This is a genomic window from Sphingomonas sp. KRR8, from assembly GCF_023559245.1.
Lineage (GTDB): Bacteria > Pseudomonadota > Alphaproteobacteria > Sphingomonadales > Sphingomonadaceae > Sphingomicrobium.
This window is the reverse complement of sequence record NZ_CP097462.1, coordinates 1,903,989-1,960,673: the sequence shown is the minus strand read 5'-3', so window position 1 is coordinate 1,960,673 and position 56,685 is coordinate 1,903,989. Positions and strand designations below refer to the sequence as shown.

Here is a 56,685-nt window from a genome sequence, read left to right as displayed (position 1 = left end):
TGACCGTCCTGCGTCAGTTCTGCCCAGACGTGGAAACGTGCGCCTTCCATCGCCTGGCCTGTACGGATGTCCTCAATTCCGATGACATCGTTGCAGTCGGACGAGAATAGCACCGCCGGAATCAGCGCCTTGGCCAGTTTCTGGGTCGACACGATCACCGCCCTCGCGCCCGAGTTGCCCAGGATGTGGGTATGATCACGAGTGGTGTTGGTGGTGTAGGTCGGCACGGTGACGCAGCCGGCAGCCATGATCGCGAGGTCGGCGATCAGCCATTCGGGCCGGTTTTCGCTGACGAGCATGACTCGGTCGCCAGGCTTGAGGCCGATCCGCAGCAGGCTTGCCGACAACGCTGCCACTTGGCGCGCGGCGTCATTGTAGCTGAGGGAGTGCCAGGCGCCCTTGCGCTTCGCCCAAAGGAAGGGCGTGTCCCCCTTTTCGGCCACGCGTGCGAGGAACATGGTGACGAGATTGGGAAAGATTTCGAGCTGCGTGCGCTTGGCCATGCGGATGCGTCGCCCCCCGGCTAACTGAACGAAAGCGGGGCTTTAGGCTTATTGCCGATGGGACGCTAGCTTGGGCCCGCGTGGACAGTCGCGCAGGCGCTCGCCTAAGCGGACGCGTGAATGGAGAAATGATGCGATCTCTTCTTGCCTGGCTTGCCCCCGCCTCCCTGCTGCTCGCGAGCTGCGCCACTTTGCCGGGGCCCACGGCGCCGGCGGTGCCCACGGCGCCGATTGCGATCCGAGAGCGCGCCTTTGTCATTGCCGCCAACCCGCTGGCGGCCGAGGCCGGCATGGCGGTGCTCCGGCGCGGCGGAACGGCGGTCGACGCCGCAGTGGCCGTGCAGGCGATGCTGGGGCTGGTCGAACCGCAGTCGAGCGGGATCGGTGGGGGGACGTTTCTCCATTTTTACGATGGCAGGACGCACCGCACGACGTTGTACGATGGGCGCGAGGTGGCTCCGGCACAGGCAACGCCCACCATGTTCCTCGGGCCGGACGGGCGGCCCCTGCCGTTCGAGACGGCCGTTCATTCTGGCCGATCGACAGGCGTGCCCGGAGCGGTTCGGACGCTCGAACTGGCGCAGCGGGAGCATGGCGCGCTGCCGTGGAGCAGCCTCTTTGGGGATGCCGAGCAGACGGCGGACCGAGGCTTCCGGGTCAGTCCGCGCCTCGCCCGCCTGGTGGTGACCTACGGGCCGCAGATGATGACCACCGACGTGCCGCGCTACTTCATGAAGGCGGACGGCACGTGGCTGCAGGTCGGCGATCGCTTGAGCAACCCGGCCTATGCGGCATTCCTACGGCGGCTGGCGGCAAACGGCTCACGCGCCTTGCTGGAGGGTGAGACGGCGGCGCGGATCGTGGCACGGACGCACCAGGGCGCCTACCCCGGCACGCTAACCATGGCCGATCTCGCCGCTTATCGGCCGATCAAGCGCGAAAGCCTGTGCGCTCCGTGGCGAATCTACCTCGTCTGCACGCCGCCGCCGCCCGCCAGTGGGGTGGGGCTGCTGGAGCTGCTCAAGATCACGGAGCGCACCGACATGGCGCAGCGTGGCCCGAACGACCCGCAAGCCTGGAGCATTTTCGCACAGGCCAGCCAGCTGATGTACGCGGATCGCGATCGCTACGTAGGCGATCCAGCCTTTGTGGCGGTGCCTGTCGCGGGGCTGCTGGCGCCTGAGTATATCGCCAGGCGCGCGCAACTGATCGCGCCGGTGGCGGGACCTCCGCCTGCGCCCGGCCTGCCGGCCGGTGCCACGGTGGTGGGAGCGGATCGCACCCGCGAGCCGACTGGGACCAGTCATTTCATCGTTCGCGATAGCGATGGCAACGTGGTCAGCATGACCACCACGGTCGAGAGCATCTTCGGCTCAGGCCGAATGGTCGATGGCTTTTTCCTCAACAACCAGCTGACCGATTTTGACTTCTCGCCGATCAACGCCCAGGGGCTGCCCGCCGCCAATGCGGTGGCGCCAGGCAAGCGGCCGCGCTCGTCGATGGTGCCGACCATCCTGCTGACCGCCGACGGACAGTTCGCCGGTGCGATCGGTTCGGCCGGCGGTAGCGCCATCCTTGCCTACGTCGCCAAGTCGCTGGTCGCGGCAGTCGATTGGAGGTTGCCGATGCAGGAGGCGATCGCACTACCCAACTTGGTGGCTCGGGGCCCCGCGTTGCAGGGCGAGGTGACCAAGTTCAGTCCGGCGATCCTGGCCGGTCTCAGGGCGCGCGGCATCGACCTGCAGCCCGGCCAAGGCGAGGACAGCGGTGTGCATGGCGTGCTGATCCGCAATGGCGTGGTCGATGGCGGCTTTGACCCGCGCCGCGAGGGGGCGGTGCTGATCGACACCAGCGGAACGCGGCCTAGGCGCTAGTGCCGACCGCCTCGGCAATCGTGGCGTGGCCACTGCGGTCGAGCAGGTCCGCCAGGCCGGAGGCGATCCGGCGGGCGAGACCTGGGCCTTCGTAGACCAAAGCCGAATAAAGCTGAATGAGGTTTGCGCCAGCCCGGATCCGTTCCCACGCGTCCTCAGCCGATCCGATCCCGCCAACCCCGATCAGCGGAAGGGCGCCGCCGGTCTCGGCACGAAAGCGCCGCAAGGCGTCGAGTGCGAGTGGCTTCAACGGCGCCCCGGACAGTCCTCCGGTCTCGTTCGCATGAATGGAGCGCAGCGCCGGGCGGCTGATGGTGGTGTTGCTGACGATCAGCCCGTCGATGCCATGGTCCACGGCGGCGCGGACAATCTGCCTGGGCTCACCTTCGCCAAGGTCCGGCGCGACCTTCAGGAACACGGGCGGTCCGCCAAGTGGCCGCGCCTCGCGAACGGCGGCGAGCAACTCACGAAGAACAGCTTCATCCTGCAGTTGCCGCAGGCCGGGGGTGTTCGGCGAACTGATGTTGACGGTGAGGTAATCCGCGACCGGCGCCATCCGCCGGATCCCCTCGGCATAGTCGGCGATCCGGTCCACGCTGTTCTTGTTCGCGCCGATGTTAACACCGACGATCCCACTCCGAGCGCGAGCCCGCAGGCGGGGCAGAGCCTCCGCTTGGCCCTGGCTGTTGAAACCGAAGCGGTTGATCACCGCTTTGTCCTCGGTCAGCCGGAACAGGCGAGGCCGGGAATTGCCGGGCTGCGGCCTGGGCGTGATGGTCCCGACCTCGACGAAGCCGAAGCCGAGGCGAAGTAGCGGCCCGAACACCTCCGCGTCCTTGTCGAATCCGGCCGCGAGACCTACGGGGGAGGGAAAAGTGAGGCCGGCGACGGAACTTGCAAGCCGAGGGTCGAAGCCGACAGTTCCGGCCGGGAGTGCCTTCAGCACTCCAATGGTCAAACCATGCGCCCGCTCCGGATCAAGGCGAAAGATGAGCGGCCGGGCGAGGTTGAAGAGCGACATCGGGTCCCGTTGCCTCGGTCTTGGGCCGAGGTCTGCCTTCCTTCGCATGCAAAGAGAAGAAGGCGGATGCCGGGTCAAGCCTGTCCTGCGCCTCTTGCAAAACTCAGCGTCACGGTTCGCTTTCGGCTCGTGCCTCGCATGCACCGACCCCGGCCATTGCATGAGGTCTCATTCTTGCAAAAGTGCGGCCCGCCGGGAGGAGCGGCGGGCCGCAGGTTGCCTTGAAGGGCGAACCAGGTGATTGCGAGGCTGCTCGATCAGTCGTGCGAGGCGTGGACCTGGCCCTCGGCCGAGCTTCTGGCGTGGCCCGAAGCATTCAGGCTCCCGCCCGACTGACGCACGGCCGACAGAGCGCCACCAGCAGCGCCTGAAGCCCGGCCCTGCGCTTCACCCCGGATCGCATCGGTCTGGTCGCGAGCGGCTGCCACCTGACCCTGTGCCATGCCAACCGTACTGCCTGCGACCGATCGGGCGGCGTCGGTCCCAATTGCCTGGACGCCGAAACCGGCGCTCTTCTCGCCCGAGGTGCTACCGCTCAGCGAGCCGGCAAGTCCGCCGGACTGGCCCATCCCGGTCGCCGCAAGCGCTCCATCGGCCGTACCGGCGAGCGAACCGGCAAGGCCGACATTGCCGCCGGCCGAGCCGCTGCGGCTGTCCACCGAACGGCTCGAGGTGAGCTGGCCGCTGCCGGTCACGCTACCCGTCACGCTCTTGGTGATGCTGCCCGAGACATTGCCGAGCGTCCCGCCGAGCGCGCCATTGCCGCCGAGCGCACCGTTCAGCGTTCCACCGACCGAATTGCTGCCGTTCAGGGCCCCGCCGATCACGCCGCCGAGCGAGCCGCCGGCATTGCCGAGGAGCTGGGCCGAAGCGGGAGCAGCGGTGCCGGCGAGAAGAGCCAGCGCGAGAGTGAAGCGGATCATCTGTTGTCCTTTCCTGTCGTTCTCATCATGCAGCCACTAGGTGCTTGCCTCTGGAGAACGACAGCGGTTCCGCGGTTCATCCCGCAAGCGCGGTTTTTATTTCGCTCCGACAATCTTCGGATCGGTACGACAGGTGCGGCAGAGGATCCCGCGCCCGATACGGCCGCTGCCCTTGAGTGCCTCGCGCTCCAGTGCCTGCCCTGAGCCTGCCGCAGCCAGACGCGCGGCGACCAGCGGTGTCGCGAAGCTCGTGCCCCTCACCTTGGCATAGCCGCGCCCTGGTAGCGCCGCCGCCATGTCCGATCCTGGCGCGGCATAGTCGAGCCGGAGTGCCCGCCCGGCTTCCGGCAACGCGCGGTCCCTTGCATCAACGGCGGTGACCGCGGTCACGCCGGGGTAAGCGGCGGGATACATGATCGGCGCGGCCGGACCGTCATTGCCGACCGCCGCTGCCATCCTGATGCCGCGCCGCGCCAGGATCGCAACCGCACGCTGAAGGAGCAGATTGCTGGGGCCGACGAGGCTGATGCTGATGGCATCGGGCTGCTTGGAGGCCGCCCAGGCAAGCGCCCGGACGATGGCGCTGGCGCTACCGGCTGCGGGACTGCCGCCATAGACGTCGGCAACATAGAGCTTGGCGCCGCCCGCGGCGCCACGGAACAGGCCATCCCGGCCGACGAGCAAGGAGGCGATGGCGGTGCCGTGTCCGGTCGGCTGCGCCGGCCCGGCGAAGCCCTGCTGTACGATCGCAGCACCGGCGAAGCTCGGATGCGCCGCCACGCCCCCGTCGATCATCACGATGGTTCGGCCCGCCGGCATGGGCGGCGGTGCCGCAGTCGCAAGCGCTGCGCCCATCATCGGCAGAAGGGCACCGCCGGCCGGCTCATAGACATGATCGTAATCGGCAGTGAGACCGGGCGCCGCCGCCATCAGCCGCCTCATCGCCGCTTTCGCCGACAGATTTGCCGGGACGCGCAGAGTCACACTGGTCAAGCCGCCGAAGTCCTCGCGCGTCTCAACGACGAAGCCCGCCGCGGCGACAGCGCGAAGCTGCACCTCCGTCGGATCGATCGCGATCAGCACGCCGCGGCGGACCGGTGCGCCATTCGGCCCCACGTCGAGCGTCCGGGGATTGCCGCGCACCAGCTCGGCGAGGCGAAGTCGGCGAAGCTCGGCCAGCGCGTCGCGGCCGATCTCGCCAACAGTCGGTCCGACGCCGAGCCGGTCGAGGCTGGGCACTGTCGCGGCACTTCGTTCCTCGCCCGATAGACCCCGGATGAGATCGCCCACGGCCGGCAAGCCGCTCACGGCATGCGGCAGAGGGACGGGGAGGCCGCTTATCGGCAGCGAAGGCAGCAATTGCGCCCGCGCAGCGCCACCGATGCCAAGCGCGGCACCCGCCAGCAGCAGGGCGGCAAGAGCGAAAGATCGTCTGGACATTCGCAACCATCCTAATCAGTTCGTCGTCAGGGATGAAACGGCACAGCCATCTCGTTTCATCCCCATGGAGAATGATGACCCCTCGGGACGAGTTCGCGGACGCGCTTGGCGCGATGCTGCCACGGCTTCGCCGATTCGCCTTCGCGCTGTCTCGCCACCCGGCGGATGCGGACGATCTGACGGCACTGGCGATCGAGCGGGCACTGCGCAGCCGAGCCCAGTTTGTCCCCGGCACCCGTCTCGACAGTTGGCTCTTCCGCATCACCCGCAACCTCTGGATCGACGAGGCCCGCAGCCGTCAACGCCGAGGGGCCTGGGAAGCACCGCCGGAGGCGGGCGAACAGCAGGGGTTCGACGGCGCAGCGGATATCGAGCGCTCGGCCGAATTGGCTCAAGTGATGCGGGCAATGAGCGCGCTCCCCGACGAACAGCGCGAAGTCGTTGCCCTCATCATGATCGAGGGTCTCGGTTATCGCGAAGCAGCCGAGCTTCTGGGGCAGCCGATCGGCACGGTCTCAAGCCGGCTCGTCCGCGGCCGCAACGCCCTTTTTGCCACTCTCGGCCAGGGAACTGATCAATGACCGATGATCCCGATTTCTACGCCTGGCTGGACGGGGAACTTCCCGAACCGCAGGCGAGCACCATGGCCGCAAGGGTCGCGGCCGATCCCGAGCTCACCGCGTTCGCCAAGCAGCACCGAGCCTTGGCCAACCGGCTGAATGCCGCCTTCGCGCCCATCCTTGCCGCGCCGCTGCCTGATCGCCTGCAGGAGGCAGCAGAGCCCCGAACGGCACAGGTGATTGATTTGGCCGAAGCGCGTGACCGCCGCCGCTGGAGCCTCGCTGGCCTTGCCGTCGCTGCCAGCCTTGCACTTGGTCTCGGAATCGGTGTCTCGCTGCCGCACGATGGAGGCCTCTTCCGGTCCGATGACGGCCAGCTGGCGGCCGCCGGCCGACTCAACGGCGCCCTTGAGCGCCAGCTCGCGTCCGCAGGCGACCGGAATGGCATTCGTATAGGCATCACATTCAAGGACAAGGAAGGGCGCCATTGCCGAAGCTTCACGGCGGACACGCAGAGCGGGCTCGCCTGTCGGTCAGGCAATGGCTGGACGGTGGAAGGCCTCATTCGCGAGCAGGCTTCGCAAGGCGACTATCGAATGGCCGCGGGCCAGGATCCCGCGCTCGGCGCCCTTGTCGACGCCCGCATGGTTGGAGAGCCGCTCGACGCCGCTGCGGAAGCAAGAGAAGTGGATCGGGGGTGGCGAGCCAATTGAGGCGAGAAGACGCCGCCCCAAATGAGGGCATCCGGCGAGTTCAGCTCCGGCGTTGCGACCGGTTCTTGCCGTATATCCCGGCCAGGATCAGCATGAAGGCGGTCAGCCGGACTAGATAGATCCAGCTTTGATCCTCCTTGGCCAGGTCGATCAGCGCCAACAGGCTCTGGCCGATCCCAAGCAGCATGAACGCGCCGGCGAACGACAGGAACAAGGGGTCGCGGGTGCGCCGCCAGAAGCGAAGGAAGAACAGGGCTGCAATCATGAATGCCGCCACCAGCATGCCCGACAGGAACTCGTACAGGGTCATGCCTCCTCCATATCCCAGATGAACCCGAACAGGAGAGTTCCGACGCCCAGAAACGAGAGCAGTAATCGGGCGATCCGGAGGTCGACGTCCGTCAGCACCAATAAATCGAACACCAGCAGCAGGTTGCTGAGCGCCAGAAAGGTAAAGCAGAGCGAGCTCCACAGGAGCAAGCACGCCTTCGTCTGGCGATAGCTTCGGCCGAGCAGGAAGGCGCAGGCGGCGCTGGTCAGAAAGCAGAGCAGGTAAACCGCCGTAGCGAAGACGTGCTGCATGGCTCAGGGCTTTCTCAGGCGGAAGGCATCGGCGAAGGTGGTCAGTTGCGGCGAAGCTGCCCGGACGATCATTCTCCGGACGGCGTCGGGGCGCTTGGCATAGAGCTCCTGCGCCTGGTCCGTAAGTTCGGCAAGAACGCTTGTGGCAGGCACGAAGCTCGCGTCTCCGGCATCGTCGACGATGACCAGCCCGACGGCGATCAGGTCGTCCAAAGCCCGCCTGACCACCAGGTCGCTCGCCCGCAAGGCGTCGACCAGTTCCGCTTGGCCATGCCCGCCAGAACGGCGCCTCAGGTAAAGCAAGAGTTCCAGCGCCCAGACGGAGCGGAAATTCGCCGAGATGAAGCGTGAAAGTCGCTCATTCGGAATCATGCAAGCCAACAGTCATGAGGAAGCGAACAGTAGGATGCGAAGCGAAGAGTAACTCAGCAAGCGAACCGTAGTACGCAGAAGCAAGATCATTCTCGCGCTAGCAGTGGCGGAGCTGCTTAAACAAGCCTAGCGTCGATCAGGCGACTTCCTGCTTGATTTTCATCACGCGTAAAGGAAAGTCGCGGCACTTCGTGTCAATCGGCGGCTGGGGGGCCGTGTCAAACGGGCGGGGGAGAGTAAGCGGAGAGCAAGTTGAACGTCCAAGCCACAAGCGCGTCCTTTGATCGCCGCCAGCTCGTCACTGCGCTCCGAGCACTCCGTCGCGGCGACTTCAGTGTTCGCATGCCCGAGGATGCGGATGGCGTAGATGCAGAGATCGCATCCCTCTTCAACGAGGTTGTCTCGCTGAACGACGAAATGGCGCAGGAATTCGAGCGCCTGTCGCAGGTCGTCGGCAAGGAAGGCAAGATCAGCCGGCGCGGTCATGTGAAGAATGCGCGCGGCGGGTGGGAAACCGCCATTCGATCAGTCAACGAGCTGATCGAGGACATGGTCCAGCCGACTGCCGAAGTGTCGCGCGTGATCGGCGCCGTGGCCAAGGGGGACCTCTCCCAGACAATGACCGTCGAGATCGACGGCCGGCCGTTGCGGGGCGAGTTCCTGCGTATCGGCAAGGTGGTGAACACCATGGTGGAGCAGCTCGGCTCCTTCTCTGCCGAGGTGACGCGCGTGGCGCGCGAGGTCGGCACCGAGGGCAAGCTGGGCGGCCAGGCGAACGTCAAGGGCGTCGCCGGCACCTGGAAGGACCTTACCGACAATGTGAACGCCATGGCCACGAACCTGACCGGCCAGGTGCGCAACATCGCCGAGGTGACTACCGCCGTCGCACGCGGCGACTTGTCGAAGAAAATCACCGTTGAAGTGAAGGGCGAGATCCTCGAGCTCAAGAACACCATCAATGTCATGGTGGACCAGCTGAACGGCTTCGCGTCGGAAGTGACCCGAGTGGCGCGCGAAGTGGGCACGGAAGGCAAGCTTGGCGGGCAGGCGCGCGTGGAAGGCGTCGCCGGCACGTGGAAGGACCTCACCGACAACGTCAACCTGATGGCCGACAATCTGACCGGCCAGGTTCGCAACATCGCCGAAGTGACCACCGCCGTCGCGAAGGGCGACTTGTCCAAGAAGATCACCGTGGACGTGCGCGGCGAGATCCTGGAGCTGAAGAACACCATCAACACGATGGTGGATCAGCTGAATGGCTTTGCGTCCGAAGTGACCCGCGTGGCGCGCGAAGTGGGCACGGAAGGCAAGCTCGGCGGACAGGCGCAGGTGCCGGGCGTCGCGGGCACGTGGGCCGACCTTACCGACAATGTGAACCTGATGGCCGCCAACCTGACAGGCCAGGTGCGTAATATCGCCGACGTGACCACCGCGGTGGCCAAGGGCGACCTGTCGAAGAAGATCACCGTCGACGTGCGCGGGGAAATCCTGGAGCTGAAGGACACCATCAATACGATGGTGGACCAGCTCAACTCCTTTGCGTCCGAGGTGACGCGCGTGGCCCGCGAAGTGGGTTCGGAAGGCAAGCTCGGCGGCCAGGCGCAGGTGCCGGGCGTGGGCGGCACCTGGGCCGACCTCACCGATAGCGTGAACCTCATGGCCGGCAACCTGACGGGTCAGGTGCGTAATATCGCGGAGGTGACGACCGCCGTCGCGAAGGGCGATCTGTCGAAGAAGATCACCGTCGACGTGAAGGGCGAGATCCTGGAACTGAAGAACACCATCAACACGATGGTGGACCAGCTCAACAGCTTCGCGTCCGAGGTGACCCGCGTCGCCCGCGAGGTGGGCTCGGAAGGAAAGCTCGGCGGTCAGGCGCAGGTGGAAGGCGTCGCTGGCACCTGGGCCGACCTTACCGAAAGCGTGAACCTGATGGCCGGCAACCTGACCGGCCAGGTCCGCAACATCGCCGAGGTGACCACCGCCGTGGCGCGTGGCGACTTGTCCAAGAAGATCACCGTCGACGTGAAGGGCGAGATCCTGGAGCTGAAGGACACCATCAACGTGATGGTGGACCAGCTGAACGGCTTTGCCTCCGAAGTGACGCGCGTGGCCCGCGAAGTGGGCACCGAAGGCAAGCTCGGCGGGCAGGCGCAGGTGCCTGGCGTCGGCGGCACCTGGAAGGACCTCACCGACAACGTGAACGCGATGGCGGCCAACCTGACCGGTCAGGTCCGCAACATCGCCGAAGTGACTACCGCGGTGGCCTCGGGCGATCTGTCGAAGAAGATCACCGTCGACGTGAAGGGCGAGATCTTGGAGCTCAAGAGCACCATCAACACGATGGTGGACCAGCTCAACTCCTTCGCCGGAGAGGTGACCCGCGTGGCCCGCGAAGTGGGTACGGAAGGCAAGTTGGGCGGGCAGGCGCAGGTGCCGGGTGTCGCGGGCACCTGGGCCGACCTTACGGACAATGTGAACCTGATGGCCGCGAACCTCACCGGGCAGGTCCGCAATATCGCCGACGTGACCACCGCGGTGGCTAAGGGCGACCTGTCCAAGAAGATCACGGTGGACGTGAAGGGCGAGATCCTCGCGCTCAAGAACACGATCAATACCATGGTCGACCAGCTGAATGGCTTCGCGTCGGAAGTGACCCGCGTGGCGCGCGAGGTCGGCACCGAGGGCAAGCTCGGCGGCCAGGCTCAGGTGCCGGGTGTGGGCGGCACTTGGAAGGACCTGACCGACAACGTGAACCTGATGGCGACCAACCTCACCAACCAGGTCCGCGGCATCGCGGAAGTGGTGACCGCGGTGGCGCAGGGCAACCTGAAGCGGAAGCTGACGGTGGACGCCAAGGGCGAGATCGCGGCGTTGGCGGAAACGATCAACTTCATGATCGACACGCTGGCGACCTTCGCCGATCAGGTGACCAACATGGCCCGCGAGGTCGGCATCGAGGGCCGGCTGGGCGGCCAGGCCCGCGTGCCGGGCGCCGCCGGCCTGTGGCGCGACCTTACCGACAACGTGAACCAGCTTGCCGCCAACCTGACTAACCAGGTGCGCTCGATCGCCGACGTGGCGACCGCCGTGACCAAGGGCGACCTGTCGCGCTCCATCGCGGTGGAAGCCTCGGGCGAGATGGCCGCGCTCAAGGACAACATCAACGAGATGATCCGCAATCTCAAGGAACAGACCTTGAAGAATGCGGAGCAGGATTGGCTCAAGACGAACCTCGCCCGGTTCAGCCGCATGCTGCAGGGCGAGCGCGATCTCGCAACCGTCTCCAACCTCATCATGTCGGAGCTCGCGCCGCTGGTAAACGCGCAGTACGGCGTGTTCTACGTCACCAAGCGCGAAGAGGACGAGACCAAGCTGGAGCTGGTCGCGAGCTACGGCGCCGACAGCCCTGACAAGCTCCGCCGCGAGTTCAGCCTGCGCGAAGGGCTGGTCGGTCAGGCCGCCGCCGACAAGCGCCCGATCCTGCTGAAGAACGCCCCGGCCGACTTCATCCGGATCAGCTCGGGCCTGGGCCACTCGGCGCCCGCCAACGTCAACATCCTGCCTGCCCTGTTCGAGGACGAGGTGAAGGCGGTGATCGAGCTCGCTTCTTTCAGCGACTTCAACGAAACTCACCAGAGCTTCCTTGATCAGCTGATGGAATCGGTTGGCATCGTTCTCAACACGATCGCCGCCACCATGCGTACCGAGGGCCTGCTGAAGCAGTCGCAGCTGCTCACCCAGGAGCTTCAGGCGCGGCAGACCGAGCTCACCACCAAGCAGGAAGAGCTGCACGCGACCAACGAGGAGCTGCAGGAGAAGGCGCAGCTGCTCGAGAATGAGAAGAAGCAGGTCGAAGCCAAGAATATCGAGATCGACATGGCTCGCCGCGCGATCGAGGAGAAGGCCGAGCAGCTGGCGCTCACCTCCAAGTACAAGTCCGAGTTCCTGGCGAACATGAGCCACGAATTGCGGACGCCGCTCAACTCACTCCTGATCCTGTCCAAGCTGCTGGCCGACAATCAGCACGGCAACCTCAACGAGAAGCAGATCGAATTCGCCAAGACGATCAACTCGGCCGGGTCAGACCTGTTGAGCCTGATCAACGACATCCTCGACCTGTCGAAAATCGAGTCCGGCACGGTCAGCATCGAGGTCGGCGAGATGCCGATGGCGAGCCTCAAGCAGCACATGGAGCGCACGTTCCGGCAGCTGGCGGCCGACAAGAACCTCGACTTCAAGGTCAGGTTCGACAGCGCCCTGCCGGAGGCGATCCGGACCGACGAGAAGCGGCTCCAGCAGATCGTCCTCAACCTGCTGTCCAATGCCTTCAAGTTCACGGCGAGGGGCGGCGTCACGCTCGAAGTCAGCTGCGCCACCGGCGGCTGGAGTGCCAATCACCCGGCACTGCGCGACGCGAATAGGGCGATCTCGATCGCCGTCACCGATACCGGCATCGGAATCCCGGAAGACAAGCAGAAACTGATCTTCGAGGCGTTTCAGCAGGCCGACGGTACGACCAGCCGCAAATACGGCGGGACCGGCCTCGGGCTGTCGATCAGCCGCGAGATCGCGCGCCTGCTGGGCGGTGAATTGCAGGTCCGGTCGACGCCGGGCGAAGGCTCTACCTTCACGCTGTTCGTGCCGATCGAAGCTGCGCAGGGCGACGTCGCACCGGCCGCCGGCAGCCATGTCCGGTACGAGAACAGCGGCGCGAGCGTGCCAAGCGCGCTGCCAAATGGCTTCGATGTGCAGGACGACCGAGACGATCTGGGTAACGATCCGTTCGTGCTGATCGTCGAAGATGATCCGACCTTTGCTTCTATTCTGCTCGACCTGGCACGGGACAACGGCCTCAAGGGCGTGGTCTCGACGGCGGGCGCCGGAACGCTGGCACTCGCGCGCAAGCTGCGGCCGCACGCCATCACCCTGGACCTCGGGCTCAGCGATATCGACGGCTTCGTGCTGCTCGACCTGCTGAAGCACGATCCGGAGATGCAAGACGTGCCGATCCACGTCATCTCGGGTGCCGACCGGCGTGAGTCCGTGCTTTCGATGGGCGCTTTCGGCGTAACCGAAAAGCCGGCGGATCAGGCCGAACTTGGCAAGGTGTTCCGCGACCTGTTGGCGAAGGCTCGCAAGCCCGCCCGCAAGCGGCTGTCGGCGCCCGCAGACGCTGCATTGACCAGCCGCGAGGTGCCAGAACTCGCCGGGGCCAAAATGCTCATCGTCGATGACGACATTCGCAATATCTTCTCGCTGACCAGCGTGCTCGAAAGCTATGGGGTGGAAGTGCTTCACGCCGAGCGCGGCAAGGAAGGCATTGCCATTCTAGAGCGAACGGAAGGGATCGATGCCGCGCTGATCGACATCATGATGCCGGAGATGGACGGCTACGAAACGATGCAGCAGATCCGCTCCCGGCCGCAGCTCAAGGACGTGCCGCTGATCGCGGTGACGGCCAAGGCGATGAAAGGCGACCGCCAGAAGTGCCTTGATGCCGGCGCGTCAGACTACATCGCCAAACCCGTCGACATCGAACTTCTGCTTGCCTTGCTGCGCGTTTGGGTGGCGCGCGGGCGTGACGCTTCTACCGGCCAGATCATGATCGAGGCGGCGGAGTAATTGTGAGCTTGTCCATGCCAGTGCCTGGAGCCGGCGCGCCGGACGCCGGCGAGCGAGTCCGGGTGCTCGTCGTCGACGATGATGAGCGCAACCTGCTGGCCATCGAAACGGTGCTCGAGGACATCGGCGAAGTCGTGATCGCGCGGTCTGGCGAGGAAGCCCTGCGGCACCTGCTGAAGGGCGACTTCGCCGTTATACTGCTGGACGTCTACATGCCCGGCATGGACGGGTACGAGACGGCCGGGATCATCCGCAGCCGCGAGCAGACCAAGCGCATCCCGATTGTCTTCCTGTCGGCGGTCAACAAGGAAGCCGAGCACCTGATCCGCGGTTACTCGATGGGCGCGGTCGACTATGTGTTCAAACCGGTCGATCCGGTGGTGCTGCGATCCAAGGTTTCGGTGTTCGTCGACCTGTTCGCCAAGACCCGGGAGATCGAGCGCAAGGCGCGTCACGAACAGGCGCTGCTCGACGCCAACCTGCGCGCCAATGCCGAGCTGCTCCGCGCCGAGCAGGAACTGAGGCGCGCGGAGCAGCGCCAGGCCGCGATCATTCAGTCGCTGCCGATCATCCTCTATCTCGAGCCACTGGCCTGCGACCCGCGCTGCCCCACGTTTGTCAGCGGCGACTTTCCGGCGATGACGGGATATCCGTTCACGGAAGTGCTGGAGAACCCGTTGCTGTGGGCCTCCCGCCTGCACGATGAGGATCGGGAGCGGGTGCTTCGCGCGATCGAGGAACGGGCACGCACGGGCAAGCTCTCTGTCGAGTATCGCTGGCGCTGTGCCGACGGGACCTACAAGCATTTTCACGATCAGGCCGTGCTGCTGAAGGACGCCGCCGGGCAGCCGTTGGAATATGCCGGAACGCTGACTGACGTGTCGGAACGGCGGGCGCTGGAAAGCCAGCTGGTGCATGCGCAGAAGATGGACGCCATCGGGAAGCTGACTGGCGGCATCGCGCACGATTTCAACAACCTGCTCGCCGCGGTGCTGGGCGGGGTCGGCCTGATCGAACGCCGCGCGGAACTGGCCGACGATCATCGCAAGATCATGGGCATGATCCGGCGCGCTGCGGACCAGGGATCCGAACTCGTCCGGCGGCTGCTCGCCTTTGCCCGTCAGCAGCAGCTTCAGCCCGCGCCGGTGGACCTGGCGTCGCTGCATCGCGGCGTCGATGATCTGCTGAGCCATACGCTTGGCGGTCTCGTAGAGCTGGACTGGCGCTTGCCCGAAAAGCGCTGGTGCGCGTTAGCCGACCGCTCGCAGCTGGAACTGGCGCTGATGAACCTCATCATCAACGCGCGCGATGCGATGCCGAACGGCGGAACGATCACCATTGCGGCCGACGCGTGCGAGGTTCCGGCGGACAATTCGCTCGACATTCCGGCCGGCAATTACGTGTGGCTGCAGGTGGCCGACGAGGGCACGGGCATTCCCGCCGAGCTGGTCGACAAAGTGCTGGAGCCATTCTTCACTACCAAACCGGTCGGCAAGGGAACGGGCCTCGGCCTCAGCATGGTCTACGGCTTTGCCCGGCAGTCCGGGGGCGCCTTTCGAATCATGAGTGAAGCGGGCCAGGGCACACGGGCCGAAATCTGGTTGCCGCAGTCTGCGGAGCAGTCGCCCGACGAGCCGGCAGTGCCCCCGGTCAGTCTGCTCAATGGACCGGCGCTGACCGTCTTGCTGGTCGACGATCATCCCGAAGTTCGTGCCACCACCGCGGAGCTGTTGCGTGAAATGGGGCATCAGGTCGTTGAGGCAGCGACCGGGGCGGAAGGGCTCGACCTGCTCCGGCAGGACGACAGCAACTTCGATCTGCTGCTCAGCGACTATGCCATGCCGCATCTCAGCGGCACCGATGTGGTCGCCAAGGCACGTGCATTCCGGCCCGATCTTCCTGCATTGCTCATCACCGGCTATGCCGACGCCGATGAAATCCAGGCACGGCCGGCAGACATTGCCATACTCAGCAAGCCTTTCACCCCGCTCGAGCTCGCGACTGCGCTGAACAGCGCGACGAAGGTGTCAGCCGCAGCATAGTAGCGGCAGCGACGCCGGATATATCAGATTGCGCGCGGTTTGATCCGTGACGAACCTCACTAGGCATTTGCTTTCAACCCCACGCCGACAATCTCAATCACGGCGCGATGCGCAAATATCGCTGACTTCATGCCCGTTTGAACAAGGTCGGCTAGGCAGCCCCGAGATCTTCGGATCAATAGCTCCACAGATACTTACATCCTGTCCTGAGGAACGGACGCGCCAAGCCTGCAAGAGCCCGGTTGTAAGTCGGGGCGTTCCCGCCTAAATCGGACCAGAAAGCTCCACTTTGCTATGCGCCTGACTCATCTCGCCGATTATGCGGTCGTGATCATGACCGCCGCCGCTCGTGCTCCCACGGGTGAACGGCTGAGTGCGTCCGCGCTGGCGGCGGCGACGGGCGTGCCGCTACCGACAGCGCAGAAGCTGATGGGCAAACTCGGGCTGGCGGGGCTGTTGGAGAGTGTTCGTGGCGCCGGCGGCGGGTTCACGCTCTCGCGGCCACCCGCGGCGATCAGCCTTGCCGACATCATCGAGGCGGTCGAAGGGCCAATCGCCATGACCCAGTGCAGCGGCTCCGACGATGCCAGCGACTGCGCGCTCGATGCGCACTGCCGGGTCAAGCCGCACATGAACATCGTCAGCACCGCCGTGCGCGGTGCGCTTGCAGCGGTGACCCTCGAACAACTGGCGCGCCAGCGTCACCTGGAACCCGCATGACCGACGACGTTCAGATCAGGAACCGCGAAGCGCATGAGGCGGTCGACAAGCTTGCCACTTACGAGTGGGGCTTCAGCAGCGACATCGAATCCGACTTCGCGCCCAAGGGATTGAGCGAGGATACGGTTCGGTTCATCAGCGCCAAGAAGGGCGAGCCCGAGTGGCTGCTTGAGTGGCGGCTGAAGGGCTATCGCGCGTGGCTGGAGATGGAGGAGGTCGACTGGGCCAAGCTCGACATCCCCAAGATCGATTACCAGGACGCTTATTATTACGCTGAGCCCAAGCAGCGGCCCACGATCGCCTCGCTCGACGAGCTCGATCCGGAGATCCGCCGCACCTACGAGAAGCTCGGCATTCCGATCGAGGAGCAGAAGGTGCTCGCGGGCGTCGAGGGCGCGCGCAAGGTGGCGGTTGACGCGGTCTTCGACAGTGTCTCGGTCGCCACCACGTTCCGCGAGGAGCTGAACAAGGCCGGGGTTATCTTCCGCTCCATCAGCGAGGCGGTGAAGGAATTTCCGGACCTGGTCCGCAAGTATCTCGGCTCGGTCGTGCCGCAGCGCGACAATTACTTCGCGTGCCTCAACTCGGCGGTCTTCTCCGACGGCACGTTCGTCTACATCCCCGAGGGCGTCCGCTGCCCGATGGAGCTGTCGACCTATTTCCGTATCAATGCGGAGAACACCGGTCAGTTCGAGCGCACGCTGATCGTCGCCGACAAGGGCAGCTACGTGTCCTACCTCGAAGGCTGCACCGCGCCGATGCGCGATGAGAATCAGCTGCACGCCGCGGTGGTCGAGATCTTCGCGCACGAGGATGCGGAGGTGAAGTACAGCACCGTCCAGAACTGGTATCCGGGCGATGCCGAGGGCAAGGGCGGCATCTTCAACTTCGTCACCAAGCGGGCGATGTGCTCGGGCGCGCGGAGCAAGGTGAGCTGGACCCAGGTCGAGACCGGCAGTGCCATCACCTGGAAATATCCGAGCTGCATCCTGAAGGGCGAGGGAAGCGTCGGCGAGTTCTATTCGGTGGCGCTGACCAACAACCGCCAGCAGGCCGACACCGGCACCAAGATGGTGCACATCGGCGCGAACACCCGCTCAACCATCGTCAGCAAGGGGATCAGCGCGGGACGCAGCGACAACACCTATCGCGGGCTGGTCCGGGTGCTGCCTGGCGCGGAGAACGTCCGCAATTTCACCCAGTGCGACAGCCTGCTGCTCGGCGATCAGTGCGGGGCGCACACGGTGCCCTACATCGAGGTCAAGAACCCGACCGCGACCATCGAGCATGAAGCAACCACGTCCAAGATCAGTGAGGACCAGTTGTTCTACGCCATGGCCCGCGGGCTCGACCAGGAAGCGGCAGTGGCGCTGATCGTCAACGGCTTCGCGCGCGAGGTGCTGAAGCAGCTCCCGATGGAGTTTGCCGTCGAGGCGCAGAAGCTGCTGGGCATCAGTCTCGAGGGGAGCGTTGGTTGATGTTTCTGCTCTATGCAGCTGCGACGTCAGCCGAGCTGGACGGTCTTGGGGCGAGTGTCGGGCGGTGCGACCGTGCCACGATCAACCCGGTGTTCACGGCAGAGCCTGCGCGTCGAAGCCAGTTCATGATCGACGCCTATCGGGAGCAGGAAAGCATTGTTGCCGACCGGCTCGCGCTGGCCGAGCAGCGGCGCCTGCTGCGCGAGGCGAGTGTCGCGAGCGCACCCGACAAGAAGAAGCTCGATCTCGCCGACGCCGCAATCGAGGATCGTCAGCGCGCGCTCAACGACAAGCGCCTGCTTGAGAGCATGCGGCAGGATACCGTTGACGCCCTGCGTCGCTCCTACCTCTCCCATTGTCTCATCGAAGAAGACCGCCGCAAGTGACCATGCTCGACATCACCGACCTCCACGCGACCGTCGCGGACAAGCCGATCCTGAACGGCCTCAGCCTCTCCGTGCCGGCGGGCGAGGTGCATGCGATCATGGGGCCGAACGGAGCGGGCAAGTCGACGCTGGCTTATGTGCTCGGCGGGCGGCCCGGCTACGAAGTGACGGGCGGGTCCGTCACCTTCCTGGGCGAGGACCTGCTTGGCATGGAGCCGCACGAGCGGGCGGCGGCCGGGTTGTTCCTCGGCTTTCAATATCCTGTCGAGATTCCCGGCGTTTCCTCGATGCAATTCATTCGGGAGGGCCTGAACGCTCAGCGGCGCGCGCGGGGCGAAGCAGAGCTATCGGGCGCCGAGTTCATCCGGCTTGCGCGCGCCGAAGCGGGCGAGCTCGGCATGAACGTCGACATGCTCAAGCGACCGGTCAACGTCGGCTTCTCGGGCGGCGAGAAGAAGCGGGCGGAGATGGTGCAGATGGGCATTATGCGGCCGAAGTTCGCCGTGCTGGACGAGACGGACAGCGGCCTCGACATCGACGCGCTTCGAATCGTTGGCGCGGGCATCAACCGCATCATGCGCGCGCCCGATCGCGGCGTGCTGCTCATCACCCACTACCAACGGCTGCTCGACGTTGTGCAGCCAGACAAGGTCCACGTGCTGAGCGCCGGGCAGATCGTTCGCTCCGGAGGGCCGGAGCTGGCCCACGAACTCGAGCGCGAGGGGTATGCGGAAGTCGCATGAGCCTTCTTGAGCTCCCCACCCGCAAGGACGAGGCGTACCGCTACGCCGACCTCGATGCGCTGAAGCGGGTCTGGGGCGACCTCGCCGACGCGCGTGAGATCGTGGTGCCGGCGGGCGAGCGGCACAGCCACGTGCTGCTGGTCGGTCGCGAGCCGGTCGAGGTGCATCGAGCACGGGTCGTGATCGAACTGGGGGCCAGTCTGGACCTGTTCGCGCTGAACGGCGCGACGGAATATGGCCGGGTCGAAGTGGATGTGACGGTGCGCGATGGCGGCCATTTCGGACTGCACGCGGCCAACATCGCGGGCGGTTCGGCGACGCAGGAGATTGTGACCGTCGTGCGGCACGAAGAGCCAAACGGCACCTCCCGTCAGACGGTGCGCAGCGTGCTCGGCGACAAGGCGACCGGCAGCTATCTCGGCAAGGTGGCGGTCGCTCGGCATGCGCAGAAGGTAGACGGCGAGCAGTCGGTGAAGGCCATGCTGCTCGACCGGGGGGCGACGGCGAACTGCAAGCCGGAGCTGGAAATCTATGCCGACGACGTGAAGTGCGCTCACGGTGCCAGCGTGGGCGAGCTCGATGCGAACCAGCTGTTCTATGCCTTGTCGCGCGGCCTGCCGCCGGCCGATGCCAAGGCGTTGCTGCTCGAAGGCTTCGTCTTGCAGCTGTGGGACGAGGCGCCGGAGGACCGGCGCGAAGAGCTGGTCGAAGCGACGCGCGCGCTGCTCAGACGGGTAGCGGCATGAACATCCAGGCGCCCGTCCGCGCGGAGCTCAACGTCCGCGACCAGTTCCCGGCGATCGCTGGCTGGCATTATCTCGACAGCGCGGTTTCTGCGCAGAAGCCCCAGGCGGTGATCGACGCCATCACGCGTGCCTATGCGAAGGACTACGCGTCAGTGCATCGCGGCGTGTACCAGCGTTCGGCCGACATGACGCTGGCCTATGAGGCGGCTCGGGCGCGGGCGGCGGAGCTGATCGGCGGCCGCGCGGAGGAAGTGGTGTTCACCCGCGGAGCGACCGAGGCGATCAACCTGGTCGCATCGGTGCTGCCGAAGGGAGGCCGCAACCGGGTGCTGGTGTCCGCGCTGGAGCATCACAGCAACATCGTGCCTTGGCAACTCGCCGGTTATCAGATCGACGTGGTCCCGCTGACCGCGAACGGGCAGATCGATTTGGATGCGGCCGAGCGACTGATATCGGACCAGCATCGGGTCGTCAGCTTCGCGCATGTCTCGAACGTGCTTGGCTCGATTGTCGATGCGCGGCGGGCGGCGGACATTGCGCATGCCACGGGTGCGCTGCTGTTGCTCGACGGCTGCCAGGCCGCCCCGCGGCTGCCGGTCGACGTCGCCGCGCTTGGGGCGGACTTCTACGCTTACTCCGGCCACAAGCTGTACGGGCCGACCGGCATCGGCGTGCTTTGGGTCCGCAAGGCGCTGCTGGAGGTCATGCCGCCCTACCAGGGCGGTGGGGCGATGATCGATAGGGTGACCTTCGAGCGCACGACTTTCATGCCGCCTCCGCAGCGGTTCGAAGCAGGCACGCCGCATATAGTCGGCGGAATAGGACTTGCTGCGGCCATCGACTGGGTTGAGGGGATTGGCGTTGAACACCTGCATGCCCATGAGGTGGCGCTGGTAGCGGAGACTCGCGCGCGGCTGCGCGAACTCGGCTTCGTGGCGCTCTACGGACCAGAGGAAAGCGCCGGCATTGTCAGTTTCAACGTCGAGGGGGTGCATCCGCACGACGTTGGCACCATTTTGGACGATGCGGGCGTGGCGATCCGCGCCGGGCATCATTGTGCCCAGCCACTGATGGATTGGCTCGGAGTGCCCGCCACCGCCCGAGCCAGCTTTGCCGCCCATTCGGACAGCAGCGACATCGATGCGCTGATCGAGGGCCTCAAGAAAGTGAAACGGATCTTCGGATGAACGAGGAACGAAAGATCGAGATCGAGGAAGTAACGGAGGTCGCCCATCCGCCCAAGGCTCGGGTCGAGGCGGAGAGCCCGGCCGAGACCTTGGAGCGCAAGCGCGACTACCTCGCGGGCTTCCTCAGCGAGAAGCCGCCGGAGGCACCCGTGCATGGGCCGGGCGGCGACCTGCAGGCTGCCATCGTTGAGGCGCTCAAGACCATCTACGATCCGGAGATTCCCGTCGACATCTATGAACTGGGGCTAATCTACGACGTGGCTGTCAGCGAGGATGGCGATGCGGTGGTCACCATGACGCTGACCACGCCGCATTGCCCGGTTGCCGAGTCGATGCCGGGCGAAGTTGAACTGCGCGTGCTGTCGGTGCCCGGCGTCCGCTATGCCGAGGTGAAGCTCGTCTGGGACCCGCCATGGGACCCGAGCAAGATGAGCGATGAGGCCCGGCTTGAACTGGGAATGTTGTGATGAACGTTCAGAGCACGCGTCGCTCCCGCCCGGCGGCAATCACCCTGACCCCGGGTGCCGAGCAGCGGATCGCCGACCTGATGGCCAAGGCCCCCGAGGGCGCGATTGGGGTAAAGCTCTCGACACCCAAACGCGGCTGCTCAGGGCTGGCCTATTCGGTTGATTATGTGACGGCCGAGAACAGCTTCGACGAAAAGATCGTCACGCACGGGGGCACCTTCTACGTCGACGGTGGCTCGATTCTTTACCTGATCGGCTCCACCATGGACTGGCGCGAGGACGATTTCACTGCCGGTTTCGTGTTCGAGAATCCGAACGCCAAAGGCATGTGCGGCTGCGGTGAGAGCTTCATGGTGTGACAGCTGCCGTGCTATGACGGTCTGCTCGGGAGGAGAGAGGTCATGCGCGTTTTCACGACATTTCTCGCCATTCTGATGATCGCTGCCCCGGCACACGCAAGTACGGCCAGCTTCAACCCCTACCACTTTGCTCGCAACTGCCCCGAAACGCCGATGTCGCTTGCGCGCAAGAAGGCGGAAAAGCCGCGGCTGCGCCGTCTGGACCAGCTGCCGGACGCCAGCGCTTTCGCCGCGGTGGACCGGCGCGTCGGTGGCTGCCCGGCACCGCTGATGCTGCCAAAGCAGAAGTTCGGCCGCTAACCGCCAGGCGAACGGTTGGGGGGTGCACATGCTGCGCTGCACTCGCTACATGCGGCACCATGTCCAAGATGTTCAAGATTTCGCTCCCCGACGGTTCGGTCCGGGAGATGCCCGAGGGTTCGACGCCGGCCGACGTAGCTGCGGCGATCGGGCCGGGGCTGGCCAAGGCGGCGCTGGCGGCACGCGTCAACGGCGAGGTGCGCGACATCATGCGCCCGTTCGAAGGCGACACCGACCTCGCGCTGATCACCTCGCGGGATGAGAAGGACGCGCTGGAACTGGTCCGGCACGATTACGCGCACGTTCTGGCCGAGGCGGTGCAGATCCTGTTCCCGGGGACGCAGATCACCTTTGGTCCGGCGACCGACGACGGCTTCTACTACGATTTCGCCCCGGCGCCGGGCCGGGGTCCGTTCACGGAAGAGGATCTGCCGGCGATCGAACAGGCGATGCGCGACGTCATCGCTCGCGATGAGCCGCTGATCCGCGAGGTCTGGCAGCGCGAGGATGTGCGCGACTTCTTCCGGCGCACGGGTGAAAGCTTCAAGGCGGAGTGGGTGATGGAGCTGCCCGAGGGCGAGCCGATCACTATGTATCGCTCCGGCCGTGGCGATAACGCCTGGATGGACCTGTGCCGCGGGCCGCACCTGGCCTCGACCGGCAAGCTCGATCCGCAGGCCTTCAAGCTGACGCGGGTGTCCGGCGCTTACTGGCGCGGCGATCCCAAAAACCCGATGCTGAGCCGCATCTACGGGACGGCCTGGCTCAACAAGAAACAGCTGAACGAGCATCTTATCCGTATCGAGGAAGCCGCCAAGCGCGACCACCGGAAGCTTGGCCGCGAGATGGACCTGTTCCACCTGCAGGAAGAGGCGCACGGGTCGATCTTCTGGCACCCGCAGGGCTTCGTCGTGTGGCGCCAGCTCGAGGCGTACATGCGCCGGGCGATCGACTCGGCCGGCTATGAAGAAGTGAAGACGCCGCAGATCATGGACGCCCGCCAGTGGGAGCAGAGCGGCCACTGGGGCAAGTATCGCGAGAACATGTTCGTCATCCCGGACGAGGTGCCGAACACCGAGGATGAGGGGCCGGTCATCACAGGCGAAGGTCAGTGGATGGCGCTAAAGCCGATGAACTGCCCGGCGCACGTCTTGATCTTCCGCCAGGGCATCAAGTCGTACCGCGACCTGCCATTGCGGCTGTACGAAAACGGCTGCTGCCACCGCAACGAGCCGCACGGCGCGCTACATGGGCTGATGCGCGTCCGCCAGTTCACGCAGGACGACGCTCACATCTTCTGCCGCGAGGACCAGATCGTCCAGGAGGTGCAGGCCTTCTGCCGCTTGGCCGACCGCATCTATCGTGACTTCGGCTTCAAATATTCGATCAAGCTGGCGCTGCGCCCCGACAAGCGTTTCGGCAGCGATGCCGACTGGGACAAGGCAGAGAACGAGCTGCGCGATGCGGTGGTCGCGGCGGGCTTGGCCACCGAGGAATATGGCTGGGAGGAGCTACCGGGCGAGGGCGCATTCTACGCGCCCAAGCTGGAGTGGCACCTGACCGACGCGATCGGGCGGACGTGGCAGGTTGGCACCATCCAATCCGACCGGGTCCTGCCCGAGCGGCTGGACGCATCCTACGTCGGCGAGGATGGCGAGCGCCACCGTCCCGTGATGCTCCACCGCGCGATCTTCGGCTCGTACGAGCGGTTCATCGGCATCCTGATCGAGCATTACGCGGGCAAGTTCCCGCTGTGGCTCGCGCCGACTCAGGCGGTGGTCGCGACCATTGTCTCCGATGCGGACGGCTATGCCCGGGAGGTCACGGAGAAACTCAAGGCGGCCGGACTAAGGGTGGAAGCGGACCTCAGGAACGAGAAGATCAACTACAAGGTGCGCGAGCACAGCCTGAAGAAGGTTCCGTTGCTCCTTGTGGTTGGCAAGCGCGAGGCAGAGGAGGGTACCGTCGCCATTCGCCGGCTGGGCTCCGACGAGCACCAGAAGGTGATGGGCCTCGATGAAGCGATCGCGGCCTTCGTGGCGGAGGCGACGCCGCCTGATCTTGGCTAAGCAGGGTCGGGGCGGCTCGCACTGACGCCGCTCCGACACAGGCTGTGGATATTCTGCGCTTTCCGGGGCGCGGACCCCTTTTCATTGCGAGGCTGAAAGCTTAGCTCGCGAGCACTGACAAGAACCATTTCAGGAGATTGCGCTATACCCCCGCCCTATCCGCGCCGTTCCATGGCGCCGCCGACGATGACCGGCCCTCGCTACAATGAATTCATCCAGTCGCCCAAGGTCCGGGTGATCGATGAGAATGGCGAGAATTTGGGCGTGATGTTTACGCGCGAAGCCTATGAGCAGGCGGTGAGCGTCGGCCTCGACCTTGTCGAGATCAGCCCCAACGCTGACCCGCCCGTTGCCAAGTTCCTCGACATCGGTCGCTTCAAATACGAAGCGCAGAAGAAGGCCAACGAGCAGCGCAAGAAGCAGAAGACGCAGGAGATCAAGGAGATCAAGATGCGTCCGAACATCGACGACCACGACTACGACACCAAGATGAAGAAGGTGGTCGAGTTCTTGGGCGAAGGTGACAAGGTAAAGGTCACCATGCGTTTCCGCGGTCGCGAGATGGCGCACGGACAGCTTGGCATGGCGGTTCTGCAGCGGGTTGCCGCCGAGACTGGCGAGATCGCCAAGGTCGAGGCTCATCCGCGCATGGAAGGCCGGCAGATGCTGATGGTGCTTTCGCCAAAGTAACGCTTCCGCATCAGCGGCGAAGTTCTCCGACAAGCAATATTGCAGCGCAGCAGAGATTACCTCTTTGCTGCGTTGCATCATGTTGCAGGCAAGTGACACGTGTCACCGATTGCTGTTCGCAACTGGTCCGCTCGCTTTCCTGTTTTCGCGCCCTGCTTTAGCTCTCCTCCCAACAGACGTGTTCACAGGGGAGTTTTTCATGCGCAAGTCGATGTGGCTGTTGTCGGGCGGCCTGGTGGCCCTGGCGACGCCGGCGATTGCCCAGCAATCCAACACCAATCCGCAGGGCGCGACCGCGACCGAGGGCGCGACGACCAGCGCCGCGGCCGTGTCGAACACGCAGGCTCCGCCCAAGACGACCGACGCCGACGCGGGAACCAGCACGAACACCGGAGACATCGTGGTCACGGCGACTCGCCGTAACGAAGCGCTCTCGGACATTCCGCTGGCGGTCAGCGCCGTGACTGGCGCCCAGTTGCAGAACACCGGCGCCAACGACATCCGTCAGCTGAACCAGGTTTCTCCGTCGCTGCTGGTCTCGTCGACCTCGTCCGAAGCGGGCGCGGCGGTGGCTCGTATCCGCGGCATCGGCACCGTCGGCGACAATCCGGGCCTTGAAAGCTCGGTCGGTGTGTTCATCGACGGCGTCTATCGCTCGCGCACCGGCACCGGCCTTACCGAGCTTGGACCGATCGACCGCATCGAGGTGCTGCGTGGACCGCAGGGCACGCTGTTCGGCCGCAACACGTCGGCCGGCCTGATCTCCATTATCACCGCGAAGCCCAGCTTCACGCCCAGCGCCTATGGCGAGGTGACGGTTGGCAACTACAGCTTGCGCCGCCTCGAGGCCGGGGTGAACGCCCCGCTGTCCGAAACACTCGCCGCGCGTCTCGACGGAGTTTATCTCAAGCGCGACGGCTTTCTTCATGACGTCGTGTCTGATCGCCGGATCAACAACCGCGACCGTTGGCTGCTGCGCGGGCAATTGCTGTTCAAGCCGAGCGACGATTTCAGCTTCCGCCTGATCGGCGACTATTCGAAGCGCAAGGAAGAATGCTGCGGCGCGGTGTTCCTGCCGGCGAGCGACAGCGTCTACACCGGCGGCGCGATTCAGACCCAGCCATCGACCATCGCCGCGATTGAGCGCGGGCTTGGCGGCATCATCCTCGATCGGCCCTATGATCGCCAGGTCGCGATTACTCCGGGCCGCGACTACAAGTCGAACGTCAAGGATTACGGTATTTCCGGGGAGGCGGTATGGGACCTCGGCGCCGCCGAGCTGACCTCGATCACCGCCTACCGCTACAACAACTACATTCGCGGCCAGGACGCCGATTTCAACAATCTCGACATCCTCTATCGCGCGAGTGACGGCGGTTCGTACAACAAGTTCAAGACCTTCAGCCAGGAACTGCGGCTTCAGGGCTCGACCTGGAACAATCGCCTCGACTGGCTGGTCGGTGGCTATTACGCGAACGAGAAGCTGCAGGTCCGCGACAACCTTGCTTATGGCGCGGACTATTCGCGTTATGCCAACTGCCTGGTCGCGCTGAACTTCCAGCAGGCGACCGGCGCGCCCGTCGTGTCGACCGCTGCGCCGACCTGTTTCTCGAATGCAGTCTCGACTGGCCTGCGCAGCGCCCTTGTTGCGCAGTACAACGCGGCGCTTGCGGCCGGAAACCTGGCTGCGGCGCAGTCGCTTGGCGGGACCATCACCACGCTCGGTGCTTTCGCGGGCCTCAACAACACGGCGCTGGCGACAGGCCTGCCGTCGGCCAACTTCGGCGCCGCGCCGTTCGGCCTGTCGGGCTATTCCAACTTGGCCCTCGCTTCCGGCGCGCCCGGGCGGACGCTGAACGGTGTGGCGCTCAACGATCTCTACAACCAGACCAGCAACAACTTCGCCATCTTCACGCACAACATCTTCACCATCGCGCCGGGCCTCAAGCTGACCGCGGGCCTGCGCTACACGCGGGAGAAGAAGACCCTCGACGTCGACCTGCGCGACGCCGGCGGCGGTCTCGCGACCAACCTGTGCGCCTTCTACTCGGGCAGCGCGCTCGGTTCTCTGCAGCAGCTCCCGTGCGTCATCCCCAGCCTGCCGGGTGGCCAGTACGTGGGAAGCGACTCGCGCACCGAGAAGAAGTTCTCCGGTACCGCGGTGCTCAGCTACAAGCCGACCGAGAGCCTGCTGACCTACATCAGCTACTCGCGCGGCTATAAGGCTGGCGGCTACAACCTCGATCGCTCGGCCTTGTCGCGCTACATCACGCTGAACAGCTCGGGCGTGCCGGTTGCCGGTGCGGTGTGTCCATTCAGCGGCACGGTTCCGGCCGCCTGCACCCCCGGTACGCAGGGCCGCACGGGTCTCGCCAGCCTGCAGCAGCTGCGCTTCAAGCCCGAGATCAACGACGCGTTCGAACTCGGGGCCAAGTACAATGGCCGCGGGGTTGATATCAACGTCGCCGTATTCAACCAGCAGTTCCGCGACTTCCAGTTGAACACCTTCAACGGCGTCAACTTCTTCGTGGAGAACATCAATCGCTGCGGCGACAGCCTGAACGGGGCTGACACCGACAATGCGCAGGTGACACCGACCGGTGCCTGCACCGGCGGCGGCATCAAGTCCGGCGTGCGCAGCCGTGGTGTCGAATTCGAGGCCTTCACCCGGCCGATCCGCGACGTGAACGTCAACTTCGGCGCGACCTATGCCGACACCAAGTATCGGTCGGACCTCGTCGGCGCCGATGGCCGTCCGCTGTCCCCGGCGCTGTTCCAGCTGCCCGGTCGGCGCCTGTCCAACAGCTCGCTGTGGACGCTGAGCGGCAGCATCGCCTGGACCCCTCGCCTGACCGACAGCGGCATTCGCGCGCTGTTCTATGTCGACGCCCGTCACCAGACGACGTTCAACACCGGCTCCGACCTCGACCTCGAGAAGCTGCAGTCGCCCTACACGCAGGTGAACGCTCGCGTCGGCATCCGCGGTCCTGGCAATGCCTGGGCGGTCGAGCTTTGGGCGCAAAACCTGACGAAGGAAAACTTCAAGCAGGTCGCGTTCGACGCCACGCTGCAGGGCAGCTGCACCATTCGGGGGGCGCAGGCAGGCTTCTGTTCGCCGATTCCGAACCGGGCCACGCAGTTGTACGGCGCCTTTCTGGCCGAGCCGCGGACCTACGGCCTGACCGTTCGGTTCAAGTGGCAGCCCGGTCCGCGTCCGGCGCCGGTGCCTGTGGCGGAGCCCGCTCCGCCGCCGCCTCCGCGGCCGCCCGCTACCCAGACCTGTCCCGACGGATCGGTGATCCTGGCGACCGACGCCTGCCCGGCGCCGCCCCCGCCACCCCCGCCGCCGCCGCCGGCTCCCGAGCGCGGCTGAGCCGGGAAAGTTACAGGAGGAGGAGGGGCCTCGCCGGGAAACCGGCGGGGCCTTTTCTTGTCAGGAGGTGGGCGGTGCCGGCTGCTCGCTGGCGGCGGCCAAAAGCGCGGCGCGCAACTTCTGACCTGCCTCAGGCGCAAGCTTCCGCCCTTCGGTGTCGGTCAGGTAGAAGACGTCCACCGCGCGCTCCCCGTAGGTGGCGATGTGGGCGCTGTGCACGACCAGACCTTGTTCAAGGATGGTGCGGGCAAAGGTGGCAAGCAGGCCGGGCCGATCAGCCGCGTTGATTTCCACCACCGTTGTGCGTCGAGACGCCTTCTCGGCGATCGTCACCGACGGTGCGATGGCGAAGGCGCGCGAAGGCTGGGGCAACGGGACGTCGGGCGGTAGGGTCGTCGCAAGCGCTTCCTGGACGTGTTTGATGAGGCGCTGGCGGTGCCGCTTGTCCCCGTAGGGTTTTCCACGCGCGTCCTGGACCAGCAAATTGTCCAGCGCCATGCCATCGCGGGTGGTGTGGATGCGCGCGTCGACGACGCTCGCGCCGGCGGACGCCAGCCCCGCCGTGATTCGATAGAAGAGGCCGGGCCGATCGGCGGCGAACACGGTGACCCGCGTCGCACCATCCTCCTGCCCATCCGCGGTGACACTCGGCGCCTCATCGCCGATCCTGGCCCCGGCAGCCGCCATCTGCAGCGCATTGGACAGCAGGGCATCATCGGGCTCGGCGAGCCAGTAACTGTCGGGCAGCCGGCTGGCATGCGCGCGCGCCGCCTTGGCGGTCCAATCGAGCCGCTGGCGAAGGGCCTCCTGCCGAGCAGCAACTGCTTCCGCCCGGCCCTGCTGTTTATGACCGAGGCGTAGCCGTTCTTCCGCCGCTTCGTACAATGTCCGGATCAGCCGCCGTTTCCACTCGGTCCAGATGCCGGGGCCGACCGCGCGGATGTCCACGACCGTCAGGATCAGCAGCAAGCGCAGCCGCTCGGGACTTTGCACCACCGCCACGAAATCATCGATCGTCTTTGGATCGGCCAGGTCACGCTTGAAGGCAGTGTGGCTGAGCAGGAGGTGGTGGCGAACGAGCCATGAGACGGTCTCGGTTTCGGCCGGATCAAGCCCGAAGCGCGGTCCCAGGCGCAGCGCCACCTCGGCTCCAAGCACGCTGTGGTCGCCCTTCCTGCCCTTCGCAATGTCGTGGAGCAGGGTGGCGACATAAAGCGTCCGGCGGCTGCCGAGCTGGCGAAACATGGCCGCCGCGAGCGGATGATCGTCGCTCAAGTCGCCCCGCTCGATCGCTGCCAGCAGGCCAATCGCCCGAATGGTGTGTTCGTCGACGGTGAAGTGGTGATATTTGTCGAACTGCATCTGCGCCACGACCCGTCCAAAGTCGGGCACGAACCGGCCGAATACTCCAGCTTCGTTCATCCAGCGCAGGACGACCTCCGGCCGCTGACGGTCTGCCAGCACGTCAAGAAACAAAGCGTTCGCGCGGGGCTCGTCACGGACCTGGTCGACCAAGCGAGCATCTCGAGCCGCGGCACGCATGGCTCTGGGGTGGATTTCCAGGCCTTCACGTGCCGCGAGCGCAAACATTTCGATCAGGCGAATGGGCTGTTCAGCCAGGAAGTTGTCGCCCGCGATGGACAGCCGCCCCCGGTCCATGACGAAGCCGTTGAGGCGCCGCGGACGGCGAAGGAACGTCGGCAGCGCGAACCGCCGGCCCTTGCGCCCCATCTGCTCATCCAGCTGCGCGAGGAATACGCCTGTCAGGTCGCCGACGATCTTCGCCTGGAGGAAGTAGAACTGCATGAAGCGCTCCACCGCCTGCTTGCCGGGCCGGTCGGTGTAGCGGAGCGCGTCGGCCAGCTCGCGCTGCAGGTCGAAAGACAAGCGCTCCTCGGCACGGCCGCTTAGGAGGTGAAGCTGGCAGCGGACCGACCAGAAAAAGCGCTCGGCCCGGTCGAAACGGTGATATTCAGCGCGGGTGAGCAGCCCGGCCTCGATCAGCTCGGCTGGCGTGCGGACGCCGTGAATATATTTGCCGATCCAATAGAGGGTTTGAAGGTCGCGAAGGCCGCCCTTGCCATTCTTGACGTTCGGCTCGACCACATAGCGGCTGTCACCCATCTTGAGATGGCGCTCGTCGCGTTCGGCCAGCTTAGCAGTGACGAACTCGGCGGCGGTGCCGGCAACCACCTCCTTGGTGAAGCGGGACTGCGCCTCCTCGAATAGCAGGCCATCGCCACCAAGGAAGCGTGATTCGAGCATCGCCGTGCGGACGGTCATGTCGCTTTTAGCCAGAGCGATGAGCTCGGGTACGGTGCGGATCGCCTGGCCGACCTTCAGCTTGAGGTCCCACAGCTGGTACAACGTCGACTCGATCACCTGCTCGCACCAGGGCGCGCGTGGGTGCGGGGTCAGGAACATCAGGTCGACGTCGCTGAACGGGGCCATCTCGCCGCGTCCGTAGCCGCCAAGGGCGATAAGGCTGACCCGCTCGGCAGCAGTCGGGTTGGGCGATGGATAGCGCCGCTGGGCTTCCTCGAAAGCGGCGAGCACCAGCCGGTCGGTCAGCGCCGCATAGGCCGACGCATGGGCGCGGCCTGCGCTCGGCTCGGCTGCCACCGCTTTGGCGATGAGCGCACGGCCGTCGGCGAGCATGGCGGCAAGCGGCGCGTCGAGGGTCGAGGCCGCCGCCATTCTTATCGCCCGTCCGCGAGGCTTTTCAGGCGGTACAGCGCCTCGAGCGCCTCGCGCGGTGACAAGGCGTCGGGGTTGAGGGCGTGGAGAGCCTCGGTGAGGGGGTCGGCCTCGGGCTCCTGGGTCTGGGCGGCGGCGGCGAACAGCGGCAGGTCATCAAGGCCGGCGGCGATCCCGCCCGTTGCGTCCCGGCCGGCTTCCAGCTTGGCCAGCACCGCCTTCGCTCGGCTGACGACGACCGGCGGCAGCCCCGCCAGCCGCGCAACGGCGATGCCGTAACTGCGATCGGCAGGCCCCTCGGCCACTTCGTGCAACAGGACGAGGTCGCCCTTCCACTCACGGGCGCGGACGTGGTGCAGGGACAGCGAATCCAGCCGATCCGCAAGCCGCGTCAACTCGTGATAATGGGTGGCGAACAGGGTACGGGCGCGGACCTCATCGTGCATCGCCTCGACGACCGCCCACGCGATGGCGAGACCGTCGTAAGTGGAGGTGCCGCGGCCAATCTCGTCGAGAATGACCAGGCTGTTCTTGGTGGCCTGCGCGAGAATGGCGGCAGTTTCCACCATCTCGACCATGAAGGTCGAGCGGCCGCGCGCCAGGTTGTCCGAAGCTCCGACGCGGCTGAACAGGCGATCAACCAGGCCGATCTTGGCACGTGTCGCAGGCACGAAGCTGCCGGCCTGCGCAAGGAGGGCGATCAGCGCGACTTGGCGAAGAAAGGTCGATTTGCCGCCCATGTTGGGACCGGTGATCAGCCACAAGCGGTCATTGGGGCCGAGCCCGACATCGTTGGCGATGAAGCGTTCACCCGCCTTGCCAAGAGCTGCTTCGACAACAGGGTGGCGCCCGGCTTCGATCTCCAGGCAGGGTTGCTCGACGATCGCCGGCCGGCACCAGCCACCTTCGGCGGCCCGTTCCGCGAGCCCGGCGGAAACGTCGATGCGGGCGATCGCGTCAGCAGTGTCGGCGATTCGGGAGGCTTGCGCGACGGCCAAAGCGGTGAGTTCTTCGAGGTGCGCCTGCTCTGCGGCGAGCGCGTGTGCCCCCGCCTCAACCACCTTGCTCGCCTCCACATGCAGGTCGGGCGAGTTGAAGCGGACGACGCCGGCCAGCGTCTGGCGGTGGGTAAAGCCACTGTCGGGTGCGAGCAGCCGGTCGGCGTGCCGCACGGCGACCTCCACATGATAGCCGAGCACGGCGTTGTGGCGGATCTTGAGCGCGGAAAGGCCCGTGGACTCCCGGTAACGTGCTTCGAGTGCGGCGATGGCCTGCCGGCCGTCGCTGCTGGCAGCTCGCAAGGAGTCGAGTTCCAGGTCGAACCCGGGCGCGATGAAGCCACCCTTGGCGGCGTCGAGCGGAGGCGAATCGACCAGTGCGGCGGCAAGCCGATCCGTCAGCGCCTGGTGCCCGCCAAGCCGAGGCAGGAGGCTGGCGAGGAGTGATGGAACGTCAGGCTCGCCCCGAAGCGCTTCACCCAGGGCCGCCGAGGCGGCGAGGCCGTCGCGCAGCAGCGCAAGATCACGTGGCGAGCCCCGGCCTGCGACCAGCCGCCCCAGCGCCCGGCCAATGTCGGGCATGGCCCGCAGGGCTTCGCGTATGCGCTGACGGCGCAGCGCGTCTTCATGCAGCCAGGCAACAAGTGTCAGCCGCGCCTCGATCCCCGGACGATCGAGCAGCGGCGCCGACAGGTCGTGGCCGAGCAAGCGGCGCCCGGCGGCAGTGACGCACCGGTCGACCTCGGCGAACAGCGATCCGGCGACCTGGCCTTCCGCCGTGCGGCAAATTTCCAAGCTGGTGCGGGTCGCGGCGTCAATTGCCATGAGCTGCAGTCGGGCGATCCGGCGCGGCGCCGACAGAAAGGCGGTGGCGCTGCGCTGGGTCGCGTCCAGATAGGCAAGCAGGCCGCCCGCCGCCGCCAGCTCCGCTCGTCCGAGTTCGCCGAACCCGTCCAGGCTCGCCACACCGAACCGGGCCTTGAGCGAGCGCTCGCCCGCCATGCTGTCGAAGCCACCCTTGCCCAGCGTGCACTTGAGGCCGGCCACCTGGTCGTCGGCGATCGTCTCGGCCGGTGACAGCCGTGCCAACTCGGCCGCCACGTCGCCGGGTCCGCAGGCGATGAGCTCGAACCGGCCCGTCGATATGTCCGCCGCGGCGATGCCCCACTCGTCCCCTGCGCGTGCTACCGCCGCCAGCCAATTGGCCGAGCCGCTGTCGAGCAACGTTTCTTCCGTCAGGGTGCCCGGCGTGACCAACCGGACGATGGCCCGCTCGACCAGCGCCTTCGAACCCCGCGCCTTTCGCGCTTCAGCCGGGCTCTCGGTCTGCTCGGCAATGGCGACACGATGACCAGCCTTGATCAGGCGGGCGAGGTAGCCCTCGGCCGAGTGAACCGGGACGCCGCACATCGGCACCGGTTCACCTGCGTCCGCGCCGCGTTTCGTGAGCGCGATGTCGAGGGTCGCCGCCGCTTTCTTCGCATCGTCGAAGAACAATTCGAAGAAGTCGCCCATCCGGTAGAACAGCAGCGCGTCACCGGCCTCGGCCTTGAGGCGGTGATATTGCTGCATCATGGGGGTGGGGTCGTCCGACCGTGCCATGGGGGTGACGTTAGTTGGACAGGGGTGTAACCGCCACCCCATGTCCGACAGCAATGTGAAGTTCTCCGAAGCCGAGGCGCTGCATTTCCACTCGCGCGGCCGGCCGGGGAAGATCGAGATCATCGCCTCGAAGCCGATGGCCACCCAGCGCGACTTGAGCCTGGCTTATTCGCCCGGCGTCGCGGTCCCGGTGCGAGCCATCGCGGAGGATCCCGCAACCGCCTACGATTATACCGCCAAGGGCAATTTGGTCGCGGTCATTTCGAACGGGACCGCCATTCTCGGCCTCGGCAACCTTGGAGCGCTGGCGTCCAAGCCGGTGATGGAGGGCAAGGCGGTTCTGTTCAAACGCTTCGCCGACGTGGACGCCATCGACATCGAACTCGATACCGAAGACGCCCAGCGTTTCATCGACGCTGTGTCGCTGATGGAGCCGAGCTTCGGCGGCATCAACCTGGAGGATATCGCGGCACCTGACTGCTTCGTCATCGAGCAGACACTGCGCGAGCGGATGGGCATTCCGGTCTTCCATGACGACCAGCACGGCACCGCGATCATCACGGCGGCAGGACTCATCAACGCCTGCCTGCTGACGGGACGCAACCTTAACGACATCCGCGTGGTGGTGAACGGCGCAGGCGCAGCGGCGATCGCCTGTACCGAACTCATCAAGGCAATGGGCGTGCGCGGCGATCATGTCATCATGTGCGACCGCACGGGCGTCATCCACACAGGCCGGGATGACCTAGACCAGTGGAAGAGCGCGCATGCGGTCGAAACCGACCGGCGCACGCTGAAGGAAGCGCTGGTCGGGGCCGACGTGTTCCTCGGCCTGTCGGCCGCGGGCGCGCTCAAGCCCGACATGGTTCTGGAAATGACGCCGCGGCCCATCATCTTCGCCATGGCCAACCCCGATCCGGAGATCACTCCACCGGAGGCGAAGGCCGCGCGCCCCGACGCGATCATCGCCACCGGCCGCTCGGATTATCCGAACCAGGTCAACAATGTGCTGGGCTTCCCCTTCATCTTCCGTGGCGCGCTCGACGTGCGGGCGCGGGCCATCAACGACGAGATGAAGATCGCTGCAGCCCAGGCCTTGGCCGAACTGGCGCGTGAGCCGGTGCCTGATGAGGTCGCGGCAGCTTATGGCGGGAAGTCGCAGAGGTTCGGCGCTGACTACATCATCCCCGCGCCATTCGACCCGCGGCTGATGGAGATCGTCCCGGCGGCCGTTGCAGAAGCGGCGATGCGCTCGGGCGTGGCGCAGAGGCCGATCGAGAACATGGCAGCCTACCGTCAGCAGCTGCGCTCCCGCCTCAACCCGACGGTCAGCGTGCTCAGCCTCGCCTACGAAGCGGCCAAGGCCAATCCCAAGCGCGTGCTGTTTGCCGAGGGCGAGGAGAAGAATGTCCTGCGCGCGGCCATTGCCTTCAAGGAAGGGGGGCTTGGCACCCCGGTGCTGGTCGGCCGCGATGAGGTTTATGACAACCTCAAGGAGCTCGGGGTCGAGGACCCGTCGGGCTATGAGGTCCTGAACAGCCGCAACTCGCCGCTGGTCGGGCGAGCGGTAGACCATCTCTACCAGCGGCTGCAGCGCAAGGGTTATCTCCGGCGCGAGATCGAGCGGATGGTCAATCAGGACCGTAACTACTTTGCCGCCGCGATGCTCGAACTGGGCGAGGCGGACGCGATGATCACCGGCACAACGCGGCCGTTCAGCCAAAGCCTGAAGCAGGTGCAGACAGTGCTGGACGACGACGGCCACGCTCCGTTCGGGATCAACATCATCGTCGGGCAGAACCAGACAGTACTGATCGCCGACACCGCGGTTACCGAGCGGCCCACGGCGGAAGAGCTGGCGAGCATCGCCGAGCGGTCGGCAGCCTTCGCGCGCCGCATGGGGCAGGAGCCTCGCGTGGCCTTCGTCAGCTACACAACGTTCGGCAATCCGCCAGGCGCCTATGTCGGCAGTCTGCGCGAGGCCGTGGCACTGCTCGACACGCGTACGGTCGGCTTCGAATATGAAGGCGAGATGAGCCCAGAGGTGGCACTCAACCACGACATGCAGCGGCGCTTCTATCCGTTCAGCCGACTATCCGGACCAGCCAACATCCTGATCATGCCGGGCCTGCAGTCCGCCAGCCTCAGTGCCAAGCTGCTGCGTGCGCTCGGCGGGGAAAATGTGCTCGGGCCGTTCCTGGTCGGCATGAAGCTGCCCGTGCAGATCGCTCCCATGACGGCGAGCGCCACCGATCTGGTGACACTGGCGGTGCTCGCATCGGGTGGGGTCGAGGCGGCGCGGGGGCGCTAGAGCAGCGTGTACATGTAGGCGAATACGCTCACGAATAGGCCCGCGAGCCCGGCATAGAACCCAATGCCACGCTCCTGCTGAAGAAGCTCGATCACTCGGGCGGCGATGTGGGTGGCATCAGGTTCCATGCCGTGCGCTCTTGAAGCGCAAAAATCTAAGAAGTGATTAGAGCCGTTCGGCGCTCGAAACGGCGTCCGAGCCGCGCAGCGCGGCCAGGATCGCATGAAGGTGCGCCAGGTCGTCCACTTCGACATCCAGGTCGAACGTGTGGAAGCTGCCGTCTCGGTGGACCTGCTGCAGGTTGACGATGTTGGCGTCCTTGGCCCCAAGAATGCCAGCCATGGCGCCCAGTGCCCCGGCCTGATCTCGAAGGATGATCCGCAGCCGGGCGGTCGCTCCGTCCGACCCGTCGCCCCAGGCAAGATCGAGCCAGTCGGCGTCGACCCCGGTCGCCAGGCTGTCGCATCCGATCGCGTGCACTTCGATGCCCTCGTCCTCGCGGCGAAGACCGACGATGCGGTCGCCCGGGATTGGGTGGCAGCAGGGCGCCAAATGGAAGGCCACTCCGGGGGTCAGGCCCTTGATGGAGATGGCCTTGCGCTGCGCCGAGCGGCGGGGCGCAGTGACATCGCCGCCGGTGGACCCTGGCATAAGCGCTTCCATCAGCGCCTCATCGCCGACCCGCTTGCGGGCGATCGCGATCATCAGCGCGTCCTCGTCCTCCTGCTTCAGTTTCTTGAGCGCACGCGGTAGCGCCTCCTTGGGCAGCGGCACCGAGAGCCGGGCGACGATCTCATCGTATATCTTGCGGCCCAGCTCGACCGTTTCATCCCGCTCCTTGTGGCGGACGAAGCGGCGAACGGCCGACCGCGCCTTGCCCGTCGCAACGAAGCGCAGCCAGCTCGGCTGCGGGTGCTGGGCGTCGCTGGTCAGGATCTCAACCTGGTCGCCATTCTCGAGCAGGGTACGAAGCGGAACCACCCGCCCATTGACCTTGGCTCCGACGGTCTGGTCTCCAAGTTTGGTGTGGACGGCAAAGGCGAAGTCGACCGGGGTCGCGCCCTTGGGCAACTGAATGAGCTCGCCCTTTGGGGTGAAGGCGAAGATCCGATCCTGGTACATCGCCATCCGGGTGTGCTCGAGCAGCTCCTCGGGGCTATCGGCGTGGTCAAGGATCTCGACCAGATCGTCGATCCAGGGCACTCGGATGTCGGCCGACGGGCGGCCTTCCTTGTAGGCCCAGTGAGCAGCCAGACCCTTTTCCGCCTGCAAATGCATCTCGCGGGTGCGGATCTGAACTTCGATCCGCATCTTGCTGTCGTGGATGACGGAGCTGTGCAGAGAGCGATATCCGTTCCGCTTTGGCGTCGAGATGAAGTCCTTGAACCTGCCCGGCACCATCGGCCAGCGGCGGTGGATCAGGCCAAGCGCCCGATAACAGTCCTCGACGCTGTCGACGATGACGCGGAACGCCATGACATCGGACAATTGCTCGAAGCTGATGTGCCGCTCGGCCATCTTCTTCCAGATGGAGTAGGGGTGCTTCTCGCGGCCGGTAACCTCGGCGGTGAGGCCATTGTCGGCGAGGTGCAGCTGCAGGCCCAAGCCGATACGGCCAATCACGTCGCCACCTTCGGCATGGAGTTGGGCCAGCCGGCGGGTAATCGACGCGTAGGCGTCCGGCTCCAGTTGCCGGAAGGCCAGCGTCTGCATCTCGTTCATGATCTCGTACATGCCGATCCGCTCGGCGAGCGGGGCATAGATATCCATCGTCTCACGGGCGATTCGCCGGCGCTTGTCCTCCGACTTGATGTGGTGGAGGGTGCGCATGTTGTGCAGCCGGTCGGCGAGCTTGACCAGCAGCACACGGATATCATCGGACAGGGCGAGCAGGAACTTGCGGAGGTTCTCGGCCGCGCGTTCGTTCTCGGACTGCGCTTCGATCTTGGACAATTTGGTCACGCCGTCGACCAGCCGCGCGACATTGCCGCCGAACAATCGTTCGATTTCCTCGGTGGTCGCGACCGTGTCTTCAATCGTGTCGTGGAGAATGCCGGTGACGATGGTCTCGTCGTCCAGCTTCAGGTCCGTAAGGATGCCCGCCACTTCAATCGGATGGCTGAAGTAGGGATCGCCCGAGGCGCGCGTCTGCGCGCCGTGCGCCTTCATTGAGAAGACGTAGGCGCGGTTGATCAGCCCTTCATCGGCGTCGGGATCATAGGCGCGAACCCGTTCAACCAGCTCATATTGGCGAAGCACATCGCCATGTGGGGCGAGCATTGCCGCTGTTGCAAGTGCGAAATGCCGAGAGGCAGCGCGATGGCTTACTGTCGGCGTGGCTTACACCCTGTTCATACGCCCCGATATGTGCTTCTTTTTGCAGGCCGAATGAAAGGGGTGAGTTTTGCCTCGGGATAATAAGCAGATCGAAGCCTTCAAGGCGGCGGCGCTACGATGTCCGCTGCCCAGCTCCATCGATCTGGTTGGCGAACGCTGGGCGTTCCTGATCGTTCGCGGCGCCCTGAATGGCCTGCAGCACTTCGAGGAATTCCAGTCCTGCCTGGGAATTGCTCGAAACATCCTGTCGGACCGCCTCGCAAAGCTGGTTGCGGGTGGAATCCTGCGGCGCGCGGCCGACCCCGGGGATCGCCGCAAGGTCATCTATTCGCTTACTGCAAAAGGTGAGGCGCTGCTGCCCGTGGTGCTGGCGCTACGTCAGTGGGGGCTTGAGTGGGGTCACGGAGCCAACGACCGAATCGTCGCTGACGTGCGCGATGGAAAGCCCATCGCGAAAATCGCCATTCACGCTCACGACGGGCGCGAACTCGGCCTCGGCGAGCTGATGTGGATGGATCAAGAAGGCAATGGCTACCGGCGGCCTGAGCCGATCCTGTCGCCAGGCGAAGCGGTCAACGACGCCGCCTGAGCGGCGCCGCAACCGATTGCTTATTCGTAGTCGCCGCCGCTCGGGGTCGGACGCGGCGGCGCGGCGGCGGTAAGCCGCAGGGCCTCGGCCGATTCGCTCAGGCTCGCCAGCTCGTCCGTGGCGTCCTCTTCGTCCATCTGGACGCGCTGCAGGCTCTGCACGACCGCTTCCTCGAGGTTGCGGGGACGCACGGTCTCTTCCGCGATCTCGCGAAGGGCAACGACCGGGTTCTTGTCACGGTCGCGGTCGATGGTGAGGTCGGCGCCGCCCGAGATCTGCCGTGCACGCTGAGCGGCCAGCAGGACGAGATCGAACCGGTTGGGGATCTTGTCGACGCAATCTTCGACGGTGACGCGCGCCATGGCGGGGCCTAGCCTCTTGATAAGTTTCCGTTGGACGGGAAGGCGTGAGAGCTAAGGCGTAGGCCCGCGCAAGTCAAGGAAAGTGGCTCCGCCGGGCGCTTCGGACGTTAGGCCATCGATGCTTGCCACCAGCCTCGATGCATCCCAACAGCAGGCCATGGCCGAGGGCGATCAGCGCGCACCCATTACGGCAACCGTCGCCGGAACCGAGCTTGTCCTGATCGAAAGCGGGGCCGAGCGGCTGGAAATGCTGCTTGTCCTGATCGACCGGGCCACGAGCAGCCTCCGCTTCCTTTTCTACATGATGAACCCCGATGCCGCTGGCGAAGCGGTGCGCGACGCGCTGGTGAGGGCGGCGCGGCGCGGCGTCGCCGTAAGGGTGCTGCTCGATGGGTTTGGGTCGGGCGTGAATGCCGCCTTCCTCCAGCCGCTCGTCGAGGCGGGCGGCGAGTTCATCCTGTTCCATCCCAAGCTCAGCCGGCGCTACCTGCTACGCAACCACCAGAAGCTGGTGGCGGTCGACGACCGGCTCGCGCTGATCGGCGGCGCCAACATCGACCTCCATTACCTGAGCGATCACGACCTTCAGCGCTGGCGCGACCTGTGGCTGCGACTCGACGGTCCCGCCGTGCGCTCACTCGCCCGCTATTTCGACGCGATCTACCGCTGGAGCAGCCGGCCCGACAGTCGCCTGCGGGAGCTGAGGAAGATCATCCGCCGCCATAGCCAGCACAAGGGCGCGCTGCAGTGGAAGCTGTCGGGACCCGTGGCCCGGGGCAATCCCTGGCCGCGCCAACTTGCGCGCGAGATCATCGGCGGCACTCGGCTGGAGGTCATCAGCGCTTACTTTTCGCCGCCGTTCGCCATGCTTCGGCGAATCGCCCGGCTCGGTCGGCGCGGGCAGGTGCGGATCGTGACCGCGGCCAAGTCGGACAACAACGCCACCATCGCGGCCGCGCGGCACACTTATGCCCGGCTGCTGCGAAATGGCGTTGGCATGTACGAATATCAGCCGGCCAAGCTCCACACGAAGCTCGTCGTCTGCGACGATGTGGTGCACCTCGGCTCGTCCAATCTCGACTTCCGCAGCATCTATCTCAATCTCGAAATCATGCTCCGGATTGAAGATGCGGGCTTTGCCACGGCGATGCGCGGCTATTTCGAGCGCGAGCTGAACGACTGCCTGCAGATCACCCCCGCCATCCACCGTGCGCGGGCCAGTTGGCTGCGCCGGCTGAAGTGGACCATCAGCCACTGGCTGGTAACGGCGGTGGATTATACGGTGACGCGCCGCCTCAACTTTCGCGCGGAGAGTTGAGTCACTTCGGTTCGCGGTAGGCCCAGAAGAGGGTGGCGGGCGGAACGTTGATCCACTCGAACCCGCGTTCGATCCGCTCAAAGACGGGCGCAATGAAGTCGCGGACCTTGGGGCTGAACTGATAGACCAGGAAGGCGCCGCCGGGACGGATCACCTTGGCGGTCGCCGCGCCGATCGCGTCCCCGAGGCCCGGCGGCAGGGTCGAAAAGGGTAGGCCCGACAACACATAATCGGCGTGCGAGAAACCGCGATCGCTGAGGATCTTCTCCACGTCCGCCGCCGAACCGGTGACGGGGAGCAACCGCTCGTCGTCAATGTCCTCGCGCAGATAATCGGTGAACTCGTCGTTGGTGTCGATCGTGATCAACGTCGCGTCGGGCGCCAGTCGCTCCAGGATCGGGCGGGTGAAGGTGCCCACGCCCGGGCCATATTCGACAAATACCTTGGTGTTCTCCCAGTCCACCGGCGCAAGCATCTTGTTGATCAGCTTGGTCGACGAGGGGATGATCGAGCCGACCATCACCGGATGCTTGAGGAATCCGCGCAGGAAAGCGAGGCGGGGATTGGTGGCACGGCCCCGGCGGCGCGCAAGGCGGCGCTGCTGCTTGAGCGCTCGGGCGGACGTGGCGTGCATGAAAACTCCGGATACGGACGAAAGCAAGGGCGACCGTCAAGCAAATGCGGCGGAGATGCGCAAGTTCCGATGCACATGCTTGCGACGCACGCCCGTCGCATTAGAGCCGGACCGATGGACGCCCCGCGCTCCCGCCAGAAAGTTGCCGGCTCGGCACTGACGACGCGGCACTTCCTGCTGCTGTTTGCGGCAATGCTGGTCGCGGCGGCTGGCAACACCGCCCTCCAGTCGGTCATGCCGGCGATCGGCCGCGCGATCGGTATCGCCGATTTGTGGGTAGCGATCGCCTACACGTGGAGCGCGGTCCTGTGGGTCGCGCTGGCCCCCTATTGGGCGGAAAAGAGCGATCATCATGGCCGAAAGGCGCTGACACTGCTCGGGCTCGGCGGCTTCATCGTTTCCATGACCCTGTGCGGGCTGTCACTTGTCGGTGGCCTTCACGGCTGGTGGAGCGGGGCTCTGACCTTTGTCCTGTTTGCCCTGTTTCGCTCCATCTACGGCAGCCTCGGTTGTGCAACGCCCAGCGCCACGCAGGCCTATCTTGCTTCAAAGACCCGGCGCGCTGCCCGGACCAGCGCCCTGTCCGCGCTGTCGAGCAGCTTCGGCCTCGGCACCGTGGTGGGTCCCGCGCTGGCGCCGCTGTTCGTCCTTCGCTTCGTCGGGCTGCCCGGTCCGCTATTCGCTTTTGCCCTGATCGGGGTGGCGGTCTTCGTCTCCGTGCTGCGCTGGCTGCCTGACGATGCGCACAGTCGGCGGGAGGGTCGCGGTGCCGCGATGAGCTATCCCAGCATCGCCTCCATGGCGACCGGCGCGAGCGTTCGCGCAGCCACCGCGCCGCGGCGCCAACGGCGGCTGTCCTGGCGCGATCCACGGATCAAGCCCTGGATCCTTGCGGGGGTCACCGCTGGTCACGCTCAGGCGGCCAGCCTGACTTGTATCGGCTTTTTCGTCATCGACACCCTCCACCTCAGCCCCAATGGCGCCGAAGGGCCCATCTCGATTGTGATGATGGCCGGCGCAGCCGGCACGCTGGCGGCGCAGTGGGGCATGATCCCGCGGCTCAATCTCGCACCGCGCAAGCTGATCCTGTGGGGCGCGGTGATCGCCGCCGCGGGGCTGGTGATGACAATGGTCGCGCGCGATCTCTACGGGCTGGTGCTCGGCTTTGGCCTCACGTCGATCGGCTTCGGTTTCACCCGGCCGGGCTTCACCTCAGGCGCAAGCCTTGCGGTACCGACGGGCGAGCAGGGCGCCGTCGCGGGGGTCATCACTTCGGCCAACGGCATCAGCTACGTGCTGGCCCCAAGCGTCGGAATGACCCTCTACGGAATCAACCCGCACCTTCCGTTTGCCGCCTGCGTGGTGGTGGTGATGGCCCTCGCCGTAGCAGGGCGACGCATCGGCAAGGAGTGAAGCGCTGCTCCTGCCAGTGCAGGAGCAGAAGCGTCAGCCCTGCTTTGCCGGGTCGCGCGGGCGCAGCATGCCAGGTGAGACAAAGCCGATCCCGCCCCGGTCCGGCCGCACCGCGTCCGACTTCAACGTGTCTTGGATCCGCTCATATTCTTCCAGCATCTCGGGCGTGACCGAAGCTCGCGTGTCCTGCAGCGCCGTTTCAAAGTCGGCCATGGTGACACTGCCCGCGTCGAGCCCGCGCCGGAGCGCGGTCAGCCCCGCCCGGCGGGTCAGGTCCTCAAGGTCGGCGCCGGTGAAGTTTTCGGTGCGCCGCGCAAGCGATTCCAGGTCGACATCGGGGGCAAGCGGCATGCCCTTGGTGTGGATCGCCAGGATCCTCCGGCGCCCGGCGGTGTCCGGCGGGCCGACATAGATCAGCTCATCCAGCCGGCCCGGCCGAAGCAAGGCGGGGTCGATCAAATTGGGTCGGTTTGTCGCTCCGATCAGCACCACACCCTGCAGCTCCTCCAGCCCGTCCATCTCGGCCAGAATGGTGTTGACCACCCGCTCCGTCACCTGCGGCTCGCCAAGACCACCACCACGCGCCGGGACTAGGCTGTCGAGCTCGTCGATGAAGATCACGGTGGGCGCGACCTGCCGGGCGCGGGCGAACAGGCGGGCGATCTGCTGCTCGCTTTCACCATACCATTTGGACAGCAGGTCCGAACTCTTGGTGGCGATGAAATTAGCCTGGCTTTCGCGGGCCGTGGCTTTCGCCAGCAGGGTCTTGCCGGTGCCCGGCGGGCCATAAAGGAGGAAACCCTTGGCCGGGCGGATGCCGAGGCGCTTGAACGCGTCCGGGTGCTTCAACGGAAGCTCGACACCTTCCTTGAGCTTGGAAGCCGCCTGGTCGAGCCCGCCGACATCCTCCCAGGTGAGGTTCGGCACCTGGACCATCACCTCGCGCATGGCCGAAGGCTGGACGCGCTTGAGCGCCCCGTCGAAGTCGCTCCCGAGCACGGCCAGCTTGTCGAGGACCTCGGTCGGAATGGTGCCTTCCGCCAGGTTCAGTTCGGGCATGATTCGCCGAACGGCCTCGAGCGCGGCCTCACGGACAAGGGCCGCAAGGTCTGCACCGACAAAGCCGTAGGTGCGCCGGGCCAGGCCATCGAGGTCGACCCCGCCGTCCAGCGGCATGCCGCGGGTGTGAATGCCCAGGATCTCGCGACGACCGGTCTCGTCGGGCACGCCGACGACGATTTCGCGGTCGAACCGCCCTGGCCGCCGTAGCGCTTCGTCAAGCGCTTCGGGCCGGTTGGTGGCGGCAATGACGACGAGGTTTTGGCGCGGCTCCAGACCGTCCATCAGGGTCAGGAGCTGAGCCACCAGGCGCTTCTCGGCCTCGCCGCTGACCTGATCACGCTTGGGGGCGATGGAGTCGATCTCGTCGATGAAGATGATCGAGGGCGCGGCGGCGGCGGCCTGCTCAAAGATCTCGCGCAGCCGCTTCTCCGATTCGCCATAGGCAGAACCCATGATTTCGGGACCGGCGATGTGGAAGAATTGCGCGTCGCTTTCGTTGGCCACCGCGCGCGCCAGCCGGGTCTTGCCCGTGCCGGGCGGGCCGTGGAGGAGCACGCCCTTGGGCGGATCGACACCGAGCCGCTGAAACAGCTCGGGATGCCGCAAGGGCAGCTCGACCATCTCCCGCAATGCATCGATGGTGCTCTTGAGGCCGCCGAGGTCGTCATAGGTCACGTCGGCGCGGCGCTCGCCCAGCTGCTCGGTATATTCGGGCAGTAGTTCCACGACCGTATCGCGGTCGATGTGTACGATGCCGCGGGGTGCGGTGTTGATCACCGTCAGGCGGATTTCCTGAAGCGCAAAGGCCGGTGCGTTGAACAGGGCGCGCACCTGTTCCGGCATCTCGGCGTTGACGCGCTGATGGCCGGTGGTCGCGACCGTATCGCCAGCGGTCAGCGGTCGATTTGAGAAGCTCCGGCTGAGCGCTTCGGTCGAGCCGGTCAGGCGAATATTGTTCTGCGCCGGCGCGAAGACAACGCGGGTCGCGGGCCGGCTGACCGCCTTGCGCACTTCGACGAAGTCACCGGAGCCAACGCCAGCGTTGGCGCGCTGCAGCCCATCGAGGCGGATGATGTCGAGCCCTTCATCATCACCATAAGGTCCGATCGCGCGCGCCGGGGTAGGCCGCTTGCCGACGATCTCCACGACATCGCCGTCGGACAAGCCGAGGTCGTCCATGAACTTCCGCGGCAGACGGGCGATGCCCCGTCCGCTGTCTGCAGGCGGCAGGTTGGCCACCTGCAGGCGGCGTGTATCAGTCTCGACGTCGGCCATTCATTGCTCCCTCGGCCGCCCAACGGGGGGCGGCGACTTCGGTTCAATGTGGGTCGGGCGCGCTCCGTTTCAAACGCCTGCCCTTAGTCAGCGGCCTTGATCATGGCGGCGACCTGGCGGAGCAGCGAGCGCGGCAACAGACGATGGCCCTGCGCACCGATCTTGTTGACCGCGCCCGGGATCACGACGGCCTGGTTGCGCGCCAATCCCGCCAGGCCCGCGGCAACCACCGGTGCGCTGGCCATCGCCATCTTCTCGAGCATGTTGCCCTCTCCATATCCGGCAACCTTGAAGAATTCGGTTTTGGTGGGCCCGGGACAAAGCGCCGACACGTGAACGCCGGTCTTCTTGAGTTCGACGTGCAGCGCTTCGGTGAAGCTCAGCACATAGGCCTTGGTGGCGTAATAGACGGCCGAATAGGGGCCGGGCTGGAAAGCAGCGGTGGAGGCGACGTTGAGAATGCCGCCGCGGCTCCGTTCGATCATGCCGGGCAGTACGGCGTGGCAGAGTTCCGTCAGCACCCCGCAGTTCAGGTCGATCATTGCGCGTTGCCGCGCGCCGTCGAGCTTGGCTACGGTCCCACTGAGGCCAAAGCCCGCATTGTTGATCAGGCAATCGACGTGTTCGTCGTGCGCCATGACGTCGGCCATGAGTTTGTCGGCCGCACCGGGCTCCGCGAGGTCCAGCTCGACGGCCCTCGCGTTGCCAAGCTCCGCCGCCAGCTCGTCTAGCCTGTCCTTGCGCCGGGCTACCAGCACCAGCTGGCTTCCGTCCGCCGACAGCTGCCGCGCGAAATCAACGCCGAGCCCGGCCGAAGCGCCGGTGATCAGGACGACGGGCTTGGTCATGGCTTAGCGCTCCCCCAATTTAAGACAGCGCTCGTCCCGGATGGAGAGGAGCGTGGTCGAAGGGTGCTTGTTAGCGCATCGTTGCACGACCTTCGACCACGGACCTTCGGCCCTCCACTCCGGTAGAGTGGAGTGCCTGATTATTATGCGACGGTCGCTTTCTCGATCTTGCCGGGTGCGCGCGGCGGCTCGCCGACGGGGAGGGCGTCGACATATTCCATGCCGCTCTCGACATTGCCCCACACCGTGTACTGCTTGTCGAGGAAGCGGGCATCGTCAAAGCAGATGAAGAACTGGCTGTTGGCCGAGTTTGGCTGGTTGGTGCGGGCCATCGAGCAGGTGCCGCGCACGTGCGGCTCGGCGTTGAACTCGGCCTTGAGGTCAGGAAGCTTGGAGCCGCTGGTGCCGGTGCCCGTCGGATCGCCGCCCTGCGCCATGAAGCCGGGGATGACGCGGTGGAACACGACGCCGTCATAGAAGCCCTCGCGCGCCAGGCCGGCGATCCGCTCGACATGGCCGGGGGCGAGGTCGGGGCGAAGCCGAATGACGACGTCCCCGCCAGTGGACAGGGTGAGGGTGAGGGTCTGGGCTGAGTCGGCCATGTCATATGCTCCGGCGATTAGGAAAGAATGGCGGCGCTTTAGGCGGGCGCCGCGCCTTGCGCCAGAGCGGGTGCCGCCATAGGAGGGCGGCGGCGAGGCAAGGGAGGCGGCATGTGAGCGAGCGGGAAACCGAGGCCACAGCTATGCTGCCCGAAGACGCTGCGATTCCCGCGGTGCCCCCGCCTGATCCCGACGACGCGATTATGGATGAGGAGGATCGGCTTCGCCCGTGGTTCGTCGCCGAGGTCCTGGACGCCGTCCACGCCGGCGATGTCGCGACCGCCAAGGCGCTCGTCGAACCGCTTCACCCCGCTGACGTCGCCGACCTGATCGAGCTTGCGCGAGCGGACGAGCGCGAGGGGCTGGTCGCCGCGCTCGCCGAACTGGTCGACGCCGACGTCATCGCCGAGATGAACGAGCACGTCCGCGAAGTGCTGGTCGGCGAAATGGCGCCCGAGCGAGTGGCGGAGATCGCCGGCGAACTCGAGACAGACGACGCGGTCGCGATCATCGAGGACCTTGAGGAAGACGAGCAGCGGGCCGTTCTGCGGGCGATGGAGCCCGACGACCGCGCGGCGATCGAGGAAGCGCTGGCCTACGGTGAGGAGACCGCCGGCCGCCTGATGCAGCGCGACCTGATCGCGGTGCCCGAGCATTGGACCGTCGGGCAGGTGATCGATTACCTGCGCTCGGCCAAGGAGCTGACCAACAATTTCTGGGAAGTGTTTGTTGTCTCCCCCAGCCACCATCCGGTCGGGACCTGCAAATTGTCGGCCGTCCTGCGCTCGCCGCGCAAGACCCTGGTCAGCGACATCATGGCGGAGGAGCAGACGCTGATCCCGGTCGACATGGACCAGGAAGACGTCGCCCTCCGTTTCCAGAAATACGCGCTTGTCTCCGCCGCCGTGATCGACAAGTCCGGGCGGCTGGTCGGCATGATCACGGTCGATGACATCGTCCACATCATCCAGGAGGAAGCGGGCGAAGACGTGCTGCTGCTGGCCGGTGCGGGCGATGGCGACATTAATGAGCCGCTCCCGCCGACCATCCGGCGACGGCTCACGTGGCTCGTGATCAACCTGGCAACCGCCATTCTCGCATCGAGCGTTGTCGGTTTGTTCCAGAGCGAGATCGCGGCCTTCGCCCTGCTTGCAGTGCTGATGCCGATCGTGTCGGGCATGGGCGGGAATGCGGGAACGCAGACCCTTGCTGTGGCGGTGCGCGCGCTGGCGACCAATCAGCTTACGAGCTCGAACACGCTCCGGATGTTCGCGCGCGAATTCAAGATCGCGCTGGCGAACGGTTTCAGCTTGGGACTTCTGATCGGAGGCGGCGTGGCGTTGGCCTTCCATAACCCGACGCTCGGCGCGGTGATGGGAACGGCCATGGTGATCAACAACCTGGTCGCCGGCATGGTCGGGATCGTGGTTCCGGTCACGCTGGACCGTTTCCGGATCGATCCGGCGGTCTCTTCGGCGGTGTTCGTGACCACCGCGACCGATACGATGGGTTTCCTGAGCTTCCTCGGGCTCGCCGCGGCTATCGGCCTGCACGGCTAACCTCTTGAAGTCGAGCCACTGACCGGCACATTGGGCCGGTGCCGAAACTCCATATGACCAAGGTTGCCGTAGGTTGCCGCGACGTGGCCGCGCTTGAGCGGCGTATCGCAGGCCGCGCCGAGAGTGGCGAGGTGCGGGTGGTCACGCGGATGCGGCCGAAGCGGATGCCTGAGCTGATCGGCGGTTCGCTGTTCTGGATCGTCAAGCATCGGCTGGTCGCCTGCCAGACCATCCTGCGGTTCGAGGATCGCCCCGACGGCCGCCTCGACATTGTTTGCGCCGCCACCCTGCAGGCGATCGCGCCGGTGGCGAAGCGGGCGCACCAGGGCTGGCGCTACCTCGACCCTGACGTAGCGCCGCAGCCAGGCGACGCCGACGACACGGGGCTGGGTCAGCTGCCGCCTTCGCTGTTCGGCAGGCTGACGGCGCTGGCGCTGGTTTAGCGCCGCCCGACCTGCTCGCGGCAGCCGCTGATGGTAGCCGTGCCGACGGTTTTCGACTGGCAACCCGGATTTCCGTCGAGCGTAACCGAGGCCACACCGCTGGCGTCGACTTTCGCCGTGCCGTCGACCGTGGCGCGAACGACTGCCGGCCCCTCGGCTCCGATCACGGCATCGCGCGCCGAAAGCGCGGAGGCATCGATGCTGCCCGCCCCGCGAACGATGGCGGTCAGGTTGAGCGCACGTCCCGTGACCCGCGCCGACCCGGCGCCGGCAACGCCGATCTTCAGCCGGTCGACGTCGAGCCGCTGGATGTTGGCAACTCCGCTGCCCAGCATGTTGAGCGCGAATTCCAGTCCACGGATGTCGCTGACCGTCAGGGATCCGGCGCCGTTAACGGTCGCGATGGAGAGGTTGGCGGTGCCCGCCTCTACTAATACCGGACCGGCCGGCCCGTCGGGATAGCCGCCCCATCCACCCGGATCGACGCTGACGATCAAGGTGGTGCCCTCAACCCGTAGCTTGACCCGGTCGATCGCGGCTGCCGAGCCAGTTGCCCGAGCGAAGGAGCCGGTGCCGGTAGTGACGGTCACCGAATAGGGTCCGTCGATGCGGACGCGGTCGAAGTCGGTGACGGTGTAGCTGCGTGTCTCGGCAGCGGCAGGACTGGCGACGCCGGCGGTCAGGGCCACCAGGGCAAGGGCGAGGGTGCGGATCATGGCGCTACCCTCGCATGGCATGGTTAACGGTTCGTCTAGGCCGCCGCTCAGGAACAGCGGACCTCGCCCGACCCGGCCTTGCTGATGGTGCACTTCGCGCCGCCCTTGATTTCGACGTCGCCGGAGCCCGCCACCGAGACGTTCGCTGTCTGCTTCGCCTGGAGCTTCACCTTGCCGGAACCCATGACGGACACCTCCGCCGTGTCGCTGACGAGATTGCCCCCATCGACATCGCCCGAGCCGGCGACCGACAGCTTCGCCGCCCCGACGGTACCGCGCGCCGAAACGTCGCCGGAGCCAGCAATCTTGAGCGAGAGCTGCCGCGCCTGAACATCGTCGAGCTTCAGCCCGCCGGATCCGGCAAGCGCGGCGCTGAAGCTGTCGCCCGCGACCTTGTTCACCGCCACGTCACCAGAGCCGGCCATGGTGACCTCCGTCAGCGCCGGCACCGTGACCGAAACCTTGACGCCACGATCGTTGGTCCAGCCACCCCAGCTGATTCCGCTATGCTCCTTTGGGTGGATCTTGAGCGTATCGCCTTCGACCTCGACCACAACTTCTTCGAGCCGGTTCTGCCCGCCCGTCGCCTGCACTCCGGGCGCACTTCCCATGCTGACGGTCACGTCATAGCTGCCGGCCACCGCAAGCTTGGTGAAATTGCCTGCCGGAAAACTCTTGGTGGTTTGCGGGCCTGCGTCGCGCGCCTGCCCGATCTGGCAGGCGGAAAGCAGGGCGAGCGTGGTCAGTGGCAGTGCGATGCGATGGAGGCGCATGACGGTTCCTCTGTACTGTGTTGCCTCCATAATACACATTGGCTGCCAAGGTTCAAGCGCCCAATACGGAAAGGGCGCCTCCCCGGCTGAGGAGACGCCCTTTCGTGGATGGTCGGCGAGGACGCTTATTCCGCGTCTTCGGCTTCGACCGGCTCCTTGGACTTCTGATGAATGACGGCAGCCTTGTTCAGGATCTCGAGGATCTTGGCCAGCGCCGCCTTCTCGTCCGTCTGCTCCATGGCGCCAAGCTCACGCGCCAGGCGCGACGAAGCGGCTTCGAAGATCTGCCGCTCCGAATAGCTTTGCTCCGGCGCGTCGTCCGGGCGGAACAGATCGCGGGTCACTTCGGCGATCGATGTCAGGTCGCCCGAGTTGATCTTCGCCTCATATTCCTGCGCGCGGCGCGACCACATGGTGCGCTTGACCTTGGGCTTGCCCTTGAGGGTCTCGAGCGCGGCCTGCATGGTCTTGTCGCTCGACAGCTTACGCATGCCGACGGAGTCCGCCTTGTTGACCGGAACGCGGAGAGTCATCTTCTCCTTCTCGAACCGCAGCACGTAGAGGTCGAGCCGGGTGCCGGCGATCTCCGTGCTTTGCAGTTCAACAACGCGGCCTACACCGTGCTTGGGGTAAACGACATAATCGCCAACGTCGAAGCTAAGCGCCTTCGCTGCCATTCTTCACCTTTCTACGTGTGCAAGGAAGGAACCCCACGAGACCGAATGTCCCCCAAGTCGACCTGCGGTCGCGGTTCCTGCCTAGTGAACAGTCCTGCTGCTGCGAGCGAGGCCACTCAGGGATGAGAGGCCTTCCGTCATCAGTCTTTAACACAAACCGATTCAGATTTCCAGACCGAGCTGAAGCGGAACTGCTTCATTAACCTCGTTTAATCCGGACAGGCCAAGCCCGAGCAACCGGATGCCCTTGTTCACCGGCAGCAGCCGGTCGAGCAGCAGGTGACCCGCCGCGGCAAAGGGGGCGTAGGTGCCGATCGGCACCTGCTGGCTGAAGGCTCGGCTGATCAGCTGGAAGTCGGCGAATTTGACCTTGAGGGTGACGGTTCGGCCGCTGACCCCATGCCGTTCGATGCGAGTCCAGGCGAGGCCGGCCACCCGCTCCAGCTCACCGTGCAGAACCGCCGGCTCGGACAGGTCTGTGTCGAATGTGCGCTCGGCACTAACGGACTTGGCCTGACGCTCCCACCGGACCGGACGTTCATCGATGCCGCGGCAGATGCGGTGGTACCATTCGCCCGAGCTGCCGAACCGCCCGGTCAGCTCCTCTAGGCTCAGCTGCTGGAGATCGGCGCCGGTCTGGATGCCGAGCGCATTGAGCCGTTCGGCGGTCTTGGGGCCGATCCCGTGAAAGCGCCCGACGGGGAGCGATGCGATATAGGCAGCGGCTTCGGTCGGGCGGATGACGCACAGGCCGTCCGGCTTGTTCTGGTCCGAGGCGAGCTTGGCGACGAACTTGCAGTAGGACACGCCGGCCGACGCGGTGAGCCCCGTCTCCTCGCGGATGCGGCGGCGGATGTCTTCGGCGACCGCCTTGGCCGAGCCTAGGCCAAGCCTGTCCTCGGTGACGTCAAGGTACGCCTCGTCGAGGCTCAGCGGCTCGATCAGGTCGGTGTAGGCGGCGAAGATGGCCCTGATCTGCTGGCTGACCTCGCGATAGGCGTCAAACCGCGGCTTGACGAAGATCAGATCGGGGCAGCGGCGCTTGGCGGTCACGGACGGCATGGCGGAGCGCACGCCGAACACCCGCGCTTCGTAACTGGCCGCCGCAACCACGCCGCGATGACCGCCGCCGACGGCGACCGGCTTTCCCCGAAGGTCCGGGTTGTCGCGCTGCTCCACGCTCGCGAAGAAGGCGTCCATGTCGACGTGGATGATCTTGCGGACCGGATTTGACGGCGGAGCGTTCACGTCCCGTTCCCTAGCTTGGCTTAGGCGGAGAGTCATGCTTTAGGGCCGCCCAAACTCCTCGCATTCTTGGAAAGCATCGATGAACATCCACGAATATCAGGCCAAGGAATTGCTGGCGAAGTATGGCGTGCCGGTTCCTGCTGGCCGCGCCGCCATGAGCGTCGATGAAGCGGTCGCCGCTGCCAAGCAGCTTCCCGGGCCATTGTGGGTGGTCAAGGCGCAGATCCACGCCGGCGGCCGGGGCAAGGGCAAGTTCAAGGAACTCGGCCCCGACGCCAAGGGCGGCGTCCGCCTGGCCAAGTCGATCGACGAAGTGCGCGCCCACGCCGAGGAGATGCTCGGCAAGACCCTCGTGACCGTCCAGACCGGCGAGCACGGCAAGCAGGTCCAGCGCCTCTACATCACCGACGGCGTGGACATCGCCAAGGAATTTTACCTTGCCCTGCTGGTCGATCGTGAGACCGGCCGCGTCGCGGTGGTTGCCTCTACTGAAGGCGGCATGGACATTGAGGCGGTAGCCCATGACACGCCCGATCGCATCCACACCATCACCATCGATCCCGCAACCGGGCTGATGCCGCACCACGGTCGGGCTGTGGCCGCTGCGCTTGGCCTCACCGGCGACCTTGCCAAGCAGGCCGCAAAGGTGCTCGCCGGGCTCTACGCGGCGTTCCAGGGCACCGACGCTTCGCAGATCGAGATCAATCCGCTGGCGGTGACCGACGGTGGCCAGCTGATGGTGCTCGACGCCAAGGTCGGCTTCGATTCCAACGCCATGTTCCGGCACAAGGACCTGGCCGAGCTGCGCGACCTCACCGAGGAAGATCCGCAAGAGGTCGAAGCCTCGAAATACGACCTCGCCTACATCAAGCTCGATGGCGACATCGGCTGCATGGTCAACGGTGCCGGCCTCGCGATGGCGACCATGGACATCATCAAGCTCAATGGCGCCTTCCCGGCCAACTTCCTCGACGTGGGCGGCGGCGCCAACAAGGAGAAGGTCACCGCGGCGTTCAAGATCATTCTCGCCGATCCGGCGGTGAAGGGCATCCTGGTCAACATCTTTGGCGGAATCATGAAGTGCGACATCATCGCCGATGGCATCGTCGCCGCCGCGCGCGAGGTTGACCTCAAGGTACCGCTGGTGGTCCGCCTTGAAGGCACCAACGTCCAGCAGGGCAAGGACATCCTGGCCAATTCGGGCCTGCCGATTGTCGCCGCCAACGATCTTGGCGACGCAGCGGCCAAGATCGTCGCCGAGGTGAAGAAGGCGGCTTAGTTTTTCTTGTGCTCCCGCTTGAGGCGGGAGCCCAGTCTGGGTCCCCGCCATGGCGAGGACACACGGAAAGGGTAGCAGATGAAGGTCTTAGTCGCGGTCAAGCGGGTGATTGACTATAACGTCAAGCCGCGGGTGAAGATGGACGGCTCCGGCGTCGATCTCGCCAACGTCAAGATGAGCATGAACCCCTTCGACGAGATCGCCGTCGAGGAAGCCATCCGCCTCAAGGAAAAGGGCGCCGCGACGGAGATCGTGGTGGTCTCGATCGGGCCGGCGAAGGCGCAGGAGACGTTGCGAACCGCCCTGGCAATGGGCTCGGACCGCGCCATTCTCGTCCAGACCGACGACGAGGTTGAGCCGCTGGCGGTGGCCAAGATTCTGGCCAGGATCGCCGAGGAAGAGCAGCCCGGCCTCGTTTTGCTCGGCAAACAGGCAATTGATGATGACTCAAGCCAGGTGGGCCAGATGCTGGGCGCACTGACCGGCTGGGGCCAGGGCACCTTCGCCTCGAAGGTCGAAGTCGCGGGCGAAAGCGTGAACGTCACTCGCGAGGTGGACGGCGGCCTCGAGACGGTGGCGTTGAAGCTCCCGGCGATCGTCACCACCGACCTGCGGTTGAATGAGCCGCGCTACGCGTCGCTGCCCAACATCATGAAGGCCAAGTCCAAGCCGCTCGCGAACAAGACGCCAGCGGATTACGGCGTCGACACCGCCCCGCGACTTGAAACTCTGAAGGTCGCTGAGCCGGCCAAGCGCTCGGCGGGCATTAAGGTCAGCTCGGTCGACGAGCTTGTGTCCAAGCTTAAGTCCCTGGGAGTGGTGGCATGACGATCCTGGTTCTCGGCGAACATCACGGCGGCAAGGTCAAGGACTCTACCCTCGCGACCCTGGGCGCGGCGGCGAAGATCGGCGGCGAGGTGCACCTGCTGCTGACCGGCGGTGAGGCCACCCAGGCGGCTGACGATGCCAAGACGATCAGTGGCGTCGCCAAGGTTCTGGTGGCGGCGGATGCGGCGCTCGACCATGAGCTGGCCGAAGCGGTCGCACCCGTGATCGCTCAGCTGGCGGCAAACTACGACTATGTCCTGTTCGGCTCCACCACGACGGGCCGCAACATCGCACCGCGAGTGGCTGCCTTGCTCGACGTGGCGCAGGTCAGCGATATCATCTCGGTGGAGGGGCCAGATACCTTCCAGCGCCCGATCTACGCCGGCAACGCCATTGCGACCGTGCGGGCCAAGGACGCCAAGAAGGTCATTACCGTCCGCGGTACTGCCTTCGCCAAAGCGGAGCGCGGCAGTGGCTCGGCCACCGTCGAACCGGTCTCGGCAAGTGCCGTCAATGACAAGTCGAGCTTCGTCTCCATGGACGCCAGCGTCAGTGAGCGGCCGGAGCTGACCAGCGCGAAGATCATCGTCTCGGGCGGCCGCGCACTGGGCTCGGGCGAGGCGTTCCACCAGTATATCGACCCGCTTGCCGACAAGCTCGGCGCTGCCGTCGGCGCTAGCCGCGCTGCGGTCGACGCCGGCTATGCTCCCAACGACTATCAGGTCGGCCAGACCGGCAAGATCGTTGCCCCGGAGCTGTACGTCGCGGTCGGCATCTCGGGCGCGATCCAGCATCTTGCCGGAATGAAGGACAGCAAGGTCATCGTCGCCATCAACAAGGACGAGGAGGCGCCGATCTTTCAGGTGGCCGACGTGGGCCTGGTGGGCGACCTGTTCAAGATCGTGCCGGAGCTGACCGAGAAGCTTTCGGAACGACGCTGACCGCCAATTGCGAGTAGACCGACGTCACGGATTCACTCCGTGACGTCCTCCCGGCTTTGCCATGTTGGCACCTCGACCTGCGCCAGCGCGTCGACGTCCACCCGCCTGCGCACCAGTGCCCACCTGTCGCCTTCGACCAGCACCTCTGGCGTGAGCGGGCGGCTGTTGTAGCCGCTCGACATCGTTGCGCCGTACGCACCCGCGGTACGGAAGATGAGGAGATCGCCTGGCGCCACGGCATCCGTCTCACGAGCCATGGCGAAGGTGTCACCACTTTCGCAGACCGGCCCAACGACGTTGACGACCGCGCGCTGGCCGGTGGGCTGCACCGCCTGCAAATCGTGAAAGGCATCGTACAGCGCCGGACGCATGAGGTCGTTCATGGCGGCGTCGACAATCAACCAGGGGTGCTTCGCGCCGGGCTTCACCCGCACGACCCGGGTCAGCAGGACACCGGCATTGCCGACGATGAGGCGGCCCGGTTCGAACAGCAGGCGGGCGTTCCAGTCGGCGGTCACCCGCCGGACCATTGCCGCATAAGCTTCGGGAGAAGCCGGCTCCGGTTGTCCGGAACCGTGCGGCACACCGAGCCCCCCGCCCAGATCGGCGATGGTCAGCGGGTGGCCCTGTTCCCGTAAGGTGGCGAGCAGTTGGCCCAGCCGCCGGAACGCGGCTTCGAGCGGGTCGAGGCTGACCAGCTGGCTGCCGATGTGGACGGTGATACCCTGGAGTTTGAGCCCGGGCAGCTGCGCGGCCTCGGCGTAGGCGGCGCTCGCCTCGGCCGCGGGAATGCCGAACTTGTTGTCGGCCGTGCCGGTGGTGATCTTGGCGTGGGTGCCGGCCTCCACATCGGGATTGATGCGGAAGCCTATCGGCGCCGTGCACCCCTGCACGGCGGCGACGGAAGAGAGCATTCGAGCTTCCTCGAGGCTCTCGACGTTGAACTGGAGCAGCCCGCCGACGAGCGCTTCGGCCATCTCCTCGGCCTCCTTGCCCACCCCGGAAAAGACGATGCGATCGGGAGCGATCCCGGCGGCGCGCGCGCGCCGATATTCGCCGATGCTGACCACATCGGCGCCAAGGCCGCAGCCGGCAAGCAGACGGAGCACGGCTGCGTTCGGGTTCGCCTTGACCGCATAAGCCACAAGCGCATCGACAGCACCGCAGCCGCCGACAGCAGCCTTCATCACCTCGGCATGGCGACGGATCGTGGCGGCGGAATACACATAGACGGGCGTGCCAACTGCATCGGCAATGGCGGGCAGCGGCACCTGCTCGGCGTGAAGCACGCCCTCCCTCAGCTCGAAATGGTCCATGGTTAGAAAGCGCTCAGGAAGCTGGCGACGTTCCCTCCGAGCGCCTCCACCGCATAGCCGCCTTCCAAGATGATCAGCGTCGGCACGCCAAGCGACGCCACGCGCTCGGCCAGGCGCGCATAATCTGCGGTCTGCAGCGAGAAATGACTGATCGGGTCATCGACGAACGTGTCAGCGCCAAAGCTGACGATAACTATCTCGGGCGAGCCGTCGCCAAGCCACTCCGCAGCCCGGCTCAGCGCCGAGTCATAGGCCTCGAACCCGGTCCCGCGCGGCAATGGCAGGTTCAGTACGTTGCCGCCGCTGTCCTCGGCATGACCCCAGTAGAACGGATAATCCGTGGCGGGATCGGCGTGGATCGAGGCGAAAGCGATGCCGTCGCGCCCGCGCACGATGTCCTCTGTGCCGTTGCCGTGATGGTAATCGAGGTCGAGAATGGCGGCGCGCTTGCCCGAAAGGATGGCGGCGATCGCGGCCCAATTCAGGTAGCTGTAGCCGCCCATGTAGTCGGGACCCGCGTGATGGCCGGGTGGGCGGGTCAGGGCAAAGGCATGCTCGCCCGCCAGCGTGGCGTCGAGCGCGGCGAGCAATGTGTCGAGCCCCGCAAGCAGCGCTCCCCACGTGCCCACCATGATCGGGGCGCAGGTGTCGTAGGCGTGCTGCCCGAGCCGCGCATCGATGCGG

At 65.7% G+C, this 56,685-nt stretch carries 48 protein-coding genes (2 of these 48 running past the window's edge); 26 read left to right on the top strand and 22 right to left on the bottom strand.

Going from position 1 to position 56,685, the window contains the following annotated elements:
* Positions 1-503: the beginning of an AMP-dependent synthetase/ligase gene (locus tag M8312_RS09825; protein WP_250117522.1), read on the bottom strand. Its footprint begins 1,276 nt before the window's first position; 503 of the gene's 1,779 nt are visible here — the first part of the coding sequence; the start codon lies at positions 501-503; its stop codon lies off the left edge, out of view.
* 128 nt (positions 504-631) lie between these two features.
* Here M8312_RS09825 and M8312_RS09820 point away from each other — a divergent pair, with 128 nt between their 5' ends.
* Complete coding sequence (locus M8312_RS09820) at positions 632-2,377, top strand: gamma-glutamyltransferase family protein (RefSeq protein ID WP_250117521.1); 1,746 nt, start codon at positions 632-634, stop codon at positions 2,375-2,377.
* Here the strand turns inward: M8312_RS09820 and M8312_RS09815 are convergent.
* From M8312_RS09815 to M8312_RS09805, 3 genes are all read right to left on the bottom strand, one after another.
* The gene (locus tag M8312_RS09815) at positions 2,367-3,398 is read right to left on the bottom strand and encodes a quinone-dependent dihydroorotate dehydrogenase (RefSeq protein WP_250117520.1); all 1,032 of its coding nucleotides are present in this window, start codon (positions 3,396-3,398) and stop codon (positions 2,367-2,369) included. The two genes, M8312_RS09820 and M8312_RS09815, sit on opposite strands and share 11 nt — an antisense overlap.
* A 257-nt stretch (positions 3,399-3,655) precedes the next feature.
* Positions 3,656-4,321 carry a hypothetical protein gene (locus M8312_RS09810; protein WP_250119831.1) on the bottom strand — a complete coding sequence of 222 codons (666 nt, stop codon included), beginning with the start codon at positions 4,319-4,321 and terminating at the stop codon, positions 3,656-3,658.
* Between the two features lie 96 nt (positions 4,322-4,417).
* Complete coding sequence (locus M8312_RS09805) at positions 4,418-5,761, bottom strand: S8 family serine peptidase (protein ID WP_250117519.1); 1,344 nt, start codon at positions 5,759-5,761, stop codon at positions 4,418-4,420.
* A 71-nt stretch (positions 5,762-5,832) separates the two neighbouring features.
* On the opposite strand from M8312_RS09805, the gene M8312_RS09800 reads away from it, so the two are divergent.
* Together M8312_RS09800 and M8312_RS09795 are read left to right on the top strand one after the other, a co-directional pair.
* Entirely contained in the window at positions 5,833-6,342 is a 510-nt protein-coding gene (locus M8312_RS09800; RefSeq protein ID WP_250117518.1) for an RNA polymerase sigma factor, read from the top strand.
* A complete protein-coding gene (locus M8312_RS09795; RefSeq protein ID WP_250117517.1) occupies positions 6,339-7,034 on the top strand; it encodes an anti-sigma factor family protein in 696 nt (231 codons plus the stop codon). Before M8312_RS09800 ends, M8312_RS09795 begins: the two co-directional genes overlap by 4 nt.
* Before the next feature lie 40 nt (positions 7,035-7,074).
* Here the strand turns inward: M8312_RS09795 and M8312_RS09790 are convergent, their stop codons facing one another.
* Genes M8312_RS09790 through M8312_RS09780 form a run of 3 tightly spaced genes read right to left on the bottom strand, consistent with a single transcriptional unit; the run spans position 7,075 to position 7,988 of the window.
* Positions 7,075-7,344 carry a DUF5985 family protein gene (locus M8312_RS09790; RefSeq protein WP_250117516.1) on the bottom strand — a complete coding sequence of 90 codons (270 nt, stop codon included), beginning with the start codon at positions 7,342-7,344 and terminating at the stop codon, positions 7,075-7,077.
* Positions 7,341-7,616 (bottom strand): DUF5985 family protein, encoded by a 276-nt coding sequence (locus tag M8312_RS09785; RefSeq protein WP_250117515.1) that lies wholly within the window; start codon positions 7,614-7,616, stop codon positions 7,341-7,343. Before M8312_RS09785 ends, M8312_RS09790 begins: the two co-directional genes overlap by 4 nt.
* Before the next feature lie 3 nt (positions 7,617-7,619).
* Complete coding sequence (locus M8312_RS09780) at positions 7,620-7,988, bottom strand: hypothetical protein (protein WP_250117514.1); 369 nt, start codon at positions 7,986-7,988, stop codon at positions 7,620-7,622.
* Positions 7,989-8,330: 342 nt separating this feature from the next.
* Here M8312_RS09780 and M8312_RS09775 point away from each other — a divergent pair, with 342 nt between their 5' ends.
* The 14 genes from M8312_RS09775 to M8312_RS09710 all read left to right on the top strand — a co-directional run bounded on the left by M8312_RS09775 (position 8,331) and on the right by M8312_RS09710 (position 28,173).
* On the top strand, positions 8,331-13,613 hold the full coding sequence (locus M8312_RS09775) for a HAMP domain-containing protein (protein ID WP_250117513.1): 5,283 nt from the start codon (positions 8,331-8,333) through the stop codon (positions 13,611-13,613).
* Between the two features lie 14 nt (positions 13,614-13,627).
* Positions 13,628-15,655: a response regulator gene (locus M8312_RS09770; protein ID WP_250117512.1), complete on the top strand. Its 2,028-nt coding sequence runs from the start codon at positions 13,628-13,630 to the stop codon at positions 15,653-15,655.
* A 294-nt stretch (positions 15,656-15,949) separates the two neighbouring features.
* A complete protein-coding gene (locus M8312_RS09765; RefSeq protein ID WP_250117511.1) occupies positions 15,950-16,375 on the top strand; it encodes an SUF system Fe-S cluster assembly regulator in 426 nt (141 codons plus the stop codon).
* Positions 16,372-17,853: a Fe-S cluster assembly protein SufB gene (sufB, locus tag M8312_RS09760; protein ID WP_250117510.1), complete on the top strand. Its 1,482-nt coding sequence runs from the start codon at positions 16,372-16,374 to the stop codon at positions 17,851-17,853. The genes M8312_RS09765 and sufB overlap by 4 nt, the downstream gene beginning before the upstream one ends.
* A gap of 125 nt (positions 17,854-17,978) precedes the next feature.
* A complete protein-coding gene (locus M8312_RS09755; protein WP_250117509.1) occupies positions 17,979-18,239 on the top strand; it encodes a hypothetical protein in 261 nt (86 codons plus the stop codon).
* A gap of 2 nt (positions 18,240-18,241) precedes the next feature.
* On the top strand, positions 18,242-18,982 hold the full coding sequence (sufC, locus tag M8312_RS09750) for a Fe-S cluster assembly ATPase SufC (protein WP_250119764.1): 741 nt from the start codon (positions 18,242-18,244) through the stop codon (positions 18,980-18,982).
* On the top strand, positions 18,979-19,728 hold the full coding sequence (locus tag M8312_RS09745) for a SufD family Fe-S cluster assembly protein (protein ID WP_250117508.1): 750 nt from the start codon (positions 18,979-18,981) through the stop codon (positions 19,726-19,728). Before sufC ends, M8312_RS09745 begins: the two co-directional genes overlap by 4 nt.
* Positions 19,725-20,915, top strand: coding sequence for a cysteine desulfurase (locus M8312_RS09740; RefSeq protein WP_250117507.1), 1,191 nt, complete (start codon positions 19,725-19,727; stop codon positions 20,913-20,915). Before M8312_RS09745 ends, M8312_RS09740 begins: the two co-directional genes overlap by 4 nt.
* Positions 20,912-21,382, top strand: a complete 471-nt coding sequence (locus M8312_RS09735; protein ID WP_250117506.1) for an SUF system Fe-S cluster assembly protein — start codon at positions 20,912-20,914, stop codon at positions 21,380-21,382. Before M8312_RS09740 ends, M8312_RS09735 begins: the two co-directional genes overlap by 4 nt.
* Entirely contained in the window at positions 21,382-21,741 is a 360-nt protein-coding gene (locus M8312_RS09730; RefSeq protein ID WP_250117505.1) for a HesB/IscA family protein, read from the top strand. The genes M8312_RS09735 and M8312_RS09730 overlap by 1 nt, the downstream gene beginning before the upstream one ends.
* Positions 21,742-21,783: 42 nt before the next feature.
* On the top strand, positions 21,784-22,041 hold the full coding sequence (locus M8312_RS09725; RefSeq protein ID WP_250117504.1) for a hypothetical protein: 258 nt from the start codon (positions 21,784-21,786) through the stop codon (positions 22,039-22,041).
* Positions 22,042-22,100: 59 nt separating this feature from the next.
* A complete protein-coding gene (thrS, locus tag M8312_RS09720) occupies positions 22,101-24,110 on the top strand; it encodes a threonine--tRNA ligase (protein ID WP_250117503.1) in 2,010 nt (669 codons plus the stop codon).
* Positions 24,111-24,281: 171 nt separating this feature from the next.
* On the top strand, positions 24,282-24,800 hold the full coding sequence (infC, locus tag M8312_RS09715; protein WP_250117502.1) for a translation initiation factor IF-3: 519 nt from the start codon (positions 24,282-24,284) through the stop codon (positions 24,798-24,800).
* 199 nt (positions 24,801-24,999) lie between these two features.
* Positions 25,000-28,173 carry a TonB-dependent receptor gene (locus M8312_RS09710; protein ID WP_250117501.1) on the top strand — a complete coding sequence of 1,058 codons (3,174 nt, stop codon included), beginning with the start codon at positions 25,000-25,002 and terminating at the stop codon, positions 28,171-28,173.
* A gap of 60 nt (positions 28,174-28,233) precedes the next feature.
* Here the strand turns inward: M8312_RS09710 and M8312_RS09705 are convergent, their stop codons facing one another.
* Both M8312_RS09705 and mutS read right to left on the bottom strand, forming a co-directional pair.
* Entirely contained in the window at positions 28,234-30,870 is a 2,637-nt protein-coding gene (locus tag M8312_RS09705) for a [protein-PII] uridylyltransferase (RefSeq protein WP_250117500.1), read from the bottom strand.
* Between the two features lie 2 nt (positions 30,871-30,872).
* On the bottom strand, positions 30,873-33,470 hold the full coding sequence (mutS, locus tag M8312_RS09700; RefSeq protein ID WP_250117499.1) for a DNA mismatch repair protein MutS: 2,598 nt from the start codon (positions 33,468-33,470) through the stop codon (positions 30,873-30,875).
* A 40-nt stretch (positions 33,471-33,510) separates the two neighbouring features.
* Between mutS and M8312_RS09695 the strand changes: the two genes are divergently transcribed.
* Positions 33,511-35,781: an NADP-dependent malic enzyme gene (locus M8312_RS09695; RefSeq protein WP_250117498.1), complete on the top strand. Its 2,271-nt coding sequence runs from the start codon at positions 33,511-33,513 to the stop codon at positions 35,779-35,781.
* On the opposite strand, the gene M8312_RS14440 is transcribed toward M8312_RS09695, so the two are convergent.
* Positions 35,778-35,909: a hypothetical protein gene (locus tag M8312_RS14440; RefSeq protein ID WP_284070175.1), complete on the bottom strand. Its 132-nt coding sequence runs from the start codon at positions 35,907-35,909 to the stop codon at positions 35,778-35,780. The two genes, M8312_RS09695 and M8312_RS14440, sit on opposite strands and share 4 nt — an antisense overlap.
* 37 nt (positions 35,910-35,946) lie before the next feature.
* Positions 35,947-38,040 carry a RelA/SpoT family protein gene (locus M8312_RS09690; RefSeq protein WP_250119763.1) on the bottom strand — a complete coding sequence of 698 codons (2,094 nt, stop codon included), beginning with the start codon at positions 38,038-38,040 and terminating at the stop codon, positions 35,947-35,949.
* Between the two features lie 145 nt (positions 38,041-38,185).
* Here M8312_RS09690 and M8312_RS09685 point away from each other — a divergent pair, with 145 nt between their 5' ends.
* A complete protein-coding gene (locus tag M8312_RS09685; RefSeq protein ID WP_250117497.1) occupies positions 38,186-38,707 on the top strand; it encodes a winged helix-turn-helix transcriptional regulator in 522 nt (173 codons plus the stop codon).
* Positions 38,708-38,727: 20 nt separating this feature from the next.
* Here M8312_RS09685 and rpoZ read toward each other — a convergent pair whose 3' ends face one another.
* Positions 38,728-39,069: a DNA-directed RNA polymerase subunit omega gene (gene rpoZ / locus M8312_RS09680; protein ID WP_250117496.1), complete on the bottom strand. Its 342-nt coding sequence runs from the start codon at positions 39,067-39,069 to the stop codon at positions 38,728-38,730.
* A 157-nt stretch (positions 39,070-39,226) separates the two neighbouring features.
* On the opposite strand from rpoZ, the gene M8312_RS09675 reads away from it, so the two are divergent.
* Entirely contained in the window at positions 39,227-40,387 is a 1,161-nt protein-coding gene (locus tag M8312_RS09675; RefSeq protein WP_250117495.1) for a phospholipase D-like domain-containing protein, read from the top strand.
* A 1-nt stretch (position 40,388) separates the two neighbouring features.
* On the opposite strand, the gene M8312_RS09670 is transcribed toward M8312_RS09675, so the two are convergent.
* A complete protein-coding gene (locus tag M8312_RS09670; protein ID WP_250117494.1) occupies positions 40,389-41,021 on the bottom strand; it encodes a class I SAM-dependent methyltransferase in 633 nt (210 codons plus the stop codon).
* 114 nt (positions 41,022-41,135) lie between these two features.
* On the opposite strand from M8312_RS09670, the gene M8312_RS09665 reads away from it, so the two are divergent.
* Positions 41,136-42,434, top strand: a complete 1,299-nt coding sequence (locus tag M8312_RS09665) for an MFS transporter (protein WP_250117493.1) — start codon at positions 41,136-41,138, stop codon at positions 42,432-42,434.
* A gap of 33 nt (positions 42,435-42,467) precedes the next feature.
* On the opposite strand, the gene M8312_RS09660 is transcribed toward M8312_RS09665, so the two are convergent.
* The 3 genes from M8312_RS09660 to M8312_RS09650 form a co-directional block, all read right to left on the bottom strand.
* Complete coding sequence (locus tag M8312_RS09660; RefSeq protein WP_250117492.1) at positions 42,468-44,771, bottom strand: CDC48 family AAA ATPase; 2,304 nt, start codon at positions 44,769-44,771, stop codon at positions 42,468-42,470.
* 83 nt (positions 44,772-44,854) lie between these two features.
* Positions 44,855-45,619, bottom strand: a complete 765-nt coding sequence (locus M8312_RS09655) for an SDR family NAD(P)-dependent oxidoreductase (protein WP_250117491.1) — start codon at positions 45,617-45,619, stop codon at positions 44,855-44,857.
* A 143-nt stretch (positions 45,620-45,762) separates the two neighbouring features.
* Entirely contained in the window at positions 45,763-46,221 is a 459-nt protein-coding gene (locus tag M8312_RS09650) for a peptidylprolyl isomerase (RefSeq protein ID WP_250117490.1), read from the bottom strand.
* A 143-nt stretch (positions 46,222-46,364) separates the two neighbouring features.
* On the opposite strand from M8312_RS09650, the gene mgtE reads away from it, so the two are divergent.
* The gene (mgtE, locus tag M8312_RS09645; RefSeq protein ID WP_250119762.1) at positions 46,365-47,780 is read left to right on the top strand and encodes a magnesium transporter; all 1,416 of its coding nucleotides are present in this window, start codon (positions 46,365-46,367) and stop codon (positions 47,778-47,780) included.
* 53 nt (positions 47,781-47,833) lie between these two features.
* Positions 47,834-48,223, top strand: coding sequence for a DUF1489 family protein (locus M8312_RS09640; RefSeq protein WP_250117489.1), 390 nt, complete (start codon positions 47,834-47,836; stop codon positions 48,221-48,223).
* Here M8312_RS09640 and M8312_RS09635 read toward each other — a convergent pair.
* From M8312_RS09635 to dinB, 4 genes are all read right to left on the bottom strand, one after another.
* The gene (locus tag M8312_RS09635; protein ID WP_250117488.1) at positions 48,220-48,939 is read right to left on the bottom strand and encodes a GIN domain-containing protein; all 720 of its coding nucleotides are present in this window, start codon (positions 48,937-48,939) and stop codon (positions 48,220-48,222) included. The two genes, M8312_RS09640 and M8312_RS09635, sit on opposite strands and share 4 nt — an antisense overlap.
* Before the next feature lie 47 nt (positions 48,940-48,986).
* Positions 48,987-49,712, bottom strand: a complete 726-nt coding sequence (locus M8312_RS09630) for a head GIN domain-containing protein (RefSeq protein ID WP_250117487.1) — start codon at positions 49,710-49,712, stop codon at positions 48,987-48,989.
* A gap of 125 nt (positions 49,713-49,837) precedes the next feature.
* Positions 49,838-50,389 carry a CarD family transcriptional regulator gene (locus M8312_RS09625; protein WP_250117486.1) on the bottom strand — a complete coding sequence of 184 codons (552 nt, stop codon included), beginning with the start codon at positions 50,387-50,389 and terminating at the stop codon, positions 49,838-49,840.
* A gap of 162 nt (positions 50,390-50,551) precedes the next feature.
* Positions 50,552-51,673, bottom strand: coding sequence for a DNA polymerase IV (gene dinB / locus M8312_RS09620; protein WP_502957409.1), 1,122 nt, complete (start codon positions 51,671-51,673; stop codon positions 50,552-50,554).
* A 43-nt stretch (positions 51,674-51,716) separates the two neighbouring features.
* On the opposite strand from dinB, the gene sucC reads away from it, so the two are divergent.
* The 3 genes from sucC to M8312_RS09605 all read left to right on the top strand — a co-directional run bounded on the left by sucC (position 51,717) and on the right by M8312_RS09605 (position 54,685).
* Positions 51,717-52,916: an ADP-forming succinate--CoA ligase subunit beta gene (sucC, locus tag M8312_RS09615; protein ID WP_250117485.1), complete on the top strand. Its 1,200-nt coding sequence runs from the start codon at positions 51,717-51,719 to the stop codon at positions 52,914-52,916.
* A 78-nt stretch (positions 52,917-52,994) separates the two neighbouring features.
* Positions 52,995-53,744: an electron transfer flavoprotein subunit beta/FixA family protein gene (locus M8312_RS09610; protein ID WP_250117484.1), complete on the top strand. Its 750-nt coding sequence runs from the start codon at positions 52,995-52,997 to the stop codon at positions 53,742-53,744.
* Positions 53,741-54,685, top strand: a complete 945-nt coding sequence (locus tag M8312_RS09605; RefSeq protein WP_250117483.1) for an electron transfer flavoprotein subunit alpha/FixB family protein — start codon at positions 53,741-53,743, stop codon at positions 54,683-54,685. The genes M8312_RS09610 and M8312_RS09605 overlap by 4 nt, the downstream gene beginning before the upstream one ends.
* 32 nt (positions 54,686-54,717) lie before the next feature.
* Here the strand turns inward: M8312_RS09605 and lysA are convergent, their stop codons facing one another.
* On the bottom strand, positions 54,718-56,001 hold the full coding sequence (gene lysA, locus M8312_RS09600) for a diaminopimelate decarboxylase (protein WP_250117482.1): 1,284 nt from the start codon (positions 55,999-56,001) through the stop codon (positions 54,718-54,720).
* A gap of 2 nt (positions 56,002-56,003) precedes the next feature.
* Positions 56,004-56,685: the 3' portion of an arginase family protein gene (locus M8312_RS09595; RefSeq protein ID WP_250117481.1), read on the bottom strand. 302 nt of this gene lie beyond the right edge of the window; the window shows 682 of its 984 coding nt (coding positions 303-984); the start codon falls outside the window, past its right edge; it ends in the stop codon at positions 56,004-56,006.

What these genes read in the sequence shown, in the direction of transcription:
- M8312_RS09820 (WP_250117521.1), top strand. Translation starts at nt 632, where the DNA reads ATGATGCGATCTCTTCTTGCCTGGCTTGCCCCCGCCTCCCTGCTGCTC.
- M8312_RS09815 (WP_250117520.1), bottom strand. Translation starts at nt 3,398, where the DNA reads ATGTCGCTCTTCAACCTCGCCCGGCCGCTCATCTTTCGCCTTGATCCG.
- M8312_RS09810 (WP_250119831.1), bottom strand. Translation starts at nt 4,321, where the DNA reads ATGATCCGCTTCACTCTCGCGCTGGCTCTTCTCGCCGGCACCGCTGCT.
- M8312_RS09805 (WP_250117519.1), bottom strand. Translation starts at nt 5,761, where the DNA reads ATGTCCAGACGATCTTTCGCTCTTGCCGCCCTGCTGCTGGCGGGTGCC.
- M8312_RS09800 (WP_250117518.1), top strand. Translation starts at nt 5,833, where the DNA reads ATGATGACCCCTCGGGACGAGTTCGCGGACGCGCTTGGCGCGATGCTG.
- M8312_RS09795 (WP_250117517.1), top strand. Translation starts at nt 6,339, where the DNA reads ATGACCGATGATCCCGATTTCTACGCCTGGCTGGACGGGGAACTTCCC.
- M8312_RS09790 (WP_250117516.1), bottom strand. Translation starts at nt 7,344, where the DNA reads ATGACCCTGTACGAGTTCCTGTCGGGCATGCTGGTGGCGGCATTCATG.
- M8312_RS09785 (WP_250117515.1), bottom strand. Translation starts at nt 7,616, where the DNA reads ATGCAGCACGTCTTCGCTACGGCGGTTTACCTGCTCTGCTTTCTGACC.
- M8312_RS09780 (WP_250117514.1), bottom strand. Translation starts at nt 7,988, where the DNA reads ATGATTCCGAATGAGCGACTTTCACGCTTCATCTCGGCGAATTTCCGC.
- M8312_RS09775 (WP_250117513.1), top strand. Translation starts at nt 8,331, where the DNA reads ATGCCCGAGGATGCGGATGGCGTAGATGCAGAGATCGCATCCCTCTTC.
- M8312_RS09770 (WP_250117512.1), top strand. Translation starts at nt 13,628, where the DNA reads ATGCCAGTGCCTGGAGCCGGCGCGCCGGACGCCGGCGAGCGAGTCCGG.
- M8312_RS09765 (WP_250117511.1), top strand. Translation starts at nt 15,950, where the DNA reads ATGCGCCTGACTCATCTCGCCGATTATGCGGTCGTGATCATGACCGCC.
- sufB (WP_250117510.1), top strand. Translation starts at nt 16,372, where the DNA reads ATGACCGACGACGTTCAGATCAGGAACCGCGAAGCGCATGAGGCGGTC.
- M8312_RS09755 (WP_250117509.1), top strand. Translation starts at nt 17,979, where the DNA reads ATGATCGACGCCTATCGGGAGCAGGAAAGCATTGTTGCCGACCGGCTC.
- sufC (WP_250119764.1), top strand. Translation starts at nt 18,242, where the DNA reads ATGCTCGACATCACCGACCTCCACGCGACCGTCGCGGACAAGCCGATC.
- M8312_RS09745 (WP_250117508.1), top strand. Translation starts at nt 18,979, where the DNA reads ATGAGCCTTCTTGAGCTCCCCACCCGCAAGGACGAGGCGTACCGCTAC.
- M8312_RS09740 (WP_250117507.1), top strand. Translation starts at nt 19,725, where the DNA reads ATGAACATCCAGGCGCCCGTCCGCGCGGAGCTCAACGTCCGCGACCAG.
- M8312_RS09735 (WP_250117506.1), top strand. Translation starts at nt 20,912, where the DNA reads ATGAACGAGGAACGAAAGATCGAGATCGAGGAAGTAACGGAGGTCGCC.
- M8312_RS09730 (WP_250117505.1), top strand. Translation starts at nt 21,382, where the DNA reads ATGAACGTTCAGAGCACGCGTCGCTCCCGCCCGGCGGCAATCACCCTG.
- M8312_RS09725 (WP_250117504.1), top strand. Translation starts at nt 21,784, where the DNA reads ATGCGCGTTTTCACGACATTTCTCGCCATTCTGATGATCGCTGCCCCG.
- thrS (WP_250117503.1), top strand. Translation starts at nt 22,101, where the DNA reads ATGTCCAAGATGTTCAAGATTTCGCTCCCCGACGGTTCGGTCCGGGAG.
- infC (WP_250117502.1), top strand. Translation starts at nt 24,282, where the DNA reads ATGGCGCCGCCGACGATGACCGGCCCTCGCTACAATGAATTCATCCAG.
- M8312_RS09710 (WP_250117501.1), top strand. Translation starts at nt 25,000, where the DNA reads ATGCGCAAGTCGATGTGGCTGTTGTCGGGCGGCCTGGTGGCCCTGGCG.
- M8312_RS09705 (WP_250117500.1), bottom strand. Translation starts at nt 30,870, where the DNA reads ATGGCGGCGGCCTCGACCCTCGACGCGCCGCTTGCCGCCATGCTCGCC.
- mutS (WP_250117499.1), bottom strand. Translation starts at nt 33,470, where the DNA reads ATGGCACGGTCGGACGACCCCACCCCCATGATGCAGCAATATCACCGC.
- M8312_RS09695 (WP_250117498.1), top strand. Translation starts at nt 33,511, where the DNA reads ATGTCCGACAGCAATGTGAAGTTCTCCGAAGCCGAGGCGCTGCATTTC.
- M8312_RS14440 (WP_284070175.1), bottom strand. Translation starts at nt 35,909, where the DNA reads ATGGAACCTGATGCCACCCACATCGCCGCCCGAGTGATCGAGCTTCTT.
- rpoZ (WP_250117496.1), bottom strand. Translation starts at nt 39,069, where the DNA reads ATGGCGCGCGTCACCGTCGAAGATTGCGTCGACAAGATCCCCAACCGG.
- M8312_RS09675 (WP_250117495.1), top strand. Translation starts at nt 39,227, where the DNA reads ATGGCCGAGGGCGATCAGCGCGCACCCATTACGGCAACCGTCGCCGGA.
- M8312_RS09670 (WP_250117494.1), bottom strand. Translation starts at nt 41,021, where the DNA reads ATGCACGCCACGTCCGCCCGAGCGCTCAAGCAGCAGCGCCGCCTTGCG.
- M8312_RS09665 (WP_250117493.1), top strand. Translation starts at nt 41,136, where the DNA reads ATGGACGCCCCGCGCTCCCGCCAGAAAGTTGCCGGCTCGGCACTGACG.
- M8312_RS09660 (WP_250117492.1), bottom strand. Translation starts at nt 44,771, where the DNA reads ATGGCCGACGTCGAGACTGATACACGCCGCCTGCAGGTGGCCAACCTG.
- M8312_RS09655 (WP_250117491.1), bottom strand. Translation starts at nt 45,619, where the DNA reads ATGACCAAGCCCGTCGTCCTGATCACCGGCGCTTCGGCCGGGCTCGGC.
- M8312_RS09650 (WP_250117490.1), bottom strand. Translation starts at nt 46,221, where the DNA reads ATGGCCGACTCAGCCCAGACCCTCACCCTCACCCTGTCCACTGGCGGG.
- mgtE (WP_250119762.1), top strand. Translation starts at nt 46,365, where the DNA reads ATGCTGCCCGAAGACGCTGCGATTCCCGCGGTGCCCCCGCCTGATCCC.
- M8312_RS09640 (WP_250117489.1), top strand. Translation starts at nt 47,834, where the DNA reads ATGACCAAGGTTGCCGTAGGTTGCCGCGACGTGGCCGCGCTTGAGCGG.
- M8312_RS09635 (WP_250117488.1), bottom strand. Translation starts at nt 48,939, where the DNA reads ATGATCCGCACCCTCGCCCTTGCCCTGGTGGCCCTGACCGCCGGCGTC.
- M8312_RS09630 (WP_250117487.1), bottom strand. Translation starts at nt 49,712, where the DNA reads ATGCGCCTCCATCGCATCGCACTGCCACTGACCACGCTCGCCCTGCTT.
- M8312_RS09625 (WP_250117486.1), bottom strand. Translation starts at nt 50,389, where the DNA reads ATGGCAGCGAAGGCGCTTAGCTTCGACGTTGGCGATTATGTCGTTTAC.
- dinB (WP_502957409.1), bottom strand. Translation starts at nt 51,673, where the DNA reads ATGACTCTCCGCCTAAGCCAAGCTAGGGAACGGGACGTGAACGCTCCG.
- sucC (WP_250117485.1), top strand. Translation starts at nt 51,717, where the DNA reads ATGAACATCCACGAATATCAGGCCAAGGAATTGCTGGCGAAGTATGGC.
- M8312_RS09610 (WP_250117484.1), top strand. Translation starts at nt 52,995, where the DNA reads ATGAAGGTCTTAGTCGCGGTCAAGCGGGTGATTGACTATAACGTCAAG.
- M8312_RS09605 (WP_250117483.1), top strand. Translation starts at nt 53,741, where the DNA reads ATGACGATCCTGGTTCTCGGCGAACATCACGGCGGCAAGGTCAAGGAC.
- lysA (WP_250117482.1), bottom strand. Translation starts at nt 56,001, where the DNA reads ATGGACCATTTCGAGCTGAGGGAGGGCGTGCTTCACGCCGAGCAGGTG.